Here is a 57,671-nt window from a genome sequence, read left to right on the forward strand (position 1 = left end):
CCGACCTCTTCGCGCGCGCCAGGAGGCGCAAGGCGGGGGCGACCGTGTTCGCCTATTATGTCAACGATCCCGAACGCTACGGCGTGGTGGATTTCGATGCCGGCATGAAGGCCGTTTCCATAGAGGAGAAGCCTCTCGTTCCCCGATCGAACTGGGCCGTGACGGGCCTCTACTTCTATGACAGCAGCGTTGTGGAGATCGCGGCGAACCTCGAACCCTCGCCGCGCGGGGAACTAGAGATCACCGATGTCAATCGCGTCTATCTGGAACGCGGCCAGCTGAACGTGGAACTGATGGGGCGCGGCTATGCATGGCTCGACACCGGGACCCCGGACAGCCAGCTCGACGCTGGAGAATTCGTCGCCATTCTCGAGCGTCGGCAGGGCTTCAAGATCTCCTGCCCGGAGGAAATCGCTTTCCAGAAGGGCTTCATTTCGAGCGAACAGCTTCTTCAGCTGGCACGCGAACTCGGCAAAGGCGCATACGGGCAATATCTGTTGAAACAGGCCCTGCAACCTTCCAATGTCGTGCCGTTTCCAATTGCGAATTAGCCGGTCATACCCATCGTCAGGGATTGTGGTTTTCTCGGCGTTTCCCAGTGGGCATGACGACCATCCGCGACATTCGCGGATGGCGCCCCTAAGCTCGGCAGGAGACGCACCGACCCGACCCGCTCAGCGCCATCGTCGAGGGTCATGGCATGGTCTCGGGCCTCGTGGTCGATCGGGTCTCCGACATGCTGACCATCTCCGCAAGCCTGTAGCCGACGCCGGTTTCGGTGAGAATGTATCGAGGCTGGTCGGGGCTTTCTTCTATCTTCTGCCGGAGCTGGCGGACGTAGACCCTTAGGTACTGGACATCGTTCATTTCGCCCCAAACCTTCTCGAGGATGAAGCGATGGGTCAGAACGCGGCCGGAATGCTGCACCAGTAGCCGCAGAATATCGTATTCCCTAGGCGTCATCTTCACCTCGCTTCCGCGAACCTTCACGATGCGTTTCACGAGATCGACCGAGAGGTCGCCCGCTTCGAAGACAGGGGCCTCGCCCTGGCTCTGAAAACGATGGCGCAGGGCCACGCGGATGCGCGCGACGAGTTCGTTCATCCCGAACGGTTTGGTGACGTAGTCGTCGGCACCCAGTTCGAGCGCCTGAACGATGCCGGTTTCGTCCGTGCGGCTCGACAGGATGATGACGGGGAACGGGACGTTCTCCGAGCGCCATCGGGCCAAGAGTTCATGCCCGCTCATGTCGGGAAGGCCGAGATCGAGCAGGACGAGATCGGGAACGTCCGATTGCGCCAGCGCGATGGCAGAGCGGGCATTCGGCGCTCCGCTGATCGCAAATCCCTGGGACGACAGACCGACATCGAGCAGCTTGCGGATCGGCGGCTCGTCGTCCACGACGAGGATCTTGACGGTGGCATGGGTCATGCTGTCGTTCCCTTCGATGCAGGCGCCTTCGGCAGTGAGATCTGGAACAAGGCACCCGCGTCGTCCAGTCTGTTCTCGGCCGTGATGCTGCCGCCCATCGCCTCGATGAACCCCCGGCAGATCGACAGGCCGAGGCCGGTGCCGGCTGTGACATGGTCGATCTTGCTGACACGGTAGAAGCTGTCAAAAATCCGCTCCAGATCGCCCGGCGGCACACCCGGCCCCTCGTCGGTGACGCGAAGGCGCACGAGACCGGCGTCGCCATCCGCCTCGATCCGTATCGTTGTGCCGTCCGGCGCGTATTTGGCGGCGTTGTCGATCAGGTTGAAGAGGACTTGTTCCAGCAGAACCGGGTCGACCTTGACCATGGGAAGATCGTCGGGGATCGCCGTCTCCACACGGTGGTCCGCCGTGATCTTTGCTGCGCGCGCGAGAGCCGAGCCGACGATGTCGCCGACGAAGTGCGGCGCGGTATTCAGCGTCATCGCGCCGGACCCGATGCGGGTCATGTCGAGCAGGTTCGCAATGAAACGGTTGAGCCGCTCCGACTCCTCGATCACCGTCGTCAACAGTTCGTCCTTGGCGTCTTCCGACAGACCGGCACCGAAGTCCTTGATCGTCCCGGCCGATCCGAGGATTGCGGCCAGCGGGGTCTTGAGATCATGTGAAATAGAGGTCAACAGCGCCGTTCTCAAACGGTCTGTTTCGGCGGCGAGCCGTGCCCTGTCGACGTCGGCCACGAGCTGGATACGCTCGATGGCGAGCGCTGCCTGGTCGGCAAGTGCATCGAACAAGCGCTGCTGATCGGAGTTGAGGAGCGGTCCCTGTCTGTCGTTGTCGAGGCCGACCACGCCGATGGCACCGCGGCCCGTGCGAAGGGGCAGATAAAGCCTCTTGGCGCCGGGCAGCGTATCGGCCGCGCGGCCTGCTGGCCGATCGTGCTCCCAGGCCCATCGTGCGGCCGCGATGTCGGCATCCACAAGCGTGTCGTCAGGCGGATAGCCGGCCCTCACGGCGATCGTGCCGTCCTCGGGCAGCAGGATGACGACGCGGACCTTCAGCATCGAGGCGATCTGATAGGCTGTTGCCCACAGGACGTCGTCGAGCGTGCCCGTCCCTGCGAGTTTCCGCGAGAACAGGTAAAGGTCCTCCGTGGTACGTGCGCGTTGTCGCGCTGCCGTCGCCTGCCTCTGAACGGCGGCCGCCAGATTGCTCGCCACGAGCGCGGTCCCGAGAAAGAAAAGCAAAGCGACGACGCTTTCGGGATCGCGGATCGTCAGCGTATAACGAGGTTCCAGAAAGAAGAAGTTGAAGGCGAAGGCACCCAGGAAAGACGCGAAGAGACCGGGCCCGAGCCCGCCCCTGACGGCAGATGCGAGGACCCCCATCAGGAACACGAGCGCGAGGTTCTGCACGTTGAGGGCCTGGTCGAGCAGGATGCCGGTGACCACCGCAACCGACACGAAGGCCAGACTGAACACATAGTCTTTCGGCTTGATCCTGTTCGCTGCCTTGGCCGTGCGGACGCCCCTCGGCGCGACCTCTTCGCCGCCACCCGACATGACGTGCACGCTGATGGTACCAGAGTTGCGGATGAGGTCGTGGGTGATCGATCCGTCATACCATTCCCGCCAGCGAGGCCGGTCGGACTTGCCGACGATGAGGTGGTTGAAGTTGTTCGCGCCGGCATAGGCGATCAGTTCGCGGGAGACGTTCGAAGCGGGAAGCGTCACGGTGTCCGCCCCCAGTTGCTCGGCCAGCCGCATGCAGGCTGCCAGGCGGTCCTTGTCTGCGTCTGCAAGATAAGCCGAGCGGGAGGTTTCCATATGGATGACCGTCCAGGGCGCGCGCAGCCTGTCTGCCTGTCGGCGGGCATAGCGAACCAGCGTTGCCCCGTTGCGTCCGTGATCGAGGCAGACGAGGATGCGTTCTCCGGCGGCCCAGGGGCCCGAGATCGCGTGGGCCTGCATGTGATGAAGAAGCTGGTCGTCCACCCGTTGCGCCGTGCGTCTCAGCGCAAGTTCGCGCAGGGCCGTCAGGTTTCCCGGCGAGAAGTAGTTCTCGATGGCGCGCCGCGCGGTTTTGGGAACGTAAACCTTGCCGTCCTGCATCCGCTTGATGAGGTCCTGCGGCGTGATGTCGATGATCTCGATGTCATCGGCGCGATCGATGATGCTGTCCGGGACGGTCTCCCGCACCCGGATACGGGTGATCTGCGCGACGATGTCGTTGAGGCTCTCGACATGCTGGATGTTGAGCGTTGTATAGACGTCGATGCCATTCGCCAGCAGCTCCAGCACGTCGAGATACCGCTTCGGATGGCGGCTTCCGGGGGCGTTGGTGTGCGCCAGCTCGTCAACCAGCGCGAGGGCCGGACGCCGTTCGAGGATGGCATCGATGTCCATCTCGTCCAGCAGCTGTCCTTTGTAGTCGATGGACGTCCGCGCGACGGTCTCCAGCCCGTGGACCAGCGCTTCCGTCTCTTTGCGCCCATGCGTTTCCACGATGCCGATGACGACATCGGTTCTGTCGGCGTGTCGGGCGCGGGCCGATATCAGCATCTCGTAGGTCTTGCCGACACCGGGTGCGGCGCCGAGGAAGATCTTCAGCTTGCCGCGGTCTTCTCGCTCGGCCCGAGCAAGGAGCGCCTCCGGGGACGGTCGCCGTTCCTGTCCGCCGTGCTTGTCGTTGGCCATCGTCCGCTCCGTGGTTTCCCGGCAAACCCCCGGTCAGGGGCTGCCGGCTGTCTTTCAGTCTCAGGGCGCCGCGTCGTTGTCCAGCGCAAGGTTCATCTCCAGCACGTTCACCAACCTGTCCGGCGTGAGCACGCCGCCCGGCGAGAACGCGCTGCGATCGATGAGCTGGTTGACCCTGTCGACCGACACGTTGCGCGTCTGGGCGATGCGCTCGGCCTGATAGCGGGCGGCGCGCTCGGTAATATGGGGATCGAGACCCGCACCCGAAGCGGCGGCCAGTTCTGCAGGAAGGGGGTTCTCAGGCGTCGCTCCATAGGCGGCGATGGTTTCCTTCGCGCGGTCCGTCAGGTCCGTGCTTGTCGGCGACTTGTTCGAGCCACCGGCGCCAGCCGCATTGTAACTCACGGCAGACGGACGCGGCCAGAAATACTGAGGCCGGGTAAAGGCCTGGGCAACCTGCCGGCTGCCGATGACCTTGCCATCCGGCGTGGTGATCAGCGAGCCGTCGGCGAGGTCAGGAGCAGCCGCCTGACCGACGGCCCAGACGACGCCGGTATAGCCGCCGACGCAGATGACCATGGTCGCAACGGTGATGCGGAGACTGGAGAGAAGGGTTTCCATGATGACGGTTCTCACTTCATGAACATGACGTGTTCGGCGATCGGGCCGAGCGTGGCGGCGGGGAAGAAGGTCAGCGCGCCGACGATGACGACGGTGACGGTCAGCATGCCGGCGAAGGTTCCGTTTTCCACCGACAGCGTTCCGCTGGACTCGGTTGCGCGACGCTTGGTGGAGAGCGAACCGACAATGGCGAGCGGCAGGATGATCGGGATGAAGCGGGCCAGCAGCATGACGATACCGGTGGCGATGTTCCAGGCGGGCGTGTTGTCGCCGAGCCCCTCGAAACCGGAGCCGTTATTGGCAGCTGCCGAGGAGAACTCGTAGAGGATTTCGCTGAAGCCGTGCGGGCCGATATTGTTGAGTGTTGCTGCACCCCATGGCGTCACCGCAAAGATCGCCGTGCCCACGAGAATGAAGAAGCCGTGGCTGAGCAGGCCCATCATGGCAAACTTCACTTCTTTCGCCTCGATGCGCCAGCCAAGAAATTCCGGTGTACGGCCGATCATCATGCCCGCGATGAAGACGGCGACGACGATGTAGAGAAACATGTTGATCATGCCGACGCCGACGCCGCCGAAGTCTTCGTTCAGCCACATGCCGATCATCGGCATCAGGCCCGTCAGCGGGTTGAGGCTGTCATGCATGGCATTGACGGAGCCGTTGCTGGTCGAGGTGGTCACGACCGCCCAGACCGGACCTGCCGCCGCACCGAAGCGCAGTTCCTTGCCCTCGAGATTGCCGACGTCCTGCGTGATCGGCAGGGATGCGAAGGCGTGGGTCGGCGCGGCTTCAAAGCCGATCGCTCCGGTTATGCGGGCGCCCATGAGGATGAGCATCACCGTGAAGAGCACGGCTGCATGTTTCATGCGTCCGATGATGCGACCGAACATCCACACGCAGCCCATGGGAATGATGATGATCGAGATGGTCTGCAGAACGTTCGACCAAAAGGTCGGGTTCTCGAGCGGGTGGGTGCTGTTCGGCCCGAAGAAGCCGCCGCCATTGGTGCCGAGCTGCTTGATCGCGACGAAAGCCGCAACGGGCCCGCGCGCGATGGTCTGCTGCACGCCCTCCAGCGTGGTCGCGACCGCCGAGCCCTGGAACGTCATGGGCACGCCCGTGAAGAGCAGGAGAATGGCGACGATGAGAGCAAGCGGCAGGAGCACGAGGAACGTCGCACGCTGCACATCGACGAAAAAATTGCCGAGCTGGCGCCCGGCAAGTCCGCGGGCCAGAGCGGCGAGCGCTGCAAGGCCGACGGCCGCCGAGACGAATTGAAGCCACATCAGCGCCGCCAGCTGCGACAGGTAGCTCATCGCCACCTCGCCCGAATAGTGCTGAAGGTTCGTATTGGCGACGAAGGAGCTTGTCGTGTTGAAGATCAGCGTGCCCTCGAGCGCTTGTCTGCCGTCAGGGTTGAGCGGCAGGTATTGCTGAAGCGCCAGAAGCGCGAAGCAGGCGACGAACATGACGACGTTGAAGCCGAGCAGGGAGAAGACGTAGCGCTTCCAGTCCTGCGTCTGCCGCGTTGCCGATCCGCCGATCGCCTGGAATGTCGAGGTGAAGAGGTTTGGTTTCCCCTGGCCGGCACCCGGGTCCATCGCCCAGGTGATGTAGCGGCCGAGCGGCCACGAGAGCAGCGCGGTGCCCCCGATGATCATGACTACGAAGAGGATTGCTTGTATCATCGTGATGTCTCCAGCATCAGGCCTGTGATCATGTCTGCGATCAGGCTTTGTCGAGGGCGGATGCCAAGGCGAAGAGAAGTCCGAAAAGGATCATGCCGAGGATGAAGGTGAGGATGGTCATGGTCTGCTCCGGTCATGCGAGGTTGAGGGCCGACACGATCATGTCGATGAGCTTGATGCCGACGAAGGGGACAACGAGACCGCCAAGCCCGTAGATCAGCAGGTTGCGACGCAGAAGCGGCCCTGCGCCGATTGGCTTGTAGGCAACGCCCTTTAGTGCCAGCGGAATGAGCGCGATGATGATCAGGGCGTTGAAGATGATCGCCGACAGGATCGCGCTTTGCGGCGTGGCGAGGCCCATGACGTTCAGGGCATCCAGCTGCGGATAGAGCGCGACGAACATCGCCGGGATGATCGCGAAGTATTTGGCCACGTCGTTTGCGATCGAGAACGTCGTCAGCGATCCCCGCGTCATCAGCAGTTGCTTGCCGATCTCCACGATCTCGATGAGCTTGGTCGGGTCGCTGTCGAGATCCACCATGTTGCCCGCTTCGCGCGCGGCGACCGTGCCGGTGTTCATGGCGACGCCGACATCCGCCTGCGCCAGCGCCGGTGCGTCGTTGGTTCCGTCGCCGCACATGGCGACCAGCTTGCCCTTCGCCTGTTCGTCGCGGATCAGCTGCAGCTTGTTCTCCGGCGTCGCCTGCGCCAGAAAATCGTCCACGCCGGCTTCCGCGGCGATGGCTGCGGCCGTCATCGGGTTGTCGCCGGTGATCATGACGGTGCGGATGCCCATGCGGCGGAGCTCCGCGAACCGCTCGCGGATGCCGCCCTTCACGATGTCTTTCAGGTGGATGATGCCGAGCAGTTTTCCGTCCCGGGCAACGGCAAGCGGCGTACCGCCAGCCTTCGAGATGGAATCCGCGATCGCCTGACCTTCCCGAGCGACGGCGTCCGCCGAAGCGTTGCCGCCGGACACGGCGTGATGTTGCAGATATTTCAGAACGGAATCCACCGCGCCCTTGCGGATCGAGCTTCCCTCGAGGTCCACGCCGGACATGCGGCTCTGCGCGGTAAAGGGGACGAATGTCGCGTTGAGGTCCTTCATGTCCCGCGCGCGGATCCCGTATTTCTCCTTCGCCAGCACGACGACGGATCGGCCCTCAGGCGTCTCGTCGGCCAGCGACGCGAGCTGGGATGCGTCGGCGAGATCCTGTTCGGTCACGCCGTTGACGGGGTGGAACTCGGTCGCCTGACGGTTGCCGAGCGTGATCGTTCCCGTCTTGTCGAGCAGCAGCGTATCGATGTCACCCGCTGCCTCCACCGCACGGCCGGACATGGCCAGCACGTTAAAGCGCACCAGACGGTCCATGCCCGCAATGCCGATGGCGGAGAGAAGCGCGCCGATGGTGGTGGGGATGAGCGTGACGAACAGCGCCACGAGCACGACGATCGGTATGGAGCCGCCGGCATAGCTGGCAAAAGCCGGAATGGTCGCCGTCGCCATGACGAAGATAAGCGTCATCGCGGCAAGCAGGATGTTGAGTGCGATCTCGTTCGGCGTCTTCTGGCGCTCCGCACCCTCGACCAACGCGATCATGCGGTCGATGAAGGTGGAGCCGGCGGCTGCGGTGATGCGCACCTTGATCCAGTCGGACAGAACCTGCGTGCCGCCTGTAACGGCCGACCGGTCGCCGCCGGACTCGCGGATGACAGGCGCGGATTCCCCGGTGATCGCCGCTTCGTTGACGGAGGCGATGCCCTCGACGATTTCGCCATCGGAAGGAATGATGTCGCCTGCCTCCACCAGCACGATGTCGTTGACCTTGAGCGACGCGCCGGGGACATCCTTCCACGCGTGGCTGTCGGCGGAGATCAGGAGCTTCGCTTGTGTCTCCGAGCGCGTGCGGCGGAGCGACTCGGCCTGTGCCTTGCCGCGTCCCTCGGCCACGGCTTCTGCGAAATTGGCAAAAAGGACAGTGAACCAGAGCCACAGTATGATCTGGAACGAGAAGCCCAGCCCTTCGGCGCCTGTCGCAAGGTCCTTGAGAAAAAGGACGGTGGTCAGCAGGGAGACGACGGCAACGACGAACATGACCGGGTTCTTGGCCAAGGTTCGCGGGTCGAGTTTCCGAAACGCGCCGCCAATGGCCGGCACGAGGATGCGGGCATCGAGAATGCTTGCGGATGTGGGTTTGCTCATGAGAGACCCCGAGTGATGGTTGGGTGGGAAGGTTGGATCAATGGGACGCGGAAAAGAGGGGGGCCGCTTTCGCCAGCGCGACGACGGCGCCCAGAAGGAGAACCATGCCGACGACGACGTTCGATCCGCGGCAAGACGCGCGAGGGTCGATGCGCGGAAAAACCGCATTTTTTAGAAAGCGAAGCAGGGTCTTCACGGGGCTCTAGAAGCGCTCCGGCCGCCAGAGTGCGTAGGCGAGGTAGGCCGTGACGAAGACGGTCACGCCGCCGCTGAGGATATAGTCGAATGTCATGTCGCACCCGTTTTTCGTGTCGCAACCTTGCCCGGCGTGATTGCCGAAGCCGACCTGACTTTGCGACCGATCTGCGTATGAATTCGAGATGGAAGAAAGGGAGAAGATATAAGGATTCTATGTGAACTCTCGTCCGGGAGAAGTCGCGGACACGATATTCAGACGCTCGCTGGCCGGTACGGAGCCGTCATGACGGTCCCTCATGTCGCGATGACGAGACGTGGGATCGTGTTGCGATGACCGCTTGAATGGAGCCTGTCGGCTGACATTCCCTTTCTAACGGGACATCCTTGCATTCCGGCTTTGCGTACCCAAATACCTGTTGCGGACCGGGCCCCTCTGATCAAGGCAATTGCCTTTATGATGTCGGACCGCATCGAGCGTGCTCGGTGCGATCTTATGGCCCATTCGTAAGCTCCCCAGCCGTGTTCGATGTCTTGAACCTGACGCAAGACGCGTCACTTTGGAGAGTGTTTTTATGTGTAATGTCTCACGCCGCCTTTTCCTGACAGGGACCGCTGCCTCCGCCGCCGTGGCGCTGCCGGCTGTACTTCACGCCCAGGAGGTTGGCACGGCTGCCGTGCCCTTGGCGCCTGCACCCGTCAAGGATGGAAAGTCTACGTTGACGCCGGATGAAGCACTGGATCTTCTGAAGGCGGGCAACGAGGCGTTCCTGCGAAACGAACTGGTGTACCCGAACCGGACCGAGACGCGTCGGCTGGAACTCGCCAAGGGGCAGGCGCCCTTCTGCGCCTATGTTTCCTGCTCCGACAGCCGCGTTCCTCCCGAACTGCTGTTCGGACGAGGCTTGGGAGAGCTGTTCATCATCCGCAACGCCGGCAATACGGTCGATACCGTCGCGATGGGATCGATCGAGTATGCCGTTGCCGAACTCGGCGTGCCTCTCATCGTCGTCATGGGACATGAGAGCTGCGGTGCCGTGAAAGCGGCAATGGCCGTCGTGGAAAGCAATGCTCGCTTTCCCGGGCAGATCGACAATATGATCGAGCCCATCATTCCAGCCGTTCTTGAAGCCCGTGGGCAGACGGGCGACCCGACGGAAAACGCTGTGCGTCAGAACGTTCGCCGTGTCGTGCGCACCTTGCGGGAGGAAAGCGACCCGCTGCTGCTGACGCCCTTGTCCGATGGCCGGGTCAAGGTCGTCGGCGCATACTATCGGCTTGACACCGGCGTCGTTGAATTCTTCGACCAGGCATGAGGTAAGCAAAGAGCGCCGACTGGGTTGACGTCAACAAACCGAAGACGTCAACGGGTCGGTCTCTCCTCATTCGCCCAGCGCGGCCATGAAGCTGATGTCGTCTCCGCTTGGCGGCGGAGAGACCCGTTGCCAATCTGCTTGCGGACTGCGCTCGCATGCATGGCTTCGGCCGTCATTGCCTCAGCCATCGGAGGATGGTTGCCGAAAGCAACGCTTCCATGGGGCGAATAGAAGAGGGGCAGATCGGTTGTATCCTCGGTCTCCAGGCCTTCGCTTTGCTCGTGTGGTTACCCGTCAATTTCGGACATATGATTCGAACTTTACCAAACCGAAAGACCCGTGACCCATAGTGTCAGAAATATCTAACGCAAACTCGTGTGGGTCATTGTGAAAAATCTGAGCGTGTCGCGGAAGCTCTTCGTCTGCTTCAGTAGTATTGTCCTCGTCGTATCGCTTTTCTGCGGACTGGCCTTCTGGTCACTGACCGAGATCAAGAGGGCAACAGCGGAGAACCACGAGACACAGGGCGTGCTGAAGCTCGCGTCCGACATCCTTGCGACCCTCGTCGAGCAGCAGAATGCGATGCGCGGATACGTGGCGAGCACGAATGGTGACTTCCTCGATCGGGTCAAGAAATACGGGGATGCCGTCGGTCCTCTTCTTCAGGAGCTGCAAGACAGGGCTTCCATTGGCGGCTATGCGGATATCGTCAGGCCACTGCCGGAAGCCGTGGCGACGTTCAACCGCGAGATCGAGAGCGCGCTTTCCCTAGCGAAGGACACCTCGACCCTGCAGAGCATGCGGGAAGGCATTGCCAAGACCGCTCGATTGACCAAGATCCGCGAGGTCCTGAAGGGTCTGACGGACCAGGAGCAGGCCGCCTCGCTCGCCCGCAATGAGGCGCTTAGCGCTTCCTTCGCCGTAGGCATGCTGACGCTTCTTGTCGGAGGCCTTTTGACCGTCCTCATCTCGTTCATCGTCGGCATGGTTCTGGCGCGTGGCCTCGGTCGTCCGATCGTCGAGATGACGGACATCATGCGCCAGTTGGCCGGCGGCAAGATCGACCTGACGGTGCCAGCGCAGGATCGCCGTGACGAGATCGGCGCGATGGCGAAGGCCGTCGATGTTTTCAGGGCGAATGCGGCTGCGAATGCACGTCTTGAGGACGAAGCCGAGACGCAACGTACAGAGACCGAGCGGAACCGGCTCCGGCTCGCTGACGAGGAGAAGCGGCGGGCTGCCGAGATGAGCTTCGCCACGGCCGGGCTTGCTCGTGCACTCGATCGATTGGCGCAGGGCGACCTGACGACAGCTCTCGATGAACCTTTCGCACCGGAATTCGAGACGATCCGGACGGACTTCAACAAAGCGGTCGCGCAGCTTGGCCAGACACTGACGGCCGTCTCCCAGGCAACAGCCGCCATGGACAATGGCACCCGCGAGATCAGCGAAAGCACGAACGACCTCTCGAGACGAACGGAGCAGCAGGCCGCCTCGCTGGAGGAAACGGCAGCAGCCCTCGATCAGATCACCGTCAACGTTGCCAATGCTTCCAAGCGCAGCGAAGAGGCGAGAAGCGCGGCTGCAAGCGCGACAGTCAGCGCAGAGCAGTCCGGCCAAGTCGTTGCCAGCACCGTGCACGCCATGGAGCGGATCGAGAAATCCTCCTCGGAAATCTCGAACATTATCGGCGTGATCGATGAGATCGCGTTCCAGACCAACCTTCTGGCGCTGAATGCCGGCGTTGAAGCCGCGCGCGCTGGCGAGGCCGGCAAGGGATTTGCCGTGGTTGCCCAGGAAGTTCGCGAACTGGCACAGCGATCGGCAAAGGCCGCCAAAGAGATCAAGGATCTCATCAGGGCATCCACGGTCGATGTTGCCAACGGCGTGAAACTTGTCAGCGAGACGGGCACGGCGCTGAGAACGATCGAGGGTTATATCGTCAGTGTGAACCAGCATATGAACGCGATCGCGACGTCGCCGCGGGAACAGGCTGCCGGTCTGGCGGAAGTGAACACGGCGGTGAACCAGATGGATCAGGTGACACAGCAGAACGCGGCCATGGTGGAGGAAAGCAGCGCAGCCGGTGCGGCGCTGGCTTCAGAGAGCGCCAAGCTTCGCCAGCTGATCGAGCGATTTGAGCTGCGGACTGGAGCACCGATGTCCGTGGTGTCCGGCCGGGTCGCATCGACACCTGTTTCAATCCTGAAGGCGGCACCTGTGCGCCGAAGCATGTCGGCCGCATCTCACGGAAACGCAGCGTTAAAGGACAGTTGGGAAGAGTTCTAAACCCGGACGCCAAGTCCGTTTGTATCGTGCGCCGATCGGCATTGCAGCGTCATGCGGGTTTCATGTCTGGGCGATAGACATTGCTGTTTATCGGCCTGCGACAGGAGACCTGCACAATGCAGAGATATTTCTTCAACATCCGCGAAAACGGCGTTCTCCAACAGGATGACGAAGGCGTACTCTGCGTCGATGCCGATCAGGCCTGTCATGGCGCGAGCGCGGCCATGCGCGATTTTGCCCGCGATACCGCCGTTGTCGTTGGCGATTGGCCTGTTTCCCTGCTCGTTACCGACGAGCAAGGCACCGTGATCGCCACGATATCGACAGACGATTGCCGCGAGACGCCGGTCGATTGCAAACATCTTTCGTTCTGCCAATGAGGTACACCTGACCGGTCCAACCGGCTGAACGCGTGCGCTTTCGCGCTCTCCCGAGGGTAACCGGCACGTCGCCAGATCCGCGGCAGAGCCGGCGGGGAGGCGCCTGTAGCGCAAGTGTCATGATTGAAGGGTAAGCTCGAAATGACCCCTCAATCGGACATCGAGATCAATCCTCATGGCGACACGACGAATTTCTGCCGTTGCACTGCTGTGCATTCCCTCGTTCCTTATCCAGTTGATGGCGTTTTCGCCGATGGCAGCGGCATCGCCGCTCACGACAGGCGCGGTTTGCACAGGTGCATCGTCATCCTGCAACCGCTGCATTTCCAACGTGGCGGACGCCGTCAACACCTTGCGGGATCATGGCGACCCCATGGGGTTCAGCGTTACCGGCGACCCCGTCGGCAATGCGGCGTCCTACCACCACTGGCAGGGGCTGCAGCGCCTGTCGGGCAACGGCGAGAACTACCTCGTCATCTCCAGATCCGACAACGGCCGGGGAACGGTGCCGTTTTCGCTCGTGCGCATGACGCAGCCGCGTAGCATTGCCGAGCGCTGGCGGTCGAACCGGCTTTCCGCCAGCCCGTACCCGGCCACGGCGCCGACGAATGCCCAGATGGTCGGCGACCAGCCGATGCCGGCCTATCTCTCCAATTATGCGCATTCGGGCGGGCTGCAGTCGAGCGGCAACATCCTTGCTGTCGCGCTCGACGGATCGCTGAGCGGCGGCATGGGACAGGTGCTGTTCTATGACATGTCCGACCTTGCCAACATCACGCTTCTCCCGCCGCGCATCACGACGATGACGGGGGAGGCGGGCTCCGTGTCGTTGACGCAGCTCGGGGACGGAACCTTCCTTGCAGCCACAGCCCGCAACGCAGCCAATACGCTCGAATTCTACCGATCGACGGCGAGCGACCTCGGCCAGTCGGGAACGACATTTTCACTCGTTGGCACCTGGAACGAAAGCGCCTTGCAGACGACGATCGGCGACAGCGAATTCGGCGACTACCAGTCCCTGCACTTCATCACGCAGTGCGACGGCAGTCTTTTCCTCGCAGGCACCCACATGAACACCTCCGTCGTCGTCGGCATCGGAGAGGACTGGCTCGACCTCTTCCGCGTCACTGATGCGAACGGTCAGATCGTGCTGACGAAGGTTGCCAAGAAGCATCTTTATTGTGGCTATCCGTCGCCGAACTACGGAACGGGTGCCAATACGCAATGCAACATGGATGCCGCGGGCGGCGTGTTCGTCGATGCCACGGGCCAGCTCCTCGTCTACGCCTCCGAACACGACAATAGTGGGCCTGGCAACAGCGTGAAGATGATGGAATTCCGCTCGATCTTCCCGGTGCCGCAGCAGAAATGCCTGACCGATATCCAGTATGCCTGGGCTGAACTCTATGACGACTCCGACTTCAGCGATCGCGGACTGATGATCGATTACGCCGACTACACTCTCCGGCGGTACGACAACCTCAAGAACGTCGAGGGCTTCGGAGACAAGACGTCGGCCGTGCGCTGGTGCATTCCCGCGGGCTGGCGCGTCAGGCTCTACGACGATGACGGTTTCCGCGACCGCTACAAGGAATTTACCGGCACTGGAGAGCAGAACCTGAACGCGGTCGGGTTCAACGACAAGACGTCCTCCGTGCGGTTCGTCTACGTCGGGAACTGATGCAGGGCGGGGTCGGGTGCCGGCTTCGCATCGGGCCCCGCTCATCGCAGCCCTGAAACGTCATCAAAGTGTTACGGAACGACCCTATCGTGCACAGCTGTGCAGAGGATCACGTCAGTGCCGAAAACATTTCTCCAGATCGATAATATCAGCGTCAGCTACGGAGCGAACCGTATCCTCGACGGTATCGATCTGCATATCGCCAAGGGTGAATTCGTCGCTCTCCTCGGCTCGTCCGGTTGCGGCAAGACCACGCTGCTGCGGACGATCGCCGGCTTCGCCCAGCCTGATGCCGGCGCCATTCGCGTGGGATCGCGCGATGTCACGACGTTCCCACCGGACAAGCGCGGCATGGCCCTGGTCTTCCAGTCCTACGCGCTCTGGCCGCATATGACGGTTGCCCAGAATATTGGCTATGGTTTGAAGCTGCGCCGTCGCTCTGCCGCCGACATTGCCGGCACCGTTACCGAGATGGAACGCCTGCTTGGACTGACGGGCCTGTCTGCGCGCAAGCCTGCCGAGCTTTCCGGCGGGCAGCGCCAGCGCGTGGCGCTCGGCCGAGCGCTCGCGATCAACCCCGAGATCCTGCTTCTCGACGAGCCGATGTCGAATCTCGATGCGCGGATCCGCCTTCAGGTTCGCCACGAAATCCGCGCCTTGCAGCAGAAGCTCGGCATCACCACGGTCCATGTCACGCACGACCGGGAAGAAGCGATGGTCATGGCGGACCGCATCGTCATTCTGAACGCCGGGCGCATTGCGCAGGAGGGTCGGCCGGAAGCCGTCTACAATCGCCCGCAGACGGCCTTCGTCGCGGCCTTCATGGGCGCGGAGAACCAGCTGATTCTGCCGGGCGGCGCTGATGGCGAGACCATCGCCATAGCCGCCGGCGCGTCGAATGCAGCCTGCCGCGTGCCGAGAGATGGACGCATGCTGTCCACAGGCCATCTCGAGGTGCGGTTCCGGGCGGAGGCCGCCACTCTCGAGGAGCGCTCGCTGGCGGCTGTTCCCAACGGCGAAGGCCTCGTGCTCGCCGGCGATATCGTCGATGTCAGCTACCCCGGCGGCCTCTGGCGCCACACCGTGCGTGTCGGGAGACAGATGATCCAGGTCGATGCACCGCGTGCCTGCGCGCCCGGCACCGTCGTTCACGTCACCGTCGCACCGGACAACCTCTTCCTTTTCGACGCGCCGGCCGGAACCATCCCGGCCGCGCTCCCTCATCCCGCAACGGCCCTGAACGAGGCTCGCGTGCTGGAAGCATCGCCGAATTAACCGACCCTTCACCGGAGCATTTCCATGAAAACGATCCTCAAAGCCGCCCTGCTCGTCAGCTTGGCAGCACCATCGGCCTCGGCCGCAGAACTCACCGTCATGACGGCCGGGGACCAGAACATGGTCGACTACGTCAACGAATATCTCGGGCCGCTGTTCGAAGAGCAGAACCCTGGCAACACCGTGCGCGTGGTCGGAACGGGCCCGGGCGACGCGGGCTCGCAGAAGATCGTCGAGCGTTTCGAGGCACAGTCCAAGGCCGGCACCGCCACATGGGATGCCGATGTCGCCGTGGTACATGAGAAGTTCACCGGCCCGATGGTCAAGGCCGGCTATCTCGAATCCTACCGCTCCAAGATCGACACCGGCGCGCTCGTCACGCGGGCGAATGCCGACATGGCGCTCGGCAGCGATGTCAGCGGCTATGTCATGCCCATGTACAACAGCCAGGCAGCGCTCGCCTACAATCCGGCCCTCGTCGAAAACCCACCGAAGAGCTATCCGGAGATCGTCTCCTGGGCCAAGGAGCATCCCAAGATGTTCGGCTATAACGGCATCAAGGGCGGCGCCTCCGGCGTCAGCTTCGTCATGGGCTGGATCTATGCCTTCGGCGATGGCGATGCGAAGAACCTCATGACCGGCCCGTTCGAGGAGAGCGAGACGCAGAAGTGGGGCCCGGCACTGGCCAGCCTCAAGGACTTCACCAAGAACGCGACATTGACGCCCGGCAATGCCGGCACGCTGGACCTGCTCAGCCGTGGCGAAATCGCCATGGGTCCCGTCTGGGTCGACATGTTCTATTCCTGGCAGGCCAACGGCCAGCTGCCGCCGGACTTCAAGCTCGTGCTGCCGGCGCCCGGCATGCCCGGCCAGCCGATGCATTATGTGATCCCGGCAAAGAGCGCGAACGTGACGCTTGCCGAGAAGTTCGTGCAGCTCGCGACAAGCCCCAAGGTTCAGGCCGACGGCATCGTCACGCGCTTCAACTGGTATCCCGGCATCGACGCGAAATACGTGCAGGCCGAACTCGACAAGAAGACCTGGGACAAGCTCTTCACCGACATCTCGCCCGAGGATATCGCCACCAAGGGCAAGCCGTTCCCGATCGCGCCCTACAACAACGCGATTTTGGAAGCCTACGAGAAGCAGGTCAGCAACTGATCCTGCGCCGTCTCTGAACGCAAAGAGACGGGAGCCGGCCAGAGCCGGCTCCTTCTCCCTCAATGTTCCTATCTCCCATGCCCTGGTTACCATGTCCCACCGACCTTTGAGCCTGCTTCTCGTCGCGCCGGCGCTCGCCGTCATCCTGCTGCTCTTCGTCGTGCCGCTTGTGGCGTCGGTGGTCGGTGCCTTCGAGGTCGGTGACGGTTTCGGGTTCGGCAATTTCGTCAAAGCCACCGAGCTCTATACGCAGGACGCCATCTTCACGGTGGTGATCGTCAGCCTGTCGACCGTGCTCATCGGGCTCTTCTCCATCGCGATTGCAGGATATCTCACCCTTGGGGAAAACCCTCGGACGGTAGCGATCCTTCGCTGGCTCTATCGCTGGCCGATGTTCATTCCGTTCATCGTTACAGGTCAGGTCCTGCGAACGTTTCTTGCCAAGAATGGCCTGTTCAACAACGTCCTCATCAGCCTTGACATTCTCACACCGCTCCAGGCCGAAAGCTTCCTCGATTGGCGCGGCATCGTCATCGCTTTCGTCTGGAAGCAGACGCCGTTCGTCACGTTGCTGCTCGCCGGCGCCATGGCCTCGCTCGATCGCTCGACCATAGAGGCCGCGCGCAATCTCGGCGCGTCACGGCTGCGGATACTGTTCGAGATCGTCGTGCCGCAGGTAGCGACCACGCTGCTCGTTGGACTGATCCTGTCCTTCGTCACGATGATGTCGGTGCTCTCGGTGCCCCTGATGATCAACGCGCAATCCCCCACCATGCTGACGACGGATATCGCGTTCCGCATCAATGCCTATGGCGACTACGGGGTTGCGAACGCGCTCGGCCTCGTTTCGCTGCTCATCACATCGGTCGTCGCCTGGATCTATCTTCGTCACGGCGTGAGGAAAAGTCTATGAGCACCACCGCGAAAGCCCAGTCGTCACCACGCTCCGCACCGAGGCGCCTGCGGAAGATCGATCTCTGGTGGCTGCCGCGCGCGCTTGTGCTGGGCCTGCTCGCCTTCGTGATCTTCGGTCCTTTGACCAACCTCGTCCTGTGGACAGTTGCAGAACGCTGGTATTTCCCGAACGCTCTGCCGATGCGCTACGGCTTCAGTTTTTGGGCCCGGGTATTCTCGCCCCGCGGCAATGCCATGGAAGCGCTTGGCAACAGCGTGCTCGTCGCCATGCTGACGGTGATCCTGGCGCTGGCGCTGGCCATTCCCGCAGGCTTTGCGCTCGCCCGTCTCAAGCTGCCGTTTCGGGGTCTCATCCTGCTCGCGTTCCTTCTGCCGCAGGCCTTTCCAAACCTGCCGGTCTACGTCAACATCGCCCGCGTCTTCTACCAGCTCGGCCTCAACGGAACCATTCTCGGCGTCGTTCTCGTCCACATGACGCACGGGCTGGTCTTTGCCGTGTGGATCGCGACGGCCGCGTTTTCCGCTGTCGACGTCGAGCTGGAACAGGCCGCCCGTTCGGTCGGCGCGTCCGCCATCCGCACGTTCCGCGACATCACCCTACCGCTCGCCATGCCGGGGCTGATGGCAAGCGCGATCTTCGTCTTTCTGGAATCGCTCGACGAATTCACCGGCAGCTATTTCGTCGGCGCACCCGACATCAACATGCTGCCTTTGCTGCTCTACACCGCGAGCGGCGGTGGCAACTACCAGATCGCCTCCATCACGGCGCTCGTTCTGCTCGTGCCCTCGATCGGCTTCATGCTGGTGGTCGAGCGCTTCCTGAAGTCCGACGTCTTGTCGAAGGTGGGGCACTGATCCCATGCGCCCGTCCAAGCCGTCGCAGACACAGGACTTTGTCAGTGCCCAGCATGTGGCAAAGCTTGCCGGCGTCTCGCGGTCGGCCGTGTCGCGCGCATTCACCCCAGGGGCAAGCATCGCAGAAGAGACGCGGCGCAAGGTGATGGCGGCGGCGGAGACGCTGGGATATCAGGTCAACGACCTCGCTCGCGGCCTGCTTGCCAACAAAAGCCGCCTCGTCGGACTGGTGGCGACCAAGCCGGAACTCGGCTTCCGCACCCATCTCGCCGCCGCCCTGACCAAGGCGCTGATCGCGCGCGGTAGCATCCCCCTGATGATCAATACCGGGCAGACCGATGCGGAACTGCTGGCCGCCCAGCGCGCTTTGTTCGGCCATCGGGCGGAGGCGACGATCATCCTCTCGGGCTCCCCGCCCGCGTCCTTCGTCGATCTCGCGCGCCGTAACGGCCAGCCGCTGGTGGTCATCGGCCGCTCCGAGCCCGATGCTGATCATGTCGAGATCGACAACGGGTCCGCAGCACGGCAGGCGGCGGCGCTCTTCGTCGCTCGCGGGTTTACGCGTCTCGGCCTTGCCGGCTCGCGATCGGCCACGCCCAGCGTCGTCGAACGGGAAAAGGCCTTCTGCGCGGAAGCCCGGCGTCTTGGCGCGCATGTTCTGGCGGTGCGTGGTGGCGACTCCGATTACGCAGGCGGGCGGGATGCCGGTCGCCAGCTTCTGGACGCACCGGAAAGACCACAGGGCATCTTCTGTATCAACGACCTCCTTGCCCTCGGGGTCATCGACCACGCCCAGCGCGAAGCCGGGCTTCATGTCCCTCAAGACCTCTCCGTCATCGGCTTCGACGATCTGCCGGAAGCCGGCTGGCTCAGCTATGGCCTGACAACCTTCCGGCAGGACCCGACCGAGATGGCCGACACTGCGGTGGCGCTCATCGACCGTCGCCAGTCCGAGCCACACCACCCGCCAGTCCGCGTCCGGATCGCAGCACCGCTTGTCGTTCGCCACAGTTTCGTCCCACATACGTCGTTTCCAAGCGAGAACGAGCAGGACAGCGTCCGTTGAATGTCCTGATCTTCCCCGTTTCGTGCAGCCGCGGCGACGATCCTGAAAGCGGGTCGGCGGGCCGCCGTTTTGGACTGGCCAGCGGCCGTAATAACGGGTTGTTGAAATGGGAAATACGACCTGTACGGGCATTAAGGTGCGGTCTCGATCGAAACCGAAGGTATCCATAAAAATCGTCCCGGGATCATCCACGGCAACGGCGACCTGACGTAACGTTCACTCTGCCTTAAACAGTTTCACCCTATAAATCGGGTGCCTGAAATCAGATGTTCGACGTGATGTTTTGTTGGGACCGCATCTGTCATTCCCACCGAAGCGGACGAAGTCTGTGCGCCCGGGAACGTCGATCCCTCTCGGGACCAACGCGTTCGTGCCGATGGTAAGGCCTTCACGAAACCGCTTCCTCATGGAGCCTTGATGACGACCCGGATCTCCCTGCTTGCTCTTCTTTTAACGGCGGCCTCGACGCTTCTCCCCGTCTCCGCACGCGCGCTCGACGTGCCGAAAGGTGATGTCATTCTGACCATCACGGGTCGCCTCGATCATCCCAATGCGGATGGCAAGGCGCAGTTCGACCTGCCGATGCTGGAGGCGCTGGCTGGACGTTCGGGCGAGATGGAAACATTCTGGACAGAGGGCAGGCTGACGTTTTCGGGTCCGCTCCTGCGTTCTGTTCTGACGGCTGCCGGGGCGCATGGCACCAAGGTCAAGCTGACGGCCCTGAACGACTATTCTGCCGAGCTGCCGATGGAAGATGCGACGGACCTCGACACGATGCTGGCCACACGAATGAACGGCGCGGTGATGTCAGTTCGGGACAAGGGACCGCTCTTTCTGATCTATCCGTTCGACGAGAAACCCGAGCTTATGAACGAGAAGTACTTCTCTCGCTCGGTCTGGCAGATCCGGGACATCGAGGTCACCGAGTGATCGACCTGGATCCGGGCAGCGGCGACATCATGCAGCGGGCGAGCAAGGCGACCGTCGTGCTGCAGATCTTTGCCGTCCTGCTCCTGGTCGCACTGGTCATCCTTTTCATCGATATTTCCCGGAAATACTCCGCTCTGCAGGATGGTATTCGCGAGAATGCCCTGTGGTCTGTCTATCAGCTGGATCGCGAGGCGCGACGGCTGCACGAAACGCTCCACGTGATGATCGTGGAGAAGGATTTTTCTGCTGCCCGCGTGAAGGCGCTGAGCACCCGCTACGACATTCTCTATTCCCGGATGAGCATTCTCGATAAGGCATCCTTCGATCAGAAATTCAGGGCGAATGCCACGATCGGTGGGCTGCTCACGGAGATCCGGCAGGGTGTTCTCGATCGGGAAGAGGTTTTCAACGCCCTTGCGGCCGGTCGTTCTGTCTCTCCCGCCGTTCTCGAAGATGTCGTTCGCAGCTTCGACCTGCTCATCAAAGACACCGAACAGCTTTTGCTCTATTCCAATACCACCGTCAGCACCGGTCGCGCCGATGCGCGTGATGAAGTGCTCTGGTTGCAGGCGAAATCGGCAGGCCTCGTGATCCTTCTGGTGTGCTGCATGGTCTTCCTGATCGTCACGCTCCGGCGGCAGCTGAAGACAGTGCGGCTGGCAGGGCTGAGCCTCGAACGCGCAACGAGCCGGCTGAAAGACGCCTATCTCGATGCGGAGGCCGGCAATCGCGCGAAATCACAGTTCATGGCGACCATGGGTCATGAAATCCGCACGCCGCTGAATGCCATCCTCGGTACGGCGGAACTCCTGCAGCTTTCACCACTCCCACCCACGGTCGCCTCCGGCGTGCAGACGATCCGCCGTTCCGGCGAGTCACTCCTCGAACTGATCAACGAGATCCTCGACTTTGCGAAAATCGAGCATGGAACGCTGACCATCGAGGAGAGAGCCGTCGATGTCGCTGCCGTTGTTGCGGCCGCAGTCGATATCCTTCGCGATCGCGTCACCGAGCACGGCAACCGCTTCGTCCTGGAGATGCCGTCGGCGCTTCCGGCAGCGTTCATTGCCACGGATCCGACCCGCCTGAGGCAAGTTCTTCTCAATCTGTTGAGCAACGCGATCAAGTTCACGAGCGAAGGCGTCGTGACGCTCAGGGTCATTCCAGCCGTTTCGGCTGGACAGCCGGCTTTGCGATTTGAGATCAAGGACACGGGCATCGGTATCGACCAGGCGGGTCTCGAGCGTCTGTTCAGGCCGTTTTCGCAGGTGGATGCATCGATCAGCCGGAACTACGGCGGAACAGGGCTTGGCCTGACCATCTGCAAGCAGATCGTGGAAGCGATGAATGGCACGATCGGCGTCGAAAGCCGGAAAGGCGAAGGCAGCACGTTCTGGTTCGAGATCCCGGCACCCGCCGCAGGACCTGCCCTCATCGATGCCCAGGCTCTCGCACGCGACACGCACGAAAGCCTGCCGTCGTTGCGCATTCTCCTCGTCGAGGACAATGCCGTCAACCAGCAGGTGGCTGCGGGTTTTCTCGCACATCTCGGCCAGACGGTCGTCATCGCAAGCAACGGGTTGGAGGCCGTGGAACGGGCAGGCGCGCAGCCGTTCGACCTGATCCTCATGGACATGCAGATGCCGAAGCTCGATGGCATCGAAGCGACACGCCGTATCCGCGCGTCCGCTGGGTTCTGCAGCCAGACGCCGATCATTGCCATGACGGCCAATGCGTCCGATGACGACAGGCTCTCCTGTCAGCAGGCCGGCATGACCGGCTTCCAGTCGAAGCCCGTGACGATGCGCCAGCTGCGATTGGTCATCGCCGCGGTCGACATGCCCGAGGACGTGCAGGCTCCCGCGGCGGCGCCATTGTGTGCGGACGATGCCTTCGAACTGCGGCGGACGGAAATCGTCGATGCTCTCGGGCCCGAGGCCTTCGATGAGCTGCTGGACAGCTTCTTCGATGATGCCACCAGCCTGCTTGCCGACCTGCATATGACGCTCGCCACGGAGGGCACCCGTGACGCAGATCGCCTCCTGCATACGCTGAAGGGCGCTGCAAGCAGCATGGGCTTGCAGAAGGTCGCCGATCACTCCGAAAACCTGCGGCAGGGCACGCTGTCGAAGACGCTTTTGAACGAACTCGAAATGACCGTCGCCGGATACCGGCGCCACATTGCCGCGTAGGAGACGAACGAGCATGCGCATCCTGCTGGTGGACGACAACCGGACCACCCTTTCCATTCTGACGCGCCTCGTCGAGCGTGTTCCCGATTGTATCGCCATTCCCTTTCTCAAGCCGGATGACGTTCTGGCCTGTGCTGCCGAACTCGAATTCGATATTGCCGTCATCGACTTCCAGATGCCGGTCTATAGCGGCGTGGAGCTTCTCACCGAGCTCATCCGTTTCGAGCGTCATGCCGAGAAGCTGTTCGTGATCGTGACGGCCGACACCGATGCCGCGACGCGGATGGCGGCCCTCAATGCGGGCGCGATCGACTTCCTGACGAAGCCCGTCAACCCGTTGGAATTTCAGGCTCGCATGCGCAACCTGATGGCATTGGCAGATGCACGCAGGAAGCTTTCCGACAGGGCGGAATGGCTTCGCGCCGAGGTGGAAAGTGCCGTGGCGGAACTGCGCGCGCGAGAGGAGGAGATCATCGACCGGCTGACGATCGCCGCCGCGTACAAGGATCTCGACACCGCCCGCCATACACGACGTGTCGGCGCGTATTCCGAGGCCATTGCACGCGCTTATGGCCTGTCTTCACGCGCCTGCTCGGACATAAGGCTTGCATCCCCCATGCACGACATCGGCAAGGTGGCGATACCGGATGCCGTTCTCCTGAAAACGGGAAAGCTCACCGAAGATGAGTTCGTGATCATGCGAAAGCACACGGTTGTCGGCTGCGACATTCTGAAAGAATCCAAGTCCGGCCTGCTGCAGCTCGCAGCCGAAATTGCCGGTAGCCACCACGAGCGCTGGGACGGGCAGGGGTATCCATATGGAATCGCCGGAGAGGCCATTCCCCTCTCCGGTCGCATCGTGGCGATTGCCGACAATTTTGACGCGCTGACGACGGCACGACCCTACAAGGAGGCCTGGACCGTCGAGCGGGCTGTCGAGCACATAAGACAGCAGGCCGGGGCGCAGTTCGATCCCCTTTGCGTTGCCGCTTTCGACGCAGCGCTCCCGACGATCCTGACAATCCGGGACGAGGACCTCGCTGCGGCCCTGGCCGAGCTTCAGGTGGCGCCGTCGGTCGGATCCGGTTTCTTTCGGTCCGAAACGCTCCTCAGAGCGTGAAGCATGAAACCGGGTCGTCGCCGGCGATTATCCGCGCAGCGTCGCTCCTCCGTCCACATAGAGATCAGCCATCGTGATATGGCTTGCCCGGTCCGAGAGCAGAAAAACGACGGAATTGGCGATATCGTCGGGTGTGGCGAGCTTGCCCAGCGGGATGCCGGTCTTGAACGCTGGTAGGGAGCCTTGAATGACGCGGTCCTCCCCCGACGGATCCGTCCACATGCCGGTTTGCATGGGGGTCAGCGTCGAGCCGGGTGCCACGATGTTGCAGCGGATGCCGTAAGGCGCAAGCTCCAGCCCTAGGCAGCGGGTGAACATGGTGGATGCGGCCTTGGAGGCGGCATAGGCGGCCATATTCTGGCGTGGAATACCCGCGGCATTGGACGCGACCGTCACGATACTGCCTTTGCGCCGGGTCATCATATGCCGGGCCAGCGCCCGCGAGACGTGAAAAACGCCGGTGGTGTTGACGGCAAAGACCCGCTCCCACTCGTCATCTGCGGTTTCGACGATCGGCTTGGTGGATAAAACGCCGGCCACGTTGACACCGAAATCGATCCTCCCGTGGGTGTCGATCGTTTGCCGGATACGGTGATCGACCTCCCGGCTGCTGCGCACGTCGAGCTCGGCAACATGGAGATTGTCGTGCACCAGAGACCTGAGGCCGCCCAGTGCGACGTCGGTCGCCACGACATTTGCGCCTTCATCCAGCAGAAGCCTGGTGACGGCAAGTCCGATGCCGCTACCCGCCCCCGTCACAAAGGCGACGGTGTTTTCAAACCCGGTCATCCGCATTTCACTTTCCTTCCTGTCTTTGCCGCGCCGGATCTCGAAAAGGGGCAGTCATTCGTCGAAATTTTCATGGGTTTCGACGATCCGCCGTCGCGCCGATCGTGCGTTCGGCAACGCCCCACCAGCTGATCAGTGTCGGAGATGCCGCCAGCTCGGAAAACGGCAGGACGTTTCCGCGCTCCTGCCACAAGAGCAGGAGGTTCATCGCCCGCATCGAATCGAGGCCGAGATCCATCAGATTGTCGTCATCGCCGATCTCGTCCGGGTCGACGTAGATCATCGTGGCGATGTCGCGGCGCATTTGCTCCATGTCGAAATCGGTCGTCATCTTATCGTCCTTCGATTTTTGCGAGCAATGTCGACAATGCCAAGGGAATACCGGTGGTTTTTGCCAGATAGGCCAAAGCCATATCGTGATTGTCCCGGGAGAAATCAGCCACCGCATCGGCCACGAGAAAGGGCTTGATATCGCGCTGGAACGCCTCGGCGGCTGTCAGCAGGCAGCCGATATGCGCGTAGATCCCGCAGATGATGATCTGGTCGCGTCCACGCACACGCATGCGGTGTTCGAGATTGCTGCGCTGAAAAGCGCTGTAGCGGTGCTTGACCAGAACCGTATCGTCCTCGTCCGGCGCGAGAGTGGCGGTGATCTGCTGATGGTCCGGCGCAGCCGTCATGCCCGGACCCCAGAGATCGGCCTGCAAACCACGATCCCGCCGATCCTGATTGCCATTCTGGGCCGTGTAATAGACCGGTATCCCCGCCGATTTGCACGCCGATTTGAGACGTCGGATATTGTCGATCACCGGCGCGATCGGCGACGTATTCGGCTCGAAAGCGTTGATGAAATAGCTCTGCATGTCATGGATCAGCAGGGCGGCGCGACCGGGTTCGAAATCCCACGACGCCCGTGCAGCCGGTATGTCGGCCGCCGCCGGCAGTGCATAAGGCTGGATTTTCGGTAGTCCCATCGTCAAAGCTCCGCAGTTTTCAGAAATTGTTCGCGCAGTCTTTGGCGCAGAAATTTGCGGCTGGTCTTGCCGACGGCCGTCGTCTCGAAAGCTTCGACGAACACGATCTGGTCCGGCACCTTGAACTCGGCAAGGCCGCGCGATCTGACGAAGGCCTTCAACGCCGCGCCCTTGGGCTTTTCGCCTGTCGGAATGACAAAGGCGCAGCTGCGCTCGCCCAGATAGGCGTCGGGGATGGAAACGACCGCGGCATCGAACACCGATGCATGCGCCAGAAGGTGATCCTCGATCTCCTCGGCAGAGATTTTTTCGCCCGACCGGTTGATGTGGTCGCCGGTTCGTCCGCACACCGTGAGATAACCACCCGGTGATCTGAAAACGATATCGCCCGTGCGGTAATAGCCGTCATCCGTGAAAGACCGCGCATTGGCAGGATCGTCGTTGTGATAGGCATTGATCGTGTAAGGTCCGCGCGTCAGAAGCATGCCCGGCTCGCCGTCTCTCACCGGGTTGCCCAGATCATCGACGATCAGCACCTCGTCGTCGGGGCTGATCGCACGGCCTTGCGTGTTGATGACGACATCGTCGGGATCGTCCAGCCGGGTGTAGTTCACCAGACCTTCCGCCATGCCGAACACCTGCTGCAGCGTGCAGCCCAATGCCGTTTTCACACGGGCAGCCGCTTCCGGTATGAATTTGGCCCCGCCGACCTGCAGAACCTTAAGGCTTGAAATATCCCGTTGTGTCGTTGCCGCTGCCTGCATCCACAAGAGGGCCAGCGGGGGGACAAGGCCGGTGATGGTCACGCGTTCCTGTTCGATCATGGCAAAGGCCACGTCCGCGGCCGGTGAGGGGCACAGGACGACCCGGCTGCCGGCATAGAGCGCGCCAAAGACACCCGGCGAGCTCATCGGAAAATTGTGGGCAACCGGCAGCGCCGCCATGTAGACGCTGGTTTCGTCAAGGCCGCATATTTCGGCACTGGCGCGGAAGCTGTAGATATAGTCGTCGTGCGTGCGGGGGATGAGCTTCGACAGTCCGGTGCTGCCTCCGGATATCTGGAGGAACGCAACGTCCGTGGACTGTACGCTGGCCGGCAGGCCTACCAGCGCACTAGGCGTCTCCGCTGCTTCGCGCACGTCATCAACGACGACGACATGGTGGAGGCCGGGAGATTGCTTCTGCAGCTCCGCCGCCAGCCCGCGATAATCGAAGCCGTCATGCGTTGCGGTGATGACATAGGCACTGGCTTCGGATTTCTCGGCGAAATGAAGAATTTCCGTCAACCGGTGCGCCGGCAATGTGAAAACGGGAATGAGACCGGCCCGGAACAGACCGAAGACCACGGACAGGAATTCCGGAATGTTGGGCAACTGAACGATGACCCGGTCCCCCGGCAGGAGCCCCAGGCCAAGGAATGTCGCCGCATAGTGTTGCGCCTTTCGGACCAGATCCGCATAGGTCCAGCGCTCCAGTCCACCGACGACCGCGATATGATCCGGGATCTCCGCTGCCCGCTGGTCCAGAAAGCCGGACATCGTCTCCCCGCGCCAGTAGCCTGCATCCCGGTATCGCGCAGCGCGCTCCTCCGGCCATTCTTGCTTCAGTTCCAGCATGATGGTAGGTTCCCTTAAATTCCGGACCGGTCGCGGTCGATGCCGAAGGCATCGAGCATTGCTCGAAATTTGGCGGCGGTTTCCGCGATCTCGCCTTGTGGTGTCGAGCCGGGAACCACCCCTGCGCCGGCATAAAGCCGGGCCTTCGCGCCTTCGACTTCCGCGCAGCGGATGGAGACAAACCAGCGGCCGTCGCCGGCAGAATCGCACCAGCCCACGGCGCCGGCATAAAAATCGCGATCGTAGGTTTCCAGTTCGCCGATCTTGCTGTGTGCGGCTGCGCGCGGCACGCCGCAGACGGCGGGCGTCGGATGCAGAAGCGAGACAAAATGCTCCGACGAGGCCGATGCGTCCTTCAGCCGGCCGACGATTTTCGTGCCGAGATGCCACATGCTGGCCGTCGCTCGCAGCGCCATTCCCTCTGGGGCCGAGAGTTCGAAGCAATAGGGCGTCAACAGGTCCATGATGGATTCGACCACCATCGCATGTTCGCGACGATCCTTATCCGACGCCCACAGGGAATCCGCGGAGCGGCGGTCCTCCACATCGTCTGCGTAACGCTTGGCGGATCCGGCCAGCGGATGCGAAGCGATGTGGTTTCCGCGTTTTTCGACCAGCAGTTCCGGCGTTGCGCCGACGAGCATGGCCCCTCCCGTCTCCTGCCGGCGAAGAGGGGTGGCGAACACCGTAATACTTTCGTCAAGCGCGAGCTTGCTCATCAGATCGGCGATGGAGAAATCCCGGCTCGCAAAGACTTTCAAGCTGCGCGAGAGGACGATTTTCTGCAAACCGCCCTGCGATGCCGCCATGGCTTCAAGGCCGGCCAGAACGCTCTTTCCAAAGACATCCGGTGCCGGATCCGCGCTCACGGACAGAATGCGGTTCGGCTCCCCGGTGGAGCGGCTTGCTCCAAAGCCCGGCACGTGTCCGAGATTGTGCTTGCCCTGAACACGCATCACCCGCGTCGGTTGGAACAGAAATGCCGATCGGGCGGGATCGAAAGGCAGTGCGCCGACCAGAATATCCGGACCGTCCTGATGCTGCCGGAAAAACCGGGCGGTCCGATCGCTCAAGGTCGAGAGAGGGCCCTCTTCCAGAACGGCATTCTGCCCGAGGGAAAAGAACGTCTCTCCCGATGTCTTGAGAATGTAGAAGGGCTTTTTTGCGTTTGCGCTCTGAGGTGGCGTATTCCTATCGAGCCGAGCCAGCGACGTTGCCATTTTTCGTACTCCATTCCTAAGGTTTTCGGCTGGTTTGGTTCGGTCCCCATTCGCGGCTGGCTGCAGATAACATGATAAAATTTGTCATATTATCGTGTACAAGACCGGAAGAGACCGAAGCAATCAGGACGAAGTTTGTAAAAAGATGACGACGATTTCAGTTGAAGACCTGACGGTAGAGTGCCTGTCCAAAAGGTCTTTTCGCCTCCGTTTGTCGAAGCTGGACGGCCGGGAAAGACCGGATGTCCGATCGGTGGGGAGCGACGCCCGATGACCGCGCCGTTTTCGTCCGCAGGCGATCTCGCCGGCTCCGATCTCTCGCTGGGTTATGGCAAGCATCTTATTTCCCGCAATCTCGATGTGGTTGTTCCCACAGGCGGTTTCACCGCGATCATCGGCCCGAACGGCTGCGGAAAATCGACCCTTCTGCGGGCACTGAGCCGACTGTTGGTGCCGTCGAACGGTCATGTCTTTCTCGATGGCAAGGACATTCACACATATCCGGCCCGCGAGGTTGCCAAGCGGCTCGGGCTCTTGCCGCAGAGTGCCGTTGCCCCGGCCGGCATCAATGTTTCCGATCTCGTTTCGCGCGGCCGCTACCCGCACCAGACGCTGTTGCGCCAGTGGAGCCGTGCCGACGCCGACGCCGTCGAACGCGCGATGGAGATGACGGCCACGCTCGATCTTGCCGCCCGCAGCGTCGACGAACTGTCCGGCGGTCAGCGGCAGCGCGTCTGGGTGGCGATGGCGCTCGCGCAGGAAACGCCCCTGCTGCTGCTCGATGAACCGACGACCTTTCTGGACATCACGCACCAGATCGATCTGATGGATCTTTTTCGAGATCTCAACCGCAACAGTGGCCGCACGCTGGTTGCCGTGTTGCATGATCTCAACCAGGCCTGCCGCTACGCCAGCCACCTGATCGCCATGCGTGATGGACGCATTGTCGCCGAAGGTGCTCCCAAGGAAATTGTCACCGCGGAATTGGTCGAACGGGTTTTCGATCTCTCCGCGATGATCATCGAAGATCCCGTCAGCGGTACACCGCTGGTCATTCCGCGTCGGCGCGTTCCAAGCGTCGTGGAATAGGTCGAAAGCCCGCATAGCCATCATCCCAGCGATGTTACGCTGGACAGGAGCTTTGCCAGCAAAGGTCCCAGTCCAACGAGCGTTTCGGGGGTGAGGATGTCCTCGTGCGCGCAATCGACCTCATGGATATCGAGGCCTTTCAGGCGCCCCGCCCACGAACCCTCGACATCCCAGTCGGGCGGCAAGGTGCGCGTTGCCACGAACAACACGGCCTTGCCGTCGAAATAGGGGGTTTTGCCGTGGGCAAGCAGCTTTACCGCATCGGCATAATTGGCGACGATGTCGGTGAACATCGCCGTTTTCTCCGCCTGCAGGGTTTCGTCGAAGGCGTCGTCCTCTGTCGCCGCGACAAACTGTTCACGCTCGCGGTCCGCTTCCGCACCGGCCTCGTTTTCGGTGTTGCCGCTCCAGTCCTGGCCTTCCGGCGGATAGGTGTCGAACAGGCCGAGAAACGCGACCTCCTCTCCGACGGCCCGCAACCGCGCCGCCACGCCCTGCGCCAAAGTACCACCCAGCGAATACCCGATCAGATGATAGGGGCCTTGCGGCTGGAGATCCCGGATCGTTCCGAGATGGCGTTGGCAGGCGTCGTCAAGGCTCGCGCTGGTGGCAATGACGCCGTCCGACCGGGGGGATTGCAGACCGATGACCGGCAGATCGGCAGGCAGGTAGCGGGCAAAGCCGTTATATTGCCAGGCAAAGCCCGAAGCCGGGTGGAAGCAGAACAGCGGATGACCCGTGCCGCTGCGCAACCGCAGCACCGTTTCAAAGCCTGCACGCGTCCTGTCTTCCGGCTGGGTGGAAAGAAGCCTGGCCAGCCTGGCCACGCTCGGCGCCATCATCACCTGCCCGACCGACAGGGGAAGCCCGAGACGGGCGCGCAGCTTTGACGCAAGCCGCATCGCCAGAAGCGAGTGACCGCCCATATCGAAGAAATCGTCGTCGGCCTGGACCGACGGCAATTCCAGAATGGCTGCAAACTCCACGGCAATCAGGCTTTCCAGCCCGGGGAGCGGCCGCCGCCCGGATTGCGGAACCACCGTTGGGATCGGGAGTGCCTTCCGATCGAGCTTTCCGTTCGGGCTGAGGGGCAAGGCATCCAGTTGGACGATCAGGGCCGGGACCATGTGCGCTGGCAAGAGAGAGGCGAGCGTCTCCTTGAACCCGATATTGTCAAATCCGGCGTCATCGGTGACGACATAGGCCACGAGCTGCCGGGCGTCGCCGGCGGTGACGGCCGCTCCGAGGACGCAGGGATTGACCACCGCGGTGACAATGCCCGGTTGTGCCGTCAGCACGGCCTCGATCTCACCCAGCTCGATACGCTGTCCGCGAATTTTGAGCTGGTCGTCGCTGCGGCCGAGATAGTCGACATCGCCATTGGAAAGCCAGCGCGCAACGTCACCCGTACGATACATGCGCTGCCCGTCGGCGAAGGGATCGGCGACGAAACGCGTTGCCGTCAATCCGGCCCGGTCGAGATAATAGTCCGCCAGCTGTACGCCGCACAGATAGAGGTCGCCCGGAACGTCGATCGGTACGGGCCGCAACGCACTGTCCAGAATACGCAGTTGGGTATTCCAGACCGGGCGTCCGATCGGAACGTTCGGCAAGGCAGCGCCCGGCTCTCCGGCAGGCTTGAAGGTCACATCCACGGCCGCTTCCGTCGGCCCGTACAGATTGTGAAGCTCCGCTCCGAACAGGGCCTGATGCCGGTCCGCCAGGCCGCGGGGCAAGGCCTCGCCGCTGCAAAAGACATGCCTCAGGCTTGCAGCCATCGGTGTGCGGAGATCGGTATCCTCCTCACACCATTCGAGAAACGCGGCGAGCATCGAGGGGACGAAATGCAGGACCGTGACCTGTTCGCGAGCAACAATGCGCGCGAGTTCCGCGGGATCGCGGTGCGCGTCCGGCGGCGCCATGTAGAGCGCCGCGCCTTCCATCGACGGCCAGAAGAATTCCCATACGGACACATCGAAACTTGCCGGTGTCTTCTGAAGCACGACGTCCGTGCCGCCGATCGGGTACGCGTCCTGCATCCATGCAAGCCGGTTCACAATGGCCCGGTGCGAGACCAGCACACCCTTTGGTCGCCCCGTCGATCCGGACGTGTAGATGAGATAGGCCGGATCGCTCGGCTTCAACGGGCTCAAGGGTGCAAAGGCAGCGGTAGCGTCCTCTTCAGCGAGCGTATCGACATGCAGCGTTGTGCCGAGATGGTCGAAGCGATGCGCCATTGCGGCGGCCGTGATGATCAGCTTGGGCTGCGCGTCGCCGATCATCATGCCCAGCCGTTCGTCCGGATAGCCGGTATCCAGTGGCAGATAGGCAGCGCCGGCGTCGATCACCGCATGGAGGGCAATCGTCAGCAGAACCGAACGTGGCAATGCGACCGCAACGATCGTGCCGGGACCGGCGCCATCTGCCTGCATCCGCATGGCCAGATGCCGCACCTGATGGCGGACCTGCGCATAGGTCAGGGAATGGTTTTCGTCGGCCAGTGCGATCGCATCCGGGGTAACCGTCGCCTGGCGGATCAGCCGGTCGCGCAAGGTTTCATCGGGTAAGGCCATGTCCGTCGCATTGGTCGCGTCGATGAGGGCCTGCTCGGCCGGAAGAAGCGGAGAAAACTGCGACCACGGTTTTTCGCCGTCATAGGCCAGGTGATCGAGCAGCATTCTGATGCGGGTCATCAGCTGTTCCGGGTCTCGCAACAGATCGCGATACTCGATCAGCAGCCGCAGCCTCTCTTCACGAAGCACCATCAGCGTCAGCGGATAATGCGTATGGCCGCGATTGTTCAGTCCGGTTATCGTTACGCCGGCATAGTCATGGCCTATTACGGCGTCGGTCTGCGGATAATTTTCACTGACAAGAAGCGTATCGAACAGGGTGGCGCCACCGGCGATCTGCTGTATGTCGGCCAAACCAAGCCCGTCATGTTCCAGCATCGCACCTTGAGCCGCCTGTGAGGCGGCAAGTTGCTGCAGAAGCGGTTGGCGCGGATCGAGGCGAATGCGGACCGGGACCGTGTTGCTGAACAGACCGATATGCTCGTCAATGCCGTCGATGGGGCTGAAGCGCCCGGAGACCGGTGTGCCGAACAGCACGTCTCTTCGGCCGGTCAGAAGAGACAGCACCGCCCCCCACACGCCTTGCATCAACGTGTTCAGCGTCAAGCCATTTTCGCGGCAACGTGCCAGCAAGGCGGCCTCGAGAGCTTCCGGGACGATGAAGTCTATTTCGTGCACATCCGGCGAAGCCGCGGCTGTTCCGAACAGGAGTGTCGGCCGCGCGTCAGTGAGCATGTTCGCCCAGGCCGCGCGCGCCGGGCCAAGATCCCGCGCCGACAAGGCATTGATGACGTCGGCATAGGGGATGCGTGTCGGTGTCAGCGTCTGCGGCCCGTTTTCATACGCGGCCAGGAGGTCACGCAGCAAAACCGGCGTCGACCAGCCGTCGATGACAAGGTGATGCACGTTGATGAAGAGGGTGTGGTTCTCCCCGTGACGGGCCAGGCTGGCATGGAAAAGCCGACCTTCGACAGGGGAGAACTCGCGGCCCAACTCGCGCTGTTCAATCCGCCGCAGGGCCTCCTCCCTGTCGGCCTCTCCACGGATATCGTGTGTTTCCAGCGGCCAGCGACCCGGATCGAGCGGCAGCACCTGCCAGGATCCGCATTGCAATCCCGCCTCGAAGTGCCCGGCCAGTTGCGGGTAGCGGGAAAGAACCCCGTCGAGGGCCCTTTGCAGGCGTACGACATCGAGCGCGCCTGCGAGATCGATCCGCGTGATCGAATTGTACCGGCTTGCCGTTTCCTGCAGCTGGGTATGGAACAGCAGCCCTTCCTGCAAAGGCAGGAGCGGCAGGACGTCGGCCAATGGACCATGCCGTTCGCGCAGAGCGCAAAGCTCATCGCCGGTCAGGCCCGGCGTGTCGGCGGCAACGAGCGTATCTGCGGCAAGGCTGGGACGTCCCCAGGCGGTGTCGGCCAGAGCCGAGATATTGGCGGCTATTGCACCATGCAGGATGTCGATGACGCTTTCGTCGAAGAGACCGTTCGCCCATGTCCAGTTGATGGCAAGCTGCGGACCGGCTGCCGTCTCCTCCACGAACGCGTTGATTTCGGCGCCATGCATGAGCTTCATGCCCGCATCGACATCGACGGCGAAGGCATCGGCAAAACGCCCGCCGATCGCTTGCGGTGCCCAATGGCCGTCGCGGGCGACAAAGCGGCCGAGATAGTTGAACAACAGTTCGGGCGGATGTTCGGCTTCGCGGGCGGCAAGCTCGGGGCCGGTGTCCGCATCGAGGTAGCGCAGAATGCCGAAGCCGATCCCATGATCCGGAATCTGCCGTAAGCCTTGCTTGACGGCGCGAACCGCACCGGGCAGGTCACCCGCCTGCGCCATGTCGAACACAACCGGATATTCTGCGGTCAACCAGCCGATCGTCCGGCTGGGGTCGATCCGGTCGTCGATCGGGTGGCGACCATGCGATTCCATCGCGACGCGTAACCGCTCCACGCGGAATGTCTGTGCGAAGGCGCGCGTGACCGCTGCGAGGAGCGTTTCCTCGACGGTCGCCCGGTAAGCCGCAGGCAGTTCCTGCAGCAGAAGCTGGGTCAGATCGGTATCGATGAGGGTGCGCCGACGACGCGCGGTGCCGTACGTATCATGCGCGGCATCCAGCCGTCGGGGCATGAAACCGGACGTCTCCGCGAGCATGGTGCGCCAGAGAGGCAGCTCGCTCCGGCGCGCCGGAACCTGCTGTGCCAGCAAATTCGCGCAGTCGCGGATCGAAGCTTCCTCGCGTGCGATGAACGGCACCGTTCCGGCCATGACGGCGCGGCATGCGGTCTCGAACTCGGCGAGCAGAATTCGCCAGGACACGCCATCGACGACGAGATGATGGACAACCAGCATCACCCAGCCGTCGGCGCCGCCGGCCGGCCAATGGACCGCTTGCAGCATGACCCCTGCCGCAGGATCAAGGCGCGCACCGGCGGCAGTAAAGGCTGCTTCAGCCTCCTCGATCATCACTTGCGGTTCGTGCGCAAAACGGTCCATCGCGCGCAACAGCGATGCCGCACTGAAGTCCGGCGCCAACGGCGCGATGGTCAGGCCCGTGGCTGTCGTTCGTGCATGCAGTGCCGGATGCGCGCGAAACAGCGCCTCCAGTCCGCGTTCGATCGACATGCGGGTCAGTCCTGCCGGCACGCGCAACAGCACGGCCTGGGCAAAGCGCGTTTGCAGGCCGTGCGTCTCGGCATACCACTTTACGATCGGCAGGCTGCTAACATCGCCTTCGACGTCGGCGGCGCGCAACGGCGGTTGCATGTCCAGGGGCTGCAAGGCGGTTTTCATGCGGTCGGCACGCCGCAGTCCGAAGACATCGCGCGGACGCAGGATGAACCCGGCCTTTCGCAAGTTTCCGCACAACGCCATTGCACTGATGCTGTCGCCACCGAGCGCGAAGAAGTCGTCGGCCGCACGCACGGAATCCAGGCCGATCACGGCTGCAATGGCTTTGCAGATCCGTTTTTCATCGTCATCGGCGTAAACGGCAATGTCGCCGGCGAGGGTCTGCTGTCTGGGACGCGGCAGGTCTTTGCGCTCGATCTTGCCGTTGACGTTGAGCGGCCAGGCCTCGAGCTTGCGCACGCTGGAGGGGACCATATAGTCCGGCAGGCTGCGTGTCAGCGCGGCCAGCACCGCGGTCTCGTCAGTGCTCCCGGTGAACCAGGCCAGAAGCCGGATGCCGGTTTCAAACGTTTCTGCAAGGACAAGGGCTGCTGTAACGCCCGGCAGTGCCGATATCGCATGCTCGATTTCACCGGGTTCCACCCGGAAGCCGCGCAGCTTGATCTGATGGTCGCTGCGTCCGACGTAGTCGACGTGCCCATCGGATCGCCAGCGTGCCAGGTCGCCGGTCCGGTACATGCATGTTCCGTCTTTGAACGGATTGGCGACAAAACGGCTTGCCGTCAGACCGGCACGACCGAGGTAGCCCTGCGCCAGTCCCACGCCCGCGATGTAGAGTTCGCCCGTCACACCCACGGGAACAGGCCGCAGCCGGCCGTCCAGAATATGGACGTTGGTGTTGGCAACGGGACGGCCGATCACCGGGACATCTGCCTCGGCGATACCGGCGCTCAGCGCATCGACGCTATATTCCGTAGGGCCATAGAAATTGTGAAAATGAATATCTGGATGCCGACGCAGTTCGCGCCACAGCGCCGCCGGCACCGCTTCGCCGCCGACCTGAATCATCACCGGCCGCTGTTTATGGTCGAGCAGACCGGAATTGATAAGCTGCTGCAGCATCGACGGTGACACGTCGAGCGTATCGATCCGTTGCTCGACAATCAGCTCGACGAGCGCCTGTGCGTCACGCCGCTGTTCCTCGTCGCACAGATGCAGCTCGTGACCGAGCAGCATCCAGATGATCTGCTCCCACGATGAATCGAACGCGAGCGACATGGCGTGTCCGGCTCTTACGCGCCGTGATCCGACCTTGTGGATGATGTCACCGAACAGTCCGGCTTCATGCGACAGCAAAAGATTGAGCAGACCCCGATGTGGGACCATCACGCCCTTGGGCGTTCCGGTCGATCCCGACGTATAGATGATATAGGCAAGGTCATGGCCTGCGAGCGGGTGGATACGATCGGTATCGTTTATCGCTCGCGATGATTGGCGTGCGATGTTGCCGATCACGGTCGGATCGTCGAGATAAAGCCTTGATGTGTTGTTTGTAATCGCCGCGCCTAAACTCCGCCGGCTCAGCAGCAACACGGGTTTGGCATCGGCGCACATCAGTGACAGGCGGTCAGCCGGATAGTCCGGATCGAGCGGCATCCAGGCCGCACCGGCAGCCATGACGCCGAGTAGGGCGACGATGGCTTCGACACGACGCGGCAAGGCTGTGGCGACGACATCGCCGGGGCCGATGCCGCGTTCGATCAGAAAACGGCCGAGCCTTGCGACAGCGGCTGACAACGCCTGGAAGTCCAGCTGTGTCATGCAATCGACAATGGCCGTCTGGTCGGCATGCCGGACGGCATTCCGCTGGAATATGTCCAGTATGGTCAGAACCTGCGGCGGGCGCTGGATATCCGGCCCGTGAGCCCATGTCGCGATAAACGTCTTTTCATCCAGCCCGAGCAGCTGCGACGCGGCGACCGGTTCGTCGATATGATCGATCAGTTCGCGCAGGAAGGCGTCAAGGCGATCGCGATGCGAGGTCAGAGCGTCAGTCGTGTAGCGTGCCGGGTTGCCTGACAGCTCGATGGTCAGCGCATCGCCCTCATACCACAGACCGAATTCCACGTCCTCCACGGGCCCCGCAGCCAGAACATGCGTCGTGAATCTGACGCCGGGCAGTGCCAGTTCGCCGTCATACACCTTGAAATTGACCGTCGGCCCGTACAGGCCTCGCCCCGAACCGACCAGGCCGAGATCGCGTTGCACCTGTTCCGCATCGTAGCGCTGATGCTTGCGAACGCGCCTGAGTTCCTCGGAGAAACGCTGCGCAAGTTCGCCGAAGCTGAGCGCATCGTCCAGCACCAGCTTGACGGGCAGGACATTGACGACCGGCCCGACAGCATTGATGGCAACGGACCCCATCCGCCGCATGAAGGGCACGCCGACAATCACGGTGTTGTTCCCGGTTATCCGCTGGCAATAGGCGAGGATCCCCGTCATGACGATTTCGGGTGGAACGACCCGGTAGCGCTGGCTGGGCGTGACGAGCCGTGCAAGGACGGATGCGTCAAGCTGGAAGTGGAGACGAAGAACGTCGAGATTTTCAGTGCTTTGACGAACCACGCCGCCCGTCGCGGCAAGCGTCGTCGGAGCGTCGGTGTCGTCCAGATAGCGCGCCCAGAAAGCGCGATCGCGTTCGCAGGTTTCCGAAGCGGAGTAGGCGCGATATTCCTCGACGACTGCGGCAAAGGACGTAAATGGATTGGCGTCCGGTGTCCGCCCATTCACCAGGGCCGCATAGATCTGCGTGATGCGCCGGGTCAGCGCGGCAAAACTGTAGCCGTCGACGCACAGATGCTGGTAGCGCTGAAACCAGAACCAGCGGTCGTTTGCGACCTTCAGCAGGATATGACGATAGAGCAACCCGTCGCTGCCGGGAGCCGGCGTGTTGTCGAGATCTTCGCGCATGATCGCGTGTGCGGTGGCAATCGGATCGGCCTCGTCAGCCAGATCGAGGACATCAGGTTCGGCAATGGTTTCAATCGCGCGTTCCCGGGGCCAGCTTTGCGTTGGCTCTCCGTCGCCATCCGAGAAACGCGCATGGATCGTGTCTGCCTCTGCCAGCCCGGTTCGAATGGCCCGGCGCAGCAGCGCCATATCGATGGCGCCCTGCATATCGGCATAATGCGCGACGACGAACGTCTGCGCTTCCGGTTCGATCTGACCCGCAAACCATATGCCCGGCTGTGCTGCGGTAAGCGGCAACGTCAGGACAGAGGCCTGATCGGATGTATCGGAGCGCGACGAACCGATGGCTGCGATGGTCATGATGGCTTTCTCACAATGCGTTTGTGCCCGTCTTCACGGTCGTTGCCCGGCGCGGAGACATCGCGCGCCGTCGTCTTTCGGAGCCTGCCTGACGCTGTTGAGCCGGCTTGACGAATGGCGCGCCTGGGGAACGCCAGTCCTGCTCGTGATCAATGCCCGGGGAGCTGCCGTTCGACGGCAATGGTGCCGGGCCTCAATGCCGGCCCCCAGTGCTCTTCCACGAACGCGACGCAAAAAGCGTGGCTGTCGGGGCCCGCCTCGACGCCCCATCCGGCAGGGACGGGCGCGAAATCGGGCCATAGGCTATATTGGCCATGCCTATTGCGCAGCACGAGAAACGTGCTGTTCTCGTCGTCGAATGGATTGATGTCATCTGACCTCATGGCATCCTCTTTTGACTGTTGTCTTTGCCGGGTGAACGACCTTCGCTGGACGACGGCTTGGCAAAAAGCCAACGCAATCCGTCGATCAGGCCGTTGCGCCAACAGAGACCGTCATGGCCGCCCTCGAACTGCCGGTAGAAGACGTCGTGCCCGGCCTGCCCGAGTGCGGCATCCATCGCGTCGCTCGCATCGATCATGTCGTCTTCGCGGCGTCCGACTTCCATGAACACGCGCAGCCGGTTCCCCGGTGGGGTGCCCGGTATCGGGATGCCCGCCTCGACCTGTTTCATCAACCATCCGGTTCTGGCCGCGTCGCGCCGTTCCGCCTGATTTTGCGACGAGCGCAACGCATCGAAATTGGGCCACCAGAACGAACCGGATTGGCTGAGGATCAGCCCGAAACGATCGGGCATGCAAAAACCGGCATAAACGGCGGCAAGCCCGCCATAGCTCTGTCCGATCACGGCACTGCGCGCGGGATCGGCGGTAACAGGCGCGATATCGGCCACAAGCGGCAGCAATTCATCCCGGACTGCCTGCCAGAAGGCGGGATTGCAGGGCAGGTCCTCGTTGCGATTGTCACCGTCGATCGCATCGATGAAGACGTAGACGGCGGGGGGTAGACGACCACTGGCCGTCTCCAAGTCGAGCACAGGATGGATCGGGGTCTGCTCGACCCAGTTGCTGCCGTCGAGCAGGAGCACCAGGGCATAACCGTCGGCCGGGACCACACGTTGCTCATCGCCGGTGATGTAGATCCAGATCTTGCGCCGCTTGTTCTGGACCCGACTGACCCACTCGATCTCGATCAGGTCGCGTGCCCCTGTCGGGAGGGGCCGTCCGGAATCTATCCCGTGCCACAGGTCATAATTGGGCGCGTCCGGCAGATGCATGGGGGAAACGGGTATGCGGCGGCCGAGGGTGTGCGCCGTCAGCGGGTTCAAGGGATCGGCAATGGCGAGCGGGAGGATGGAACACCACCATGCCCGTTGCAGCCGGTCCTTCGCATGGGGATCGCTTGGCACCGCCGGTGGCCGCCGAGCGGCATCCACGGGGATGAATCCATAGGTGCCGCGCCAGTCCATGGGCAACTCGACCTGCCAGAACCAGATATCCGTCCCGCCGATACGCTCCAGGCTTTGCGGCGTGAAACTGTGATGATCCGTCACGGAATTCACATCCGCATAGACCCGTTCTATCGGCGACGTCCGTTCGCAACCCTGGCCGTCACGCCACAGGAACGTCACGCAGGCTGCACCATCGGCGACGGGTTCGATCAAGGGCGCTGGACCCGCCTCGACCCGGCGCCACCATTCAGCGTCGCCCCGATCCGGTGCGCCGAGCAACACGGCGGTTTGCGGTGCCCGGTCGTTGAAGGTCGGGGCTGCCGTGTCGAAGGCAGCCGGCGATTGCGATGATGCTTCTCTACGCATGGCTCTGTCTTCTTGCAGGGGTCTTGGGCGTGCGTTCGACTACCATGTGCGCTTGAGCGTGGCGGTCACGGTCCGGCCTTCGCCATAGAAGCAGGCGGTCGAATTGGCGCAGGATGCCACGAAGGTCTTGTTCGCCAGATTCTTCACGTTGATCTTGAGCGACGTCCCATTCCAGTCAGGATTGAGTGCCGCAAAATCATAGCTCAGAGAGGCATCCACGAGGGCTGCCGCATCCACGGAGAAGCGATTCTGGTCGTCGCCCCAGCTCTTTCCGATGTAGCGTACGCCAGCACCGGCGGTGAAACCGTTCAGAGGGCCGCTTGCAAAGGCGTGTGTTGCCCAAAGCGCGGCCTGGTGTCTGGGAACACGGGCCGGCATCTTGCCAAGCGTGTCCGTTTCGACGGAGTCGACGATCTCAGAGTCGAGGTAAGCGTAGCTCGCGATCAGGGAGAGATTTTCATTCACCTCGCCACGGGCTGACAGTTCCAGACCGCGATTGTGAATTTTGCCGATCTGCGAGTAGACGCTTTGGCCAAGGCTGCTGTCCCACTTGCCCAAGACGACGTCGTTTTGCGTCAGATCGTAATAGGCGGCCGTCAGGACGATGTTCCTGTTTTCCGGCGCGTACTTCACGCCAACCTCGACCTGCTCGGCGGTCGTCGGTTTGAAGGCATCCTGCCCCAGACCTGGAGCCGTCAAGGAAGGCTCGAAAGACGTGGAATAGCTGACGTAGGGCGCTATGCCATTGTCGAAATTGTAGATGGTGCCGGCGCGCCATGTGAAGGCGTTATCGGTGTAAGCCTGGTCGTTGCTTCCCAGCAGGTCATCGATATCCGTTTTGGCCCAGTCGTAACGTCCGCCAGCCGACAGATTGAAATTGCCGATCTCGATCTGATCCTGAAGGTAAAGGCCCGCCTGCTTTGCCTTCGTGTCCTCGCGCGACGACGGGTTCAGGACCAGCGCGTCATAGTCGATACCACCGTATCGAGGATTGGTCAGATCGATCGTCGGCACGGCCCAGTTGCGCCCCCAGCGATATTCCCGGCTGACATCGCGATAATCAAGACCGGCAAGCAGGGTATGCTGCGCAGCGCCCGTATCGAAATCGGCCTGCAGCTGGTTGTCGATCACGAACTGATCGACCTTGTCGGTACCGCCGCTGGCGACGCGGTTGACGATCGTATTGAAACCGGTGACGGGATCGGGACTCGTGTAGCCCCATACGAGCGTATTCTGCTCATACTGCGTCGACTGGTATCGCGCATTCTGGCGAACCGTAAAGGTGTCGTTGATCTCGTGCTCGAATTCATAGCCGATCCATGCCTGTTCTCGCGTGAAGCGCTCGTAATCCGGATCGGAGACGAAGAAGTCGCGTGACACGTAGCCATAGCCCGCGATGGGGGTAACCGTACCGGCGGCATCGAGGAAGTTGCGGAAGCCGGCGTGGGGCTCGTTCTGATAGCCGCCGAGGATCGTCAATGTCGTCTGATCGCTCGGCGCCCAGGTGACGGAAGGCGCGATCGCAAAGGCTCTCTGCTTCGTAAAATCCTCCTGCAGCTGCGTCGTGAGACCCGTCCCGACAAGGCGGTAGGATAGCGAGTCCGAGGCCGGAACCTTGTCGCTGACATCGAAGGAAGCCCCGACATGGTCTCTGCTGCCAGCGGTCAGTTCCACTTCATGCAGCGGCGTGTCGGTCGGCTTCTTGCTGACCATATTGACCAGGCCGCCGGGGTTCGCCTGCCCGTAGAGGACCGACGACGGACCGGACAGCAGCTCGACGCGCTCCAGCAGATCGGGATTGAGCTTCGAATAGGAAAGCCCGGAGCCGAAGAACAGGCCGTCGAGATAACGGGGAACGTAGTAGAATCCGCGTACGAACATTTCATCGTTGAGGTTGGATGCGCCGCGATATTCGGTGATCACCCCCGGCGTATAGCGCAGCGATTCCGCGACGGACTGCACATCCATGTCTTGCATCTGCTGTTTGGAGACCACCGCGACCGACTGCGGGGTCTTGATCAAAGGCGTATCGGTCTTGGTTCCCGCCTTGCTTTGCTTGGCAGCGTAGCCATCGACCGGACCGTCGCCTTTTTCGCCACGGACCGTGATTTGCTCGAGAACGGTCGCAGGCTCACTGTCCTGCGCAGAGGCGGCACTGCCCAAGGCACTCCCAGCCATTACGAGCAGCACAGCCGAACTGGAAAAATAACGACGTTTGAAAAGGCGCAGCATCGACAAGGTCCCCATCACCGTCGGGGTTCACATCACCCCGATAAACTTGACTATTATTGTCATGTATCCGATGCTAAGAAGGCTGTCGACCAAGCAGGTTTTGGGCAAACGGCAAAAAACATTGTTCAAACGGCAGTGCGAAAGCGCGGGTCATTTGCAAGTGAAGTTTTCTGGTAAGGCCTGAGGAATGCAGCACGTCTCGATGAATCTGAATATCCCGCAGCCTCTGTTCGTCGGCACGATCGAGGGTGCGACCGCATGCACGTCCGATACCGAAACGCAGGACATCCTGCCGAAATTCATCGTCATGATCTTGCTGCAGGGCGCCCAGCATTTCATCGTCGACGATGTGTCGTTTCGGATCGATGCGGGCTACGGCGAAGCCTGCGCGCCGTTCGTGTTCGTACTGAATGTGGCCCGTGCTTCCAAGCTGAAATTCATCGATGCCAGCAAGGTCCCTCTGCGCAAGATCATGATATCGGCACCCTTGTCGTGGATGAACTGGCTGATCAGCGCACAGACGGACGGCGTGCCGGCACTCCAGAATTTCCTGTCGGCGCATCTGGCCAATTTCCGCATCGACGCCAGCCGTCACATCCTGACGCTGGCGGAACAGCTGATGAGCCCGCCAACAGCCATGCAGGGCGAAATGCGCACGCTGTTCCGCAGTTCGCGCGCTTTCGAGCTCATGTCTCTGACATGCGCGGAGCTTGCAGCCCGCAAGGCGGAGCGCCAGGGCCCGCAGCTGTCGAGCGCGCGTCAGAGCGAGCGGGTCTACAACTACATTCTGGCCAATCTGGGCGAGGACCTGACCATCGAGACGATTGCCCGTGAGAGCGGGGGCAGCGTCTCGTCCGTTCAACGCCATTTCAAAGAGCATTTCGGTCTGACCGTCTTCGAATTCATCCGCCGGAGCCGGCTTGAACGTGCCTACGAAGCGCTGGAGCGCGAGGGGGCGACCATTGGCCAGGCTGCCTATCTGGCCGGCTACAACACGCCGTCCAATTTTACGACGGCCTTCAAGAAAACCTACGGCATCTTGCCGAAATACAAGCGCAGGTAATCCGGGATGCCCGTCTTTTCATCGCTGTGGAAACGTCGCTCATTCCTGCTGGCGGCTGGAAGTGGAATGCTTGCGGCCTGGGACATGGGAGCAGCTGGCGCGTCCGATGGTCCGTGGTCGCGCACCATCCACACCCCGAAGGGTGAGATCACGCTCGACGCCAAACCGCAGCGGATCGTCTCGACGAGCGTCACCCTGACCGGGACCTTGCTTGCCATCGATGCACCGTTGATCGCCAGCTCTGCCACCAACAACATGGCGACGGTTGCCGACAGCGCCGGCTTCTTCACCCAGTGGGCCGATGTCGCCCACGAGAGAGGCATTTTGCCGCTCTATCGCGCCGAACCCGATGTAGAAGCCATCATGGCGGCGGCACCGGATCTGATCGTCATGTCGGCCACGGGGGGCGACAGTGCGCTGCGCCTCTACGACCAGATCAGCCAGATCGCACCGACGCTCGTCGTCAACTACGATGACAAGAGCTGGCAGGAGGTAGCGCTGCTGCTAGCCACCGCAACGGACCGCGAGGCGCAAGCCGCCGCCGTCATCGACGCGTTCGACAGGCGCGTCGTCGCGACAGCCAAGAGCCTTCGCCTGCCGCCCCAGCCGACCACCGCGGCGGTCTACTACGAAGACGATTCCGGCGCGAATGTCTGGACGGCAGCCTCCGCTCAGGGGAAGCTTCTTATGTCTCTCGGTTTCGAGCTGGCGGCCATCCCGCCCGGTTTGCACACCATGACGACCATGGGTGTTCGCAGCGACATCATCCAGCTTTCGGGCGAACAGTTCGCCGACGGCCTGAATGGTGAAACGCTGCTTTTGTTCGCAGCCGACGACCGTGTCGTCGATCAGCTCAGTGCCAATAAATTCCTCCAGCATATCCGATCCGTTTCCGGCAAGCGTGTCTATGCCGTGGGAACCGATACGTTCCGCCTCGACTACTACAGCGCGTCTCACATGCTGGATCGGCTGACGCGGCTTTTCGGCTGACGCACGATCGTCGGATCCCTTCTCAAACCGCCGCATAAGGTGCGATACCGTCCATGGCCTCTTCTATCTTCGTCGATTTCAGCCTGCTGAAACACAATGCGAATTTCCGCGCCGTTTTCGCAGCGCGGATGATGTCGGTGATCGCTCTCGGTATTCTCACCGTGGCGGTGCCGGTTCAGATCCATCAGTTGACGGGATCGGCCTTGCAGGTCGGCATCGTCATCGCTCTCGACGGCATCGGCATGTTCATCGGATTGCTGGCCGGTGGTGTCCTGGCAGATCTTCATGACAGGCGGCGCCTGATCCTTTTGGCGCGCGGCCTGTGCGGTGTCGGTTTTCTGCTGCTTGCTCTTAATGGCTTTCTGAGCGAACCCTCGCTCGCAGCGCTTTATCTTGTTTCTCTCTGGGACGGTTTCTTCGGCGCGATCGGAATGACCGCGCTGATGGCCGCTATCCCGACGCTTGTCGGACGCGAAAATCTGCCGGCCGCGGGTGCATTGTCGATGCTGACGGTCCGGTTCGGCGCCATCCTCGCACCGCTGATCGGTGGCCTGATCATAGCGTCCGCCGATGTCAGCTGGAATTACCTCATCGCCGGCCTCGGAACACTGGGAACCCTGATCCCGCTTTTCCGGCTGCCGACCCTGCTGCCGGGAGAGCGCGGCGACGAGCACCCGCTGCGGGCCATGATCGATGGGTTTGCCTTCCTCGGCCAGAACAGGATCGTCGGCGCCGTTATCGCCGTCGGCACGCTTCAATCGGCCTTGAGCGCCATCCGCGTGATGTTTCCCTCGATCGCCGAAAATTTCGGTGCGGGATCGATGGGTATCGGCCTGATGTATTCGGCAGTGCCGCTCGGCGCCATGATCGGAGCCTTCACCAGTAGCTGGGTCGGCCGCTTCCCCCTGCCTGGCCAATTGCTGCTCGGCTGCGTTTGCGGCGCATCGGCGCTGTTGGCGTCGATCGGTCTGGTCGGCCACCTCGTCCCCGCAGTGTGCATCCTCGTGGTGTTCGGCTATCTCGGCTCCATCGCCTCTCTGATGCAGTATACCCTGGTGCAGACGCATACCCCGGACCAGATGCTTGGCCGCGTCAACAGCCTCTGGGCCGCACAAGATGTCGTCGGCGATCCCGGCGGTTCGATCGCGATGGGCAGCCTTTCGCGCGTGCTTGCGCCCATGGTATCGGTCTTCTGGTTCGGCAGCGGCGTCTTCCTGATCGGCGTCGCCATGAGCGTCGGTTTCCGCAGCCTGCGGACCCTGTCGAAAAGCGTCACGGCCGCGGATGAGGAGCCCGTTGGCGATATCCTTGCGACAGACCGCGTCGTCCAGTGAATGCGTCGCGCAGGAGCCGGCTTCTCTGGCTCGGTATCGGTCTCGTTGTTCTGCTGGCGGTATTCATGGCCAGTCTCGGCATCGGCGCCAAGCCCTTGCCGATGGATGTGGTGATCGAGAGCCTATTCGGCACGTTGAGGGGACCGGAAGCAACCATTGTCCTGCAGTCGCGCCTGCCGCGCGCCTTGATCGGCATTTTCGGCGGCGCGGCGCTCGGTATATCCGGTGCGCTGATGCAGACATTGACGCGCAATCCGCTTGCCGATCCCGGTATCATCGGCGTGAATGCCGGAGCCGGTCTTGCGGTGACCTTGGGTTTTGCCTTTGCCGGCATCACCCAACCCTACAGCCTGTTTGCGTATAGTTTCGCCGGAGCCTTGCTTACCGCGCTGCTCGTGCATCTGATCAGTGTCAAGGGCGCAGCACGGCCAGATCCCTTGCGCTTCGTCCTTGCGGGTTTGACGGTCGGCGCGATGATGAGCGGCATATCGTCGGCAATCGCCCTGCTGCAGCCGCATGTGTTCGACCGTATGCGCTTCTGGATGGCCGGCTCCCTGGATGTCGGCGACCTCACGCTCGTCCTTGCAGCCATCCCCCTGATTTGCGTCGGATGCATCCTTGCTTTGGCGCTGGCCCGCTCGGTCAATGCGTTGGAAATGGGGGTGGATACCGCAGCGCTTCTGGGAACCACGCCGGTGAAGACGCAGGCGGCAACGCTTCTGACGGTGGCTCTCTTGTCCGGGACCGTCACGGCCGTGACGGGCCCCATCGGTTTTGTCGGCTTGATGATCCCCTATATTGCGCGCTGGGCCGTAGGGCCGGACCTGCGCTGGATGCTGCCGTTTTCCTTTCTCTATGCTGCCATACTGCTCTTGTGTTCCGATATTGCCGGGCGTCTGATCGCGGTGGGAGAATTGCGCGTTTCCATCGTCACGGCCTTTCTTGGCGCGCCGGTCCTCATCCTGCTGGCGCGGGGACGCATGGCCGGCCGGGCAGCTCTCCGGTGAAGCCCTTGCACCGTCGAACGCTTCTTCTCGGCAATCTGGACGGACGCTTCAATATCCGCGTGCAACTGAGGCATGTGATCGTTTCCAGCCTCTTGATGGTATCGGCGTTCTCCCTTGCGGTTTTCGCATTGCAGCTCGGCACCTTGCCGCTCACCCTTGCCGATATCATGTCGGCGCTGACCGGGCGGGCCGCACCCCGCATTGCCATGATCGTTGTCGACTGGAGGCTGCCACGCATCACGATGGCGCTCGTCATCGGAGCCGCGCTTGGCACGAGCGGTGCCGTCTTCCAGTCCCTCATTCGCAATCCGCTTGGCAGTCCCGACGTCATCGGGTTCAATACCGGCGCCTATACGGGCGTTCTCGTGACGATCATCGTCCTGCGGGGCGATCAGATCGCCATCACACTGGGTGCCCTTGGCGGCGGTCTGGCGACCGCGATCGTGGTTTATCTTCTCGCCTGGAAGGAGGGCATACAGGGTTTCCGGCTGATCGTGATCGGCATTGCCGTCAGCGCCATGCTGACGGCTTTCAATACCTGGCTGGTGGTGACGGGCGGCCTGGAAACCGTCATGAGCGCAGCCTTGTGGGGCGCAGGATCGCTCAACGGCATGACATGGTCACGGGCCGTCCCGTCAACGGTGGCGTGCATCGCCGGTATGGTCCTGTGTTTCGGTCTTGCCCGGCGCGCCCGCATCCTGGAAATGGGCGATGACATGGCAGGGGCGCTCGGTCTTGCCGTCACGAGGGCACGGTTATGGCTGATGGTGGTGGCCGTCATGCTCGTTGCCGCCGCAACGGCATCGATCGGGCCCGTGGTCTTCATCGCTCTTGCCGCACCGCAGATTGCGCAGCGCCTGTGCCGGACCCGTTCGATGACCCTGGCTGCGTCGAGCGCGACGGGCGCGCTTCTCCTGCTCGCCGCAGATGCGATCGCACAGCACCTTTTCAGCCCGCTCAGCATTCCCGTCGGTATCGTGACGGTCAGTGTGGGCGGGCTGTATATGCTTTGGTTGCTGATGCGGGACCTATAGGAAACGCCATGCCGGCGCTTGGTTCAGAGATGCTCGGGTTGTCCGTTCCTGCTCCGCGCCGCCATGGCCACGATGAACCCGTCGTTTGACACCCATTGCCGGAAGGACCAGCGGCGATGCGCTCCGATCTCCGGCGAGGGTTCCATGATCCGGGGCGGAAAGGGCAGGACGGAAAACGTCTTCAGATCGATCGCCAATCCCGTGCCGAGCGCTTTGGTCACCGCTTCCTTCAATGTCCAGAGATGGAGAAACGCGCTGGAGGGCGTTAGGGAGCTTTGTGTCTTCAGCCAGCGGCACTCCAGCTCGGAAAAACAGACCTCTGCGAGACCCGCGTCAACTGTGCGGGCGAGAGGCTCGCAATCGATGCCGACGTCATGGTCTCCTGCGGTCACGCAGGCCACCATCCCTCGGGTGTGGCTGATATTGAAATCGACTGCGGCGCCGTCGCTGTCGTGGCCGGCAAGAAGACGGGGCTTGCCGCCTTGCCCATCGGCCCCGATGCGTGCCGGAAACGGCAAGTCCGGAAAATGCCGGTGTAGCTGGAAGCGCAGCAGGGCATGGGCCGCGACAAAATCGCGGCGGTCATCAGCATGCAGGAAGCGTTCCGCCCGAACCGTCTCGTGATCGCTCAGCCACGACTGGAACAGCTCCATCTGCTCGACGGACAGCGCATCCGTCGGCAACGTGCTGACGTCGATGGACGAACCGGAGGCTTCACCGTCGTCAGAGTGAAGCACCAGCCGTGCAATGCCGGCCCATGGCAATGTCGAATCGTCCAACCGGGGTCTCCCCGCACACAGCGTGCGATCGTTCGGTTAAGCCATGCCCGTCATCAGATCGCCGATGCAATCTTTCTCTCGATATACAGCTCGCGAAGTCTCAAGGTCAGCGGCCCCGGCTGTCCGTCACCGATAAGCTGACCATCGATCTGTGTCACCGGGAGTACGAAATTCGTCGCGGACGTAATGAAGGCCTCTGCAGCAGTCTTTGCCTCTTCGACGCTGAAGGGACGCTCCTCGACGGCAACGCCAATGGTTGTTGCAAGATCGAGAACGCTGTGGCGCGTGATCCCGTGAAGGATCGCCTGAGACAGAGGACGGGTAACGAGGACGCCATCGCTTGTGATGATATGCGCGCTCGCCGAACTGGCTTCGGTCACGAAACCGTCCTCGACCAGCCACGCGTCGTCGGCGCCCTGTCGCGCCGCCTCCATCTTGGCCATCGACGGATAGAGCAGCTGCACCGTCTTGATGTCGCAGCGCGCCCACCGCAGATCGGGAAGCAGTGCGACCGAAATGCCGGTCCGTGCCTTGGGGTTGTCGAGCACGGCTTTGGCCTGGGTAAACAGCACGAGTGTCGGCACGGGGTTTGCCGGGAAAGCAAAATCGCGATCGGCCGGGCCGCGGCTGATCTGGAGATAGATCAGGCCCTCGCTCAGTGCGTTGCGGTGCACGATTTCGCGGTGAACGCCGAGCAGTTCCTCGGGCGAAAGTGGGCAGACCAGCCCGAGTTCGCCCATCGACCGCTGCAGCCGGGCCGAATGGCCTTCATATTCCAGCAGCTTGCCGTTCACGACGCCGGTCACTTCGTAGATGGCGTCCGCAAAGAGGAAGCCGCGATCGAAAATGGAGACGTGTGCGTCGGCTTCGGCAAGCCAGGCGCCGTTGAGATAGACGGTACGGTTCAAAGGGACTTCTCCTCGTGAAGGCGCTCGGGTGTGTGAAAGGGGGCGATCGCGATACCCGCATTCGTCAATTGTGTGCGAAGGGCGCGCGTGGTCGTTGCGGCACCGGGCGTATCGCCGTGGATGCAGACGGTTGCCGGATCGACGGGGAGACGCTTGCCGCCGATCGTGGGCATCGTCTTGTTGCAGAGCATCGACAGGACCTGATCGACGCTCTCTTGGGGATCGTGAATGACGGCGCCCTCCATCTGGCGCGGGGCCAGCATGCCGTTGTCGGTGTAGCGGCGGTCGGCATAGACCTCGCAGGCGACCTGCAGCCCGGCCGCCTCCGCCGCTTTCATCGTCTCGGAAAAGGGCAGGGTGATGAAGACAAGACGGGAATCGACGGCCCGGATGGCATCGACGCAGACCTTCGCAAGCGCGGCGTCCTCGGCTGCCATGTTGCCGAGAGAGCCATGCGTCTTGACATGCGTGATCGGCCAGCCGAGCGCGGATGCCATGCCCTGTATGGCGGATATCTGGTAGATCAGTTGCGCTTCGATATCCTCCGGTCGCTCCCCTGAAATGCGTCTCCGGCCGAAGCCGTAGAGATCCATGAAGGACGGGTGCGCGCCGACGGCAACACCGCGCGCCTTGGCCAGAAGGATCGTATCGCGCATGACGGAGGGATCGCCGGCATGGAAGCCGCATGCGATGTTGGCCGTCGTCACGATGTCCATCAAGGCGCGATCGTCGCCGATCGTGTAGGCGCCGAAGCTTTCGCCCATGTCGCAGTTCAGGTCGATGGTTGCCACGGAAAATCCCCGCTGGATAGGTCGGCAAAACGAGGCCCATACGAGCGCCGTGGGGCTTGACATACAGATGGTGTACTGAAATGACAAGACCTTGCCGCACTATGCCGACAGAGGAATAGCCAGCCGGCAACGACCCGTTTCGCCCATCCGTCCTGCGAAGGGCGGGTCCACTCTGCGAAGGCCGGCACGGCACGATCGAATGAGGGAAGGCCATGGCTGTGATGACAAATGCCCCGGCGCATTTCCCCCGCATCGCCGCCTGTGGAGACAGCGCCTTGGCCGTGGAGTTCTCCGACCGGATAGACGAGGCGACCAGCGCCCGCGTCGTTGCGATGGCCGACCGTCTGGCGGCAGGTGCGGTCGCGGGCATAAGAGAGGTCGTGCCGACCTACAGGTCGCTTCTCGTGCACTACGACCCTGCTGTCGTTCGGGGTCGCGACCTGACCGTGCAGCTCATGGACATGCTGGAGTGCCAGGCGGAGACGGAAAGCACCGCACGCCATATCATCGTGCCCGTGCTCTATGGCGGGGAGACCGGCGCGGATCTCGATGCGCTGGCCGAACTGAAGGAGATGACCCGCAGCGACCTGATCGCGCTGCATGCCTCCGCCCATTATCGTGTCTACATGATCGGCTTTGCGCCCGGTTTCGCCTATCTCGGCGGATTGCCCGAGCGCCTGCACACGCCCAGGCTTGCGGTTCCCCGCCAGAGGATCGAGGCCGGCGCGATCGGCATCGGTGGACAGCAGGCCAGCATCAACTCGGTTCCCGGGCCGAGCGGCTGGCGGTTCATCGCCCGGACGCCGCTGAAACTGTTCGACCCTTCGCGCAAGGAGCCGTTTCTGCTCCGTGCCGGCGATCGCGTTCGGTTCCGCGCGATCGAGGAGACCGAGGCCGCGCATCTCGATGCGGCGGTCGCCAGAGGTGAGCCTGTCGAAGAGTGGGCGGCGACATGAGCGTTCTCCACATCAAGGACGCAGGCCCCATGATGACGGTGCAGGATCTCGGCCGTGCCGGGCTCTCGCGCTTCGGTGTTTCCGGGGCAGGGCCCATGGACCCGCCGTCCCTGCGGATGGCCAACCGCCTCGTCGGAAATGCCGAGAGCGATGCCGGGCTCGAATTCGCGCAGGTTGGGGGAACGTTCGTCGTCGATGCGCCCGTGCGCTTCGCCGTCACGGGTGCGGCCGTCGGCATGACGGTCGACGGGAAACCCGTCCACGCCTGGGAAAGCCACCATTTGCTGCCCGGACAGACGCTTCGCATCGGCGCGGTCGTCAACGCCGTCTGGGGCTACCTTGCGATATCCGGCGGCATCGATACGCCACCTGTCCTCGGCGCGCGGACGACGCACCTGCGTACGGGCCTCGGCGGTCTTGATGGACGGCGGCTTGCGGCCGGCGACCACTTGCCGCTCGGCGCTTCGGGACACGCGCCGCTCCTTGCGCTGCGCCAGCCCCTGTCCCGGCCGCGCGGCCCGTTTCGCATCGTGCCGGGACCGCAGGCCGATCATTTCGATGCCTCGGCCTGGAAGATTTTCCTTGAAGAACCGTTTCGCATCGCGACGCACCGCGATCGGATGGCGCAGATGCTGGACGGGCCTGTGATTTCGGCCTTTGCCGGACATGACATCATCTCCGATGGAACGGTCGCCGGCTCCATTCAGGTGCCGTCCTCCGGCCGGCCGATCGTGCTGATGGCCGAGCGGCAGACCACGGGCGGGTACCCGAAGATCGCCACGGTCGCCTCCGTCGATCTGCCGCGGCTGGCGCAGGCGATGACGGGAAGCTTGGTCCGCTTCAGGGCGATCACCCGGGACGAGGCCGAAGATCTGCTGCTCGACCAGCAGCGCGTGCTGGCCGCAGCCCTTTCCGGTCTTGAGGAAAAGGGCGAGACGAAAGAGATAAAAGAGACACCGACGACATCCGGGAGGTCGAACACATGAGCCAGCCCCTTGCGAAGAAGGCCTATGGCACGATCATCGACATGATCCTTTCCGGCGCCCTGATGCCGGGAGATGTGCTGCAGGAAGCCAAGCTCGGCGAAGAATTCTCCATGTCCCGAACCCCGGTTCGCGAGGCGATCAAACGCATCGAAGCCGAAGGGCTGGCGGTGCAGGAGGGGCGGTTTCTCAAGGTCCGCCGGCTGGCAGCGGCGGAGGTCGAGGAGATCTTCTATCTGCGCAGCGTGATCGAGGGCTATTGCGCGCGCATCGCGATCGCGGCCCCGGCCTATGTCTTCGACGATCTCGAACGCCGCATCAGGGTCTTGATCGCGACGGGTCCGGGCGAGAACGGAGAAGCGCTCGAGGTCGACGACGATTTCCACTTCTGGCTGGCCAATGTTTCAGGAAACCGGACGATGATACGCACGATCGGCGATCTGCGGCGGCGCACCTGCATGTTCGACCACAGTCTCGTTCCCGAACGCTTCCTGAAAGGATGCCGGGAGCACCTCGAGATTCTGGATGCCCTGCGGGCAGGCGATGCCGATGTGGCGGGAAGCCTGATGAGCCGCCACGTGCTGAATGCGCGGGACGCCATTCTTGAAAAACTCGACGCCTCCAGCCGGGGATTGCAGCGATGAAATGCCTTCTCGTTCAGCCCATTCATGCGGACGGCATCGCCATGCTCCGGGACGCGGGCATCGACGTCGAACTTTGCCCGGATGCCGACATGGAAACGGTGGCGAGCCGGATCAAGGGTTGCCATGCCGTGATCACGCGGGATGCGGGTCTTTCGGCACGCGCGATTCTTGCCAGCGACGTGCTGAAGGTCATCGTCGTTCACGGGGCGGGCCATGATGGCGTGGACAAGGCGCAGGCCGCGGCGAAATCCATCCTCGTCTGCAACACGCCGGGCGCCAATGCGCAGTCCGTCTCCGAGCTTGCCCTTGGTCTTGCCCTTGCAGCCGCACGCCTGATCCCGGCTGCGGATCGCGCGGTTCGCGACGGCGCGTCCGGTTTTCGGGAAGCGGGCATGTTTCACGAACTCGCGGGGAAGACCGCGCTGATCGTCGGATGGGGGGCAACGGGGGCAGGCCTCGGGCGGATGCTGCACGCGGCACTCGGCATGGAGGTTCTGGTTCATTCTCCCAGAAGCGCCGATACCGGGCCTTTCGAGCGTGTGGCGACACTTGCGGACGGCCTGGGCCGGGCGGATCTGATTTCGCTTCATACCCCTCTGCGGGAGGAAACGCGCGGGCTGATCGGCACGGCCGCTCTTGCCCTGACGAAGCCCGGCGCAATCCTGATCAACACGGCGCGTGCCGGGCTGATCGACGAAGCAGCGCTTGCCGAAGCACTCTTGCAGGGAAGGATCGCCGCTGCCGGTCTCGACGTCTACACGCCGCAGGCCCCGCAGGGGCCGCTTTCTGCGTCGCAGCGGGTCATCTTCACGCCGCACCTCGGCGGCACGACGCCGGAGGCCCTTCAGCGTGTGGCGACCGGTGCTGCTGGCCATGTGCTGACAGCCCTTTCCGGGCAGAGGCCGGCAACGACGATCCATCCTCCGCAGGACGCCATCGATCCCGCCGATCGCGCAGCGGCGGTGGAGACCGTGAAGGTGGCAATCATGGAAGGCGGTGCCCGGCATGGCTGACAAGGAAACACTGACGCAGCAGATCTATCGCGATCTGAAGCAGCGCATTCTCGAAGGACGGTTCTCGTCCGAGGACATGCTGACGGAGCGCACGCTGGCGCTGGAATCGGGTATTTCCCGCACGCCGCTGCGCGCCGCCATCTCGCGGCTCGAAAAGGAAGACGTGATCTCCCGGCTGCCGAACGGCGCCCTGATGGTCCGCGAGGTCACGGTCGAGCAATTGCTGGAGATCGTCCAGATCCGCCGTCTGCTCGAAGGGGCCGCGGCCGCGAAGGCCGCCACGCGCGCGATCACACCGGCGCTTCTCGCTTCGCGCGATGCGATGCGCGCCTATGCCGAAGGCGGCGATATCGCGTTCGACCGGTTCTGGCTGGATGACGATGCCTTTCACGATGCGGTCGCCCACGCTGCAGGCCTGCCGCTGCTGGCGACGATGCTGACCGAGATGCGCGGCATCGCACGCCGCTGCACGATCACCCGCACGCACGACCGCTTCGACCAGCAGGCCCGCGAGCATCTCGACATCATCGAGGCCATCGCGACGAACGACGAGGCGGCGGCGCGGGCGGCCATGGAGCGCCATTTCGACAGCGTTCGGGCGCGGTTTCTCGCCTGGCTGTCTCGGACGTGAGGCGGGGTTGATGGACAACGCAGCATTTCTGAACGATCCCGCCATGCGTGGCAGCGAGGCGGCCTTCCCGAGGGAAGAATATTCCGACCGGCAGGCCCGCGCGCAGGCAGCACTCCGGGCGAGCGGGCAGGCGGCACTGGTCGTGACCGGTCCGGAAACGATCTACTGGCTGACGGGCCGACAGACAGCCGGCTATTTCGCCTTTCAGGCGCTGCTTCTCCCGGCATCCGGGCCGCTGACGCTGCTCGTGCGGCAGTTGGAGTTCTTCGGCGCTGTCGCCAATACGTGGTTGAGCGATATCGTCACCTACCAGGACGGCGACGACCCGGCCGGCGCGCTGGTCTCCCTGCTGCGCGAGCGCGGCATGGGCGTGCCCGCGATCGAGCTGTCCGGCTGGTTCCTGCCGTCGCGGCTCGTCAGCGAGATCGCCCGGCGTCTTGGCGTCGCGGACCTGACGGACGGTTCCGACATCCTGCCGCCGCTGCGCATGATCAAGAGCCAGGCCGAACGCGATGCGATCCGCGCTGCCGCACGTTATGCGGACGCCGGCATGGTTGCCGCCATCGAGACCTGCATCGTCGGGGCCGATGAGAATGCGGTCGCCGCTGCCATGCTCGGCGCCGCGACGCGCGCAGGGTCGGAGGCCATGGCCATGGAACCGCTCGTTTCGTCGGGCCAGCGTAGCGGACTGCCGCACATGACATGGCGTCGTCGTCTCTTGAGCGACGGCGACCCAGTCTTTTTGGAGCTTGCCGGAAGCCATGCCCGCTATCACGCGGCCCTCATGCGCACGGTCTGGCTCGGCAAGCCGCCGGCCGAGGCGCAGCGGATGATGGACTGCGCGCTCTTCGCGTTGGACGCGGCGATCACGCAGATCCGGCCGGGTAACCCGTGCGCTGCGCCGCATGACGCCGCGCAGAGGATCATCGACGCTGCCGGCTTCACCGCCGCCTTCAGGAAGCGCATCGGCTATTCCATGGGGATCGCCTTTGCTCCCGACTGGGGCGAGGGCGGCATTCTCAGCCTGTTTTCCGGCGTATCGCGCGCCATCGAGCCCGGCATGGTCTTCCACATCCCGGCGACGCTGCGCAGCTTCGGCCACTGGACCGTCGGAGCATCGGAAACCGTCATCGTGACGGACACCGGCGCGGAGCCGCTCTCGACCCTACCTCGAACACTCACCTGTCGCTGACCCCCGTTAGCCCTGCATAAAGGAGACTTACCCGTGCGTTCACTCTTCCATCTCGCCTACCACATTACGGACCTCGATGAGGCTCGTCGCTTCTACGGTGATGTCCTTGGATGTGCCGAAGGCCGATCCACAGACACCTGGGTCGATTTCGACTTCTTCGGCCACCAGATCTCGCTCCACCTCGGCAAGCCGTTCGAGGTCACGCGGACCGGCAAGGTGGGCAACCACATGGTCATGATGCCGCATCTGGGCGTCGTCCTGCCGCTCGATGCCTGGCTGGCACTGGCCGACCGGCTGGAGAAGGCCGGAATCGCCTTCGATATTCCCCCCGTCATCCGCTTTGAAGGCGAGCCCGGCGAGCAGCGCACGATGTTCTTCTTCGATCCGAGCGGCAACCCGATCGAGGTCAAGGGCTTCAAGGACTTCGACAGCGTTTTCGCGCACTGACACTGCGAGATCGCTGCTTGTGCCAAAGCGATGCCGGGGAAGGTGACCTCCCCGGCATCCGCTGCGCTCCGGTGTTGCCGTCAGAACAGACTTGGAGACTTCGTCAGCACCTCGTTGCCGTCTTGTCCGACGATGACGATGTCCTCGTAGAAGGCGGCGCCCACGCCGTCGAGCGACAGGAAGGCCTCGATGCCGAAGACCATGTCTTGCTCGACGATATCCTCCGGCAGCGACATGCTGGTCGAAATGCGCGGCAGTTCGAAGCCGAGGCCGATGCCGTGGCCATAGAAGGGGAAATTCTTCATGATCGGCGAGATCGACCCGCCGAAGGCTGCGGTGAGCCGATCGCCTTCTGCAGCGATATCAAGCAGCCTTGCGCCCGGCCTCAGCATATCGGTCAGCCGGTGGACGAGATCGCCGGCCGCCTCGATCAGGCGGCGCTGGTCGGCATTTGCGCGACCACGCACGGCGGTGCGACCGGGGTCGAGGTAATAGCCCTGAAACAACGGGCCGTGCAGCGTGCCCGTTACGACGTCGCCGATATCGGGCACGTCGTCGCTATACCCGGTCAGCGGAAATCGCTGATCGAAGCCGAGCGTGTCGCCGTGATTGGTGCCGATCATCTGCACGCGTCCGCCGCGGCGCACGACCTCGCGCGCACATTCGCCGGCGGCTTCCCGCTCCGACATGCCGCTGACAAGGCTTTCCATCAGGATCGTCATGCCCGCCGTCGCCGTCTCCCCGGCCGTGCGGTAGGCATCGAGTTCGCGTCCGCTCTTGATCCGGCGTACCGAGCGGACGAGGTCATCGACAGGAACCCACTCGATATCGGGCGCGGTGACTTCCAGCTGCCTGTAGTATTTCACGGGGATGAGGTTGGTGCCGACCAGCGCCACCCGGCCGGAGACGCCGCGCTCGACCAAAGCGCGCGCCACGCTTTCGAAAGGGTGATTGCTGGAGCGCACGTCCTCGATGGCGACGAGATCGCGCCGGACTTCCGGTTCGTCGATATGCAGTTGCGGGTCGCGGCCCGCCTGCAGGATGACGCCCGTGAAGGAACGGGCCGTCCAGATCAGCGAGTCCATGCCGCCGCTGATCGAGTACTGGTTGGAGAGATAGAGCACGTCGCCGCAATTGTCGGTCGTTCCGCCACCCCGGCCGAACACGACGGCGGTGTCAAAGCCCCGACACTTCATCTCGACCAGGAGACGGTCCCAGCGCGTGCGATACTCATCGAGTGGGAAATAGCGGTTCATCCAGTCATCCTCATGCACGCTTCGTCATTTCGGTACACCGGCTGTATCCGTTCGTCAATTCTGGCCGTTGCCTCAGATACGGACAGACGGAGGAAATGGTTCGAACAAGCAGTGCTTGCGCATTTTTTGTTCACGCACTGCTTCGTCTTTCATCAACTTGCACATTTACCTCCCACTAAATAGTTGATTTTCCATCTTGAACTCCAGTGGTATACTGGAATAGGCTGATGGTGACAGGATGCTGCAAGCGGTGGGCCTCCTTCCGCCCCGCCTCCTGCGGCGAAAAATCGAAAGCAGCGATATCCATGAGCCAAGAACAGATGATCGTGCCAGCCAGCCATGGCGAGGCCTTCCGTGTG

At 62.6% G+C, this 57,671-nt stretch carries 47 protein-coding genes (2 of these 47 cut by a window edge); 27 read left to right on the forward strand and 20 right to left on the reverse strand.

The genetic code is table 11. The features are described 5' to 3' along the window. Nucleotides 1-551, forward strand: partial view of a glucose-1-phosphate thymidylyltransferase RfbA gene (gene rfbA, locus C8J33_RS13665; protein WP_110802073.1) — the 3' portion only. It extends 349 nt beyond the left edge of the window; 551 of the gene's 900 nt are visible here — the last part of the coding sequence; its start codon lies off the left edge, out of view; it ends in the stop codon at nt 549-551. Between the two features lie 142 nt (nt 552-693). On the opposite strand, the gene C8J33_RS13670 is transcribed toward rfbA, so the two are convergent. The 6 genes from C8J33_RS13670 to C8J33_RS13695 form a co-directional block, all read right to left on the reverse strand. After that, nucleotides 694-1,431, reverse strand: coding sequence for a response regulator transcription factor (locus tag C8J33_RS13670; RefSeq protein ID WP_110802072.1), 738 nt, complete (start codon nt 1,429-1,431; stop codon nt 694-696). Continuing rightward, complete coding sequence (locus C8J33_RS13675) at nt 1,428-4,127, reverse strand: sensor histidine kinase (protein WP_132664639.1); 2,700 nt, start codon at nt 4,125-4,127, stop codon at nt 1,428-1,430. The genes C8J33_RS13670 and C8J33_RS13675 overlap by 4 nt, the downstream gene beginning before the upstream one ends. A gap of 60 nt (nt 4,128-4,187) precedes the next feature. Further along, nucleotides 4,188-4,748 carry a potassium-transporting ATPase subunit C gene (locus C8J33_RS13680; protein ID WP_110807807.1) on the reverse strand — a complete coding sequence of 187 codons (561 nt, stop codon included), beginning with the start codon at nt 4,746-4,748 and terminating at the stop codon, nt 4,188-4,190. Between the two features lie 11 nt (nt 4,749-4,759). Beyond that, nucleotides 4,760-6,436, reverse strand: a complete 1,677-nt coding sequence (gene kdpA / locus C8J33_RS13685) for a potassium-transporting ATPase subunit KdpA (RefSeq protein WP_181427199.1) — start codon at nt 6,434-6,436, stop codon at nt 4,760-4,762. A gap of 133 nt (nt 6,437-6,569) precedes the next feature. Continuing rightward, nucleotides 6,570-8,639: a potassium-transporting ATPase subunit KdpB gene (gene kdpB / locus C8J33_RS13690; protein WP_110807806.1), complete on the reverse strand. Its 2,070-nt coding sequence runs from the start codon at nt 8,637-8,639 to the stop codon at nt 6,570-6,572. 202 nt (nt 8,640-8,841) lie between these two features. Next, nucleotides 8,842-8,931, reverse strand: coding sequence for a potassium-transporting ATPase subunit F (locus C8J33_RS13695; protein ID WP_092938237.1), 90 nt, complete (start codon nt 8,929-8,931; stop codon nt 8,842-8,844). A 478-nt stretch (nt 8,932-9,409) separates the two neighbouring features. Here C8J33_RS13695 and C8J33_RS13700 point away from each other — a divergent pair, with 478 nt between their 5' ends. The 3 genes from C8J33_RS13700 to C8J33_RS13710 all read left to right on the forward strand — a co-directional run bounded on the left by C8J33_RS13700 (nt 9,410) and on the right by C8J33_RS13710 (nt 12,819). Beyond that, nucleotides 9,410-10,150, forward strand: coding sequence for a carbonic anhydrase (locus C8J33_RS13700; RefSeq protein ID WP_110729110.1), 741 nt, complete (start codon nt 9,410-9,412; stop codon nt 10,148-10,150). 402 nt (nt 10,151-10,552) lie between these two features. Beyond that, a complete protein-coding gene (locus tag C8J33_RS13705; protein WP_245507178.1) occupies nt 10,553-12,439 on the forward strand; it encodes a methyl-accepting chemotaxis protein in 1,887 nt (628 codons plus the stop codon). An 80-nt stretch (nt 12,440-12,519) separates the two neighbouring features. Beyond that, nucleotides 12,520-12,819, forward strand: a complete 300-nt coding sequence (locus C8J33_RS13710; RefSeq protein ID WP_132664641.1) for a DUF6894 family protein — start codon at nt 12,520-12,522, stop codon at nt 12,817-12,819. A gap of 117 nt (nt 12,820-12,936) precedes the next feature. Here the strand turns inward: C8J33_RS13710 and C8J33_RS13715 are convergent, their stop codons facing one another. Next, on the reverse strand, nt 12,937-13,134 hold the full coding sequence (locus tag C8J33_RS13715) for a hypothetical protein (protein WP_132664642.1): 198 nt from the start codon (nt 13,132-13,134) through the stop codon (nt 12,937-12,939). A gap of 16 nt (nt 13,135-13,150) precedes the next feature. On the opposite strand from C8J33_RS13715, the gene C8J33_RS13720 reads away from it, so the two are divergent. The 9 genes from C8J33_RS13720 to C8J33_RS13760 all read left to right on the forward strand — a co-directional run bounded on the left by C8J33_RS13720 (nt 13,151) and on the right by C8J33_RS13760 (nt 24,014). Then, a complete protein-coding gene (locus C8J33_RS13720) occupies nt 13,151-14,500 on the forward strand; it encodes a hypothetical protein (RefSeq protein WP_165929810.1) in 1,350 nt (449 codons plus the stop codon). 108 nt (nt 14,501-14,608) lie between these two features. Then, entirely contained in the window at nt 14,609-15,775 is a 1,167-nt protein-coding gene (locus C8J33_RS13725; protein WP_422038269.1) for an ABC transporter ATP-binding protein, read from the forward strand. 24 nt (nt 15,776-15,799) lie between these two features. Next, a complete protein-coding gene (locus tag C8J33_RS13730) occupies nt 15,800-16,936 on the forward strand; it encodes an extracellular solute-binding protein (protein WP_110802064.1) in 1,137 nt (378 codons plus the stop codon). 91 nt (nt 16,937-17,027) lie between these two features. After that, the gene (locus C8J33_RS13735) at nt 17,028-17,849 is read left to right on the forward strand and encodes an ABC transporter permease (protein WP_110802063.1); all 822 of its coding nucleotides are present in this window, start codon (nt 17,028-17,030) and stop codon (nt 17,847-17,849) included. Next, a complete protein-coding gene (locus C8J33_RS13740) occupies nt 17,846-18,706 on the forward strand; it encodes an ABC transporter permease (protein WP_110802062.1) in 861 nt (286 codons plus the stop codon). Before C8J33_RS13735 ends, C8J33_RS13740 begins: the two co-directional genes overlap by 4 nt. Nucleotides 18,707-18,710: 4 nt before the next feature. Then, nucleotides 18,711-19,772, forward strand: coding sequence for a LacI family DNA-binding transcriptional regulator (locus tag C8J33_RS13745; protein WP_110802061.1), 1,062 nt, complete (start codon nt 18,711-18,713; stop codon nt 19,770-19,772). Between the two features lie 417 nt (nt 19,773-20,189). Next, complete coding sequence (locus C8J33_RS13750) at nt 20,190-20,702, forward strand: molybdopterin-dependent oxidoreductase (RefSeq protein WP_132664644.1); 513 nt, start codon at nt 20,190-20,192, stop codon at nt 20,700-20,702. Further along, nucleotides 20,699-22,894: an ATP-binding protein gene (locus C8J33_RS13755; protein WP_110802059.1), complete on the forward strand. Its 2,196-nt coding sequence runs from the start codon at nt 20,699-20,701 to the stop codon at nt 22,892-22,894. The genes C8J33_RS13750 and C8J33_RS13755 overlap by 4 nt, the downstream gene beginning before the upstream one ends. 13 nt (nt 22,895-22,907) lie before the next feature. Continuing rightward, on the forward strand, nt 22,908-24,014 hold the full coding sequence (locus C8J33_RS13760; RefSeq protein ID WP_110802058.1) for an HD domain-containing phosphohydrolase: 1,107 nt from the start codon (nt 22,908-22,910) through the stop codon (nt 24,012-24,014). Between the two features lie 27 nt (nt 24,015-24,041). Here C8J33_RS13760 and C8J33_RS13765 read toward each other — a convergent pair whose 3' ends face one another. The 5 genes from C8J33_RS13765 to C8J33_RS13785 form a co-directional block, all read right to left on the reverse strand. Beyond that, entirely contained in the window at nt 24,042-24,803 is a 762-nt protein-coding gene (locus tag C8J33_RS13765) for a 2,3-dihydro-2,3-dihydroxybenzoate dehydrogenase (protein ID WP_422038225.1), read from the reverse strand. A gap of 70 nt (nt 24,804-24,873) precedes the next feature. Then, a complete protein-coding gene (locus tag C8J33_RS27805; protein ID WP_110802056.1) occupies nt 24,874-25,134 on the reverse strand; it encodes a phosphopantetheine-binding protein in 261 nt (86 codons plus the stop codon). A gap of 1 nt (nt 25,135) precedes the next feature. Beyond that, entirely contained in the window at nt 25,136-25,777 is a 642-nt protein-coding gene (locus C8J33_RS13775) for an isochorismatase family protein (RefSeq protein WP_110802055.1), read from the reverse strand. A 2-nt stretch (nt 25,778-25,779) separates the two neighbouring features. After that, nucleotides 25,780-27,393 carry a (2,3-dihydroxybenzoyl)adenylate synthase gene (locus C8J33_RS13780; protein WP_110802054.1) on the reverse strand — a complete coding sequence of 538 codons (1,614 nt, stop codon included), beginning with the start codon at nt 27,391-27,393 and terminating at the stop codon, nt 25,780-25,782. 14 nt (nt 27,394-27,407) lie between these two features. Beyond that, on the reverse strand, nt 27,408-28,613 hold the full coding sequence (locus tag C8J33_RS13785) for an isochorismate synthase (protein WP_110802053.1): 1,206 nt from the start codon (nt 28,611-28,613) through the stop codon (nt 27,408-27,410). Between the two features lie 270 nt (nt 28,614-28,883). Here C8J33_RS13785 and C8J33_RS13790 point away from each other — a divergent pair, with 270 nt between their 5' ends. Further along, the gene (locus C8J33_RS13790) at nt 28,884-29,702 is read left to right on the forward strand and encodes an ABC transporter ATP-binding protein (RefSeq protein WP_110802052.1); all 819 of its coding nucleotides are present in this window, start codon (nt 28,884-28,886) and stop codon (nt 29,700-29,702) included. A 20-nt stretch (nt 29,703-29,722) separates the two neighbouring features. On the opposite strand, the gene C8J33_RS13795 is transcribed toward C8J33_RS13790, so the two are convergent. From C8J33_RS13795 to C8J33_RS13810, 4 genes are all read right to left on the reverse strand, one after another. Then, nucleotides 29,723-38,236: a non-ribosomal peptide synthetase gene (locus tag C8J33_RS13795; RefSeq protein ID WP_132664645.1), complete on the reverse strand. Its 8,514-nt coding sequence runs from the start codon at nt 38,234-38,236 to the stop codon at nt 29,723-29,725. A gap of 149 nt (nt 38,237-38,385) precedes the next feature. Continuing rightward, nucleotides 38,386-38,619 carry an MbtH family protein gene (locus C8J33_RS13800; RefSeq protein ID WP_110802050.1) on the reverse strand — a complete coding sequence of 78 codons (234 nt, stop codon included), beginning with the start codon at nt 38,617-38,619 and terminating at the stop codon, nt 38,386-38,388. Continuing rightward, nucleotides 38,616-40,052 carry an enterochelin esterase gene (fes, locus tag C8J33_RS13805; RefSeq protein WP_110802049.1) on the reverse strand — a complete coding sequence of 479 codons (1,437 nt, stop codon included), beginning with the start codon at nt 40,050-40,052 and terminating at the stop codon, nt 38,616-38,618. Before fes ends, C8J33_RS13800 begins: the two co-directional genes overlap by 4 nt. 39 nt (nt 40,053-40,091) lie before the next feature. Continuing rightward, nucleotides 40,092-42,284, reverse strand: coding sequence for a TonB-dependent siderophore receptor (locus C8J33_RS13810; protein ID WP_132664646.1), 2,193 nt, complete (start codon nt 42,282-42,284; stop codon nt 40,092-40,094). Between the two features lie 202 nt (nt 42,285-42,486). Here C8J33_RS13810 and C8J33_RS13815 point away from each other — a divergent pair, with 202 nt between their 5' ends. From C8J33_RS13815 to fepG, 5 genes are all read left to right on the forward strand, one after another. Continuing rightward, entirely contained in the window at nt 42,487-43,347 is an 861-nt protein-coding gene (locus tag C8J33_RS13815) for a helix-turn-helix domain-containing protein (protein WP_245420172.1), read from the forward strand. Nucleotides 43,348-43,413: 66 nt separating this feature from the next. After that, nucleotides 43,414-44,337: a Fe2+-enterobactin ABC transporter substrate-binding protein gene (gene fepB, locus C8J33_RS13820; protein ID WP_245420171.1), complete on the forward strand. Its 924-nt coding sequence runs from the start codon at nt 43,414-43,416 to the stop codon at nt 44,335-44,337. A gap of 53 nt (nt 44,338-44,390) precedes the next feature. After that, entirely contained in the window at nt 44,391-45,671 is a 1,281-nt protein-coding gene (entS, locus tag C8J33_RS13825; protein WP_132664647.1) for an enterobactin transporter EntS, read from the forward strand. Then, a complete protein-coding gene (locus C8J33_RS13830) occupies nt 45,668-46,678 on the forward strand; it encodes an iron chelate uptake ABC transporter family permease subunit (protein ID WP_110802045.1) in 1,011 nt (336 codons plus the stop codon). The genes entS and C8J33_RS13830 overlap by 4 nt, the downstream gene beginning before the upstream one ends. Nucleotides 46,679-46,683: 5 nt before the next feature. Further along, nucleotides 46,684-47,712 (forward strand): iron-enterobactin ABC transporter permease, encoded by a 1,029-nt coding sequence (fepG, locus tag C8J33_RS13835; RefSeq protein WP_245420170.1) that lies wholly within the window; start codon nt 46,684-46,686, stop codon nt 47,710-47,712. A gap of 23 nt (nt 47,713-47,735) precedes the next feature. Here the strand turns inward: fepG and C8J33_RS13840 are convergent, their stop codons facing one another. Genes C8J33_RS13840 through C8J33_RS13850 form a run of 3 tightly spaced genes read right to left on the reverse strand, consistent with a single transcriptional unit; the run spans nt 47,736 to nt 50,190 of the window. After that, nucleotides 47,736-48,491, reverse strand: coding sequence for a 4'-phosphopantetheinyl transferase family protein (locus C8J33_RS13840; protein WP_110802044.1), 756 nt, complete (start codon nt 48,489-48,491; stop codon nt 47,736-47,738). A 53-nt stretch (nt 48,492-48,544) separates the two neighbouring features. Next, nucleotides 48,545-49,399: a D-amino-acid transaminase gene (locus tag C8J33_RS13845; protein ID WP_110802043.1), complete on the reverse strand. Its 855-nt coding sequence runs from the start codon at nt 49,397-49,399 to the stop codon at nt 48,545-48,547. Continuing rightward, complete coding sequence (locus C8J33_RS13850) at nt 49,396-50,190, reverse strand: LamB/YcsF family protein (protein ID WP_110802042.1); 795 nt, start codon at nt 50,188-50,190, stop codon at nt 49,396-49,398. The genes C8J33_RS13845 and C8J33_RS13850 overlap by 4 nt, the downstream gene beginning before the upstream one ends. A gap of 212 nt (nt 50,191-50,402) precedes the next feature. Between C8J33_RS13850 and pxpB the strand changes: the two genes are divergently transcribed. The 7 genes from pxpB to C8J33_RS13885 are packed head-to-tail and all read left to right on the forward strand — an operon-like array spanning nt 50,403 to nt 56,056. Continuing rightward, nucleotides 50,403-51,146, forward strand: coding sequence for a 5-oxoprolinase subunit PxpB (gene pxpB, locus C8J33_RS13855; protein WP_181425248.1), 744 nt, complete (start codon nt 50,403-50,405; stop codon nt 51,144-51,146). Next, nucleotides 51,143-52,132: a biotin-dependent carboxyltransferase family protein gene (locus C8J33_RS13860; RefSeq protein ID WP_110802234.1), complete on the forward strand. Its 990-nt coding sequence runs from the start codon at nt 51,143-51,145 to the stop codon at nt 52,130-52,132. The genes pxpB and C8J33_RS13860 overlap by 4 nt, the downstream gene beginning before the upstream one ends. Further along, a complete protein-coding gene (locus C8J33_RS13865; protein ID WP_110802041.1) occupies nt 52,129-52,773 on the forward strand; it encodes a GntR family transcriptional regulator in 645 nt (214 codons plus the stop codon). Before C8J33_RS13860 ends, C8J33_RS13865 begins: the two co-directional genes overlap by 4 nt. Then, entirely contained in the window at nt 52,770-53,786 is a 1,017-nt protein-coding gene (locus C8J33_RS13870) for an NAD(P)-dependent oxidoreductase (RefSeq protein WP_110808150.1), read from the forward strand. Before C8J33_RS13865 ends, C8J33_RS13870 begins: the two co-directional genes overlap by 4 nt. Then, a complete protein-coding gene (locus tag C8J33_RS13875; RefSeq protein ID WP_110802039.1) occupies nt 53,779-54,417 on the forward strand; it encodes a GntR family transcriptional regulator in 639 nt (212 codons plus the stop codon). The genes C8J33_RS13870 and C8J33_RS13875 overlap by 8 nt, the downstream gene beginning before the upstream one ends. Nucleotides 54,418-54,427: 10 nt before the next feature. Beyond that, nucleotides 54,428-55,609: a M24 family metallopeptidase gene (locus tag C8J33_RS13880; protein WP_110808151.1), complete on the forward strand. Its 1,182-nt coding sequence runs from the start codon at nt 54,428-54,430 to the stop codon at nt 55,607-55,609. A gap of 33 nt (nt 55,610-55,642) precedes the next feature. After that, nucleotides 55,643-56,056: a VOC family protein gene (locus C8J33_RS13885; protein WP_092937463.1), complete on the forward strand. Its 414-nt coding sequence runs from the start codon at nt 55,643-55,645 to the stop codon at nt 56,054-56,056. Between the two features lie 80 nt (nt 56,057-56,136). Here the strand turns inward: C8J33_RS13885 and C8J33_RS13890 are convergent, their stop codons facing one another. Beyond that, a complete protein-coding gene (locus tag C8J33_RS13890) occupies nt 56,137-57,312 on the reverse strand; it encodes a M24 family metallopeptidase (protein ID WP_110808152.1) in 1,176 nt (391 codons plus the stop codon). Nucleotides 57,313-57,617: 305 nt separating this feature from the next. Between C8J33_RS13890 and C8J33_RS13895 the strand changes: the two genes are divergently transcribed. Continuing rightward, nucleotides 57,618-57,671, forward strand: partial view of an urea carboxylase-associated family protein gene (locus C8J33_RS13895; protein ID WP_110802036.1) — the start only. The gene runs 573 nt beyond the window's last position; 54 of the gene's 627 nt are visible here — the first part of the coding sequence; it begins with the start codon at nt 57,618-57,620; its stop codon lies off the right edge, out of view.

It is taken from the genome of Rhizobium sp. PP-CC-3G-465 (genome assembly GCF_004343445.1).
Taxonomy (GTDB): Bacteria; Pseudomonadota; Alphaproteobacteria; order Rhizobiales; family Rhizobiaceae; genus Ferranicluibacter; species Ferranicluibacter rubi.

What these genes read in the sequence shown, in the direction of transcription:
- C8J33_RS13670 (WP_110802072.1), bottom strand. Translation starts at nt 1,431, where the DNA reads ATGACCCATGCCACCGTCAAGATCCTCGTCGTGGACGACGAGCCGCCG.
- C8J33_RS13675 (WP_132664639.1), bottom strand. Translation starts at nt 4,127, where the DNA reads ATGGCCAACGACAAGCACGGCGGACAGGAACGGCGACCGTCCCCGGAG.
- C8J33_RS13680 (WP_110807807.1), bottom strand. Translation starts at nt 4,748, where the DNA reads ATGGAAACCCTTCTCTCCAGTCTCCGCATCACCGTTGCGACCATGGTC.
- kdpA (WP_181427199.1), bottom strand. Translation starts at nt 6,436, where the DNA reads ATGATACAAGCAATCCTCTTCGTAGTCATGATCATCGGGGGCACCGCG.
- kdpB (WP_110807806.1), bottom strand. Translation starts at nt 8,639, where the DNA reads ATGAGCAAACCCACATCCGCAAGCATTCTCGATGCCCGCATCCTCGTG.
- C8J33_RS13695 (WP_092938237.1), bottom strand. Translation starts at nt 8,931, where the DNA reads ATGACATTCGACTATATCCTCAGCGGCGGCGTGACCGTCTTCGTCACG.
- C8J33_RS13700 (WP_110729110.1), top strand. Translation starts at nt 9,410, where the DNA reads ATGTGTAATGTCTCACGCCGCCTTTTCCTGACAGGGACCGCTGCCTCC.
- C8J33_RS13730 (WP_110802064.1), top strand. Translation starts at nt 15,800, where the DNA reads ATGAAAACGATCCTCAAAGCCGCCCTGCTCGTCAGCTTGGCAGCACCA.
- C8J33_RS13735 (WP_110802063.1), top strand. Translation starts at nt 17,028, where the DNA reads ATGTCCCACCGACCTTTGAGCCTGCTTCTCGTCGCGCCGGCGCTCGCC.
- C8J33_RS13740 (WP_110802062.1), top strand. Translation starts at nt 17,846, where the DNA reads ATGAGCACCACCGCGAAAGCCCAGTCGTCACCACGCTCCGCACCGAGG.
- C8J33_RS13745 (WP_110802061.1), top strand. Translation starts at nt 18,711, where the DNA reads ATGCGCCCGTCCAAGCCGTCGCAGACACAGGACTTTGTCAGTGCCCAG.
- C8J33_RS13750 (WP_132664644.1), top strand. Translation starts at nt 20,190, where the DNA reads ATGACGACCCGGATCTCCCTGCTTGCTCTTCTTTTAACGGCGGCCTCG.
- C8J33_RS13760 (WP_110802058.1), top strand. Translation starts at nt 22,908, where the DNA reads ATGCGCATCCTGCTGGTGGACGACAACCGGACCACCCTTTCCATTCTG.
- C8J33_RS13765 (WP_422038225.1), bottom strand. Translation starts at nt 24,803, where the DNA reads ATGACCGGGTTTGAAAACACCGTCGCCTTTGTGACGGGGGCGGGTAGC.
- C8J33_RS27805 (WP_110802056.1), bottom strand. Translation starts at nt 25,134, where the DNA reads ATGACGACCGATTTCGACATGGAGCAAATGCGCCGCGACATCGCCACG.
- C8J33_RS13775 (WP_110802055.1), bottom strand. Translation starts at nt 25,777, where the DNA reads ATGGGACTACCGAAAATCCAGCCTTATGCACTGCCGGCGGCGGCCGAC.
- C8J33_RS13780 (WP_110802054.1), bottom strand. Translation starts at nt 27,393, where the DNA reads ATGCTGGAACTGAAGCAAGAATGGCCGGAGGAGCGCGCTGCGCGATAC.
- C8J33_RS13785 (WP_110802053.1), bottom strand. Translation starts at nt 28,613, where the DNA reads ATGGCAACGTCGCTGGCTCGGCTCGATAGGAATACGCCACCTCAGAGC.
- C8J33_RS13790 (WP_110802052.1), top strand. Translation starts at nt 28,884, where the DNA reads ATGACCGCGCCGTTTTCGTCCGCAGGCGATCTCGCCGGCTCCGATCTC.
- C8J33_RS13795 (WP_132664645.1), bottom strand. Translation starts at nt 38,236, where the DNA reads ATGACCATCGCAGCCATCGGTTCGTCGCGCTCCGATACATCCGATCAG.
- C8J33_RS13800 (WP_110802050.1), bottom strand. Translation starts at nt 38,619, where the DNA reads ATGAGGTCAGATGACATCAATCCATTCGACGACGAGAACAGCACGTTT.
- fes (WP_110802049.1), bottom strand. Translation starts at nt 40,052, where the DNA reads ATGCGTAGAGAAGCATCATCGCAATCGCCGGCTGCCTTCGACACGGCA.
- C8J33_RS13810 (WP_132664646.1), bottom strand. Translation starts at nt 42,284, where the DNA reads ATGCTGCGCCTTTTCAAACGTCGTTATTTTTCCAGTTCGGCTGTGCTG.
- C8J33_RS13815 (WP_245420172.1), top strand. Translation starts at nt 42,487, where the DNA reads ATGAATCTGAATATCCCGCAGCCTCTGTTCGTCGGCACGATCGAGGGT.
- fepB (WP_245420171.1), top strand. Translation starts at nt 43,414, where the DNA reads ATGCTTGCGGCCTGGGACATGGGAGCAGCTGGCGCGTCCGATGGTCCG.
- entS (WP_132664647.1), top strand. Translation starts at nt 44,391, where the DNA reads ATGGCCTCTTCTATCTTCGTCGATTTCAGCCTGCTGAAACACAATGCG.
- pxpB (WP_181425248.1), top strand. Translation starts at nt 50,403, where the DNA reads ATGGCTGTGATGACAAATGCCCCGGCGCATTTCCCCCGCATCGCCGCC.
- C8J33_RS13860 (WP_110802234.1), top strand. Translation starts at nt 51,143, where the DNA reads ATGAGCGTTCTCCACATCAAGGACGCAGGCCCCATGATGACGGTGCAG.
- C8J33_RS13865 (WP_110802041.1), top strand. Translation starts at nt 52,129, where the DNA reads ATGAGCCAGCCCCTTGCGAAGAAGGCCTATGGCACGATCATCGACATG.
- C8J33_RS13870 (WP_110808150.1), top strand. Translation starts at nt 52,770, where the DNA reads ATGAAATGCCTTCTCGTTCAGCCCATTCATGCGGACGGCATCGCCATG.
- C8J33_RS13875 (WP_110802039.1), top strand. Translation starts at nt 53,779, where the DNA reads ATGGCTGACAAGGAAACACTGACGCAGCAGATCTATCGCGATCTGAAG.
- C8J33_RS13880 (WP_110808151.1), top strand. Translation starts at nt 54,428, where the DNA reads ATGGACAACGCAGCATTTCTGAACGATCCCGCCATGCGTGGCAGCGAG.
- C8J33_RS13890 (WP_110808152.1), bottom strand. Translation starts at nt 57,312, where the DNA reads ATGAACCGCTATTTCCCACTCGATGAGTATCGCACGCGCTGGGACCGT.